General features: G+C 64.8%; 54 protein-coding genes (1 of these 54 running past the window's edge). 25 read left to right on the top strand and 29 right to left on the bottom strand.

The window, feature by feature from the left end; all coding sequences use genetic code 11:
- The 7 genes from hutH to OOZ63_RS17460 form a co-directional block, all read left to right on the top strand.
- Positions 1-1,415, top strand: partial view of a histidine ammonia-lyase gene (hutH, locus tag OOZ63_RS17490; protein WP_266006875.1) — the 3' portion only. Its footprint begins 130 nt before the window's first position; the window shows 1,415 of its 1,545 coding nt (coding positions 131-1,545); its start codon lies off the left edge, out of view; its stop codon occupies positions 1,413-1,415.
- Between the two features lie 294 nt (positions 1,416-1,709).
- A complete protein-coding gene (locus tag OOZ63_RS17485; protein WP_266006874.1) occupies positions 1,710-2,054 on the top strand; it encodes a helix-turn-helix transcriptional regulator in 345 nt (114 codons plus the stop codon).
- Positions 2,044-3,336 (top strand): type II toxin-antitoxin system HipA family toxin, encoded by a 1,293-nt coding sequence (locus tag OOZ63_RS17480; RefSeq protein ID WP_266006873.1) that lies wholly within the window; start codon positions 2,044-2,046, stop codon positions 3,334-3,336. Before OOZ63_RS17485 ends, OOZ63_RS17480 begins: the two co-directional genes overlap by 11 nt.
- Before the next feature lie 537 nt (positions 3,337-3,873).
- On the top strand, positions 3,874-4,827 hold the full coding sequence (locus tag OOZ63_RS17475; RefSeq protein ID WP_266006872.1) for an ABC transporter substrate-binding protein: 954 nt from the start codon (positions 3,874-3,876) through the stop codon (positions 4,825-4,827).
- Positions 4,828-4,833: 6 nt separating this feature from the next.
- Positions 4,834-5,613, top strand: coding sequence for an ABC transporter permease (locus OOZ63_RS17470; protein WP_266006871.1), 780 nt, complete (start codon positions 4,834-4,836; stop codon positions 5,611-5,613).
- The gene (locus OOZ63_RS17465) at positions 5,610-6,392 is read left to right on the top strand and encodes an ABC transporter ATP-binding protein (protein WP_266006870.1); all 783 of its coding nucleotides are present in this window, start codon (positions 5,610-5,612) and stop codon (positions 6,390-6,392) included. Before OOZ63_RS17470 ends, OOZ63_RS17465 begins: the two co-directional genes overlap by 4 nt.
- Positions 6,393-6,507: 115 nt before the next feature.
- Entirely contained in the window at positions 6,508-8,148 is a 1,641-nt protein-coding gene (locus OOZ63_RS17460; RefSeq protein WP_266006869.1) for a rhodanese-like domain-containing protein, read from the top strand.
- Positions 8,149-8,157: 9 nt separating this feature from the next.
- Here OOZ63_RS17460 and OOZ63_RS17455 read toward each other — a convergent pair whose 3' ends face one another.
- From OOZ63_RS17455 to OOZ63_RS17445, 3 genes are read right to left on the bottom strand one after another with little or no spacing between them, the layout of a single operon-like run.
- Complete coding sequence (locus OOZ63_RS17455) at positions 8,158-9,348, bottom strand: efflux RND transporter periplasmic adaptor subunit (protein ID WP_266006868.1); 1,191 nt, start codon at positions 9,346-9,348, stop codon at positions 8,158-8,160.
- 13 nt (positions 9,349-9,361) lie between these two features.
- The gene (locus tag OOZ63_RS17450; protein WP_266006867.1) at positions 9,362-11,728 is read right to left on the bottom strand and encodes an ABC transporter permease; all 2,367 of its coding nucleotides are present in this window, start codon (positions 11,726-11,728) and stop codon (positions 9,362-9,364) included.
- A 10-nt stretch (positions 11,729-11,738) separates the two neighbouring features.
- Positions 11,739-12,464, bottom strand: coding sequence for an ABC transporter ATP-binding protein (locus tag OOZ63_RS17445; RefSeq protein ID WP_266006866.1), 726 nt, complete (start codon positions 12,462-12,464; stop codon positions 11,739-11,741).
- Between the two features lie 94 nt (positions 12,465-12,558).
- Between OOZ63_RS17445 and OOZ63_RS17440 the strand changes: the two genes are divergently transcribed.
- Complete coding sequence (locus tag OOZ63_RS17440) at positions 12,559-13,671, top strand: ABC transporter substrate-binding protein (RefSeq protein WP_266006865.1); 1,113 nt, start codon at positions 12,559-12,561, stop codon at positions 13,669-13,671.
- Positions 13,672-13,698: 27 nt separating this feature from the next.
- Here the strand turns inward: OOZ63_RS17440 and clsB are convergent, their stop codons facing one another.
- The 5 genes from clsB to OOZ63_RS17415 all read right to left on the bottom strand — a co-directional run bounded on the left by clsB (position 13,699) and on the right by OOZ63_RS17415 (position 17,671).
- A complete protein-coding gene (clsB, locus tag OOZ63_RS17435; protein WP_266006864.1) occupies positions 13,699-15,024 on the bottom strand; it encodes a cardiolipin synthase ClsB in 1,326 nt (441 codons plus the stop codon).
- Complete coding sequence (locus OOZ63_RS17430) at positions 15,021-15,827, bottom strand: endonuclease/exonuclease/phosphatase family protein (protein WP_266006863.1); 807 nt, start codon at positions 15,825-15,827, stop codon at positions 15,021-15,023. Before OOZ63_RS17430 ends, clsB begins: the two co-directional genes overlap by 4 nt.
- Entirely contained in the window at positions 15,824-16,297 is a 474-nt protein-coding gene (gene nudB / locus OOZ63_RS17425) for a dihydroneopterin triphosphate diphosphatase (RefSeq protein ID WP_266006862.1), read from the bottom strand. Before nudB ends, OOZ63_RS17430 begins: the two co-directional genes overlap by 4 nt.
- 215 nt (positions 16,298-16,512) lie before the next feature.
- A complete protein-coding gene (locus tag OOZ63_RS17420) occupies positions 16,513-17,547 on the bottom strand; it encodes a UPF0149 family protein (protein WP_266006861.1) in 1,035 nt (344 codons plus the stop codon).
- The gene (locus OOZ63_RS17415; protein WP_266006860.1) at positions 17,540-17,671 is read right to left on the bottom strand and encodes a hypothetical protein; all 132 of its coding nucleotides are present in this window, start codon (positions 17,669-17,671) and stop codon (positions 17,540-17,542) included. Before OOZ63_RS17415 ends, OOZ63_RS17420 begins: the two co-directional genes overlap by 8 nt.
- A 666-nt stretch (positions 17,672-18,337) precedes the next feature.
- Between OOZ63_RS17415 and OOZ63_RS17410 the strand changes: the two genes are divergently transcribed.
- From OOZ63_RS17410 to OOZ63_RS17395, 4 genes are read left to right on the top strand one after another with little or no spacing between them, the layout of a single operon-like run.
- Positions 18,338-20,065, top strand: coding sequence for a PAS domain-containing methyl-accepting chemotaxis protein (locus OOZ63_RS17410; RefSeq protein WP_266006859.1), 1,728 nt, complete (start codon positions 18,338-18,340; stop codon positions 20,063-20,065).
- Positions 20,062-21,480, top strand: coding sequence for a chemotaxis protein CheW (locus tag OOZ63_RS17405; RefSeq protein ID WP_266006858.1), 1,419 nt, complete (start codon positions 20,062-20,064; stop codon positions 21,478-21,480). The genes OOZ63_RS17410 and OOZ63_RS17405 overlap by 4 nt, the downstream gene beginning before the upstream one ends.
- A 51-nt stretch (positions 21,481-21,531) precedes the next feature.
- Complete coding sequence (locus OOZ63_RS17400; protein ID WP_266006857.1) at positions 21,532-22,029, top strand: GAF domain-containing protein; 498 nt, start codon at positions 21,532-21,534, stop codon at positions 22,027-22,029.
- Positions 22,026-22,421: a hypothetical protein gene (locus tag OOZ63_RS17395; protein ID WP_266006856.1), complete on the top strand. Its 396-nt coding sequence runs from the start codon at positions 22,026-22,028 to the stop codon at positions 22,419-22,421. The genes OOZ63_RS17400 and OOZ63_RS17395 overlap by 4 nt, the downstream gene beginning before the upstream one ends.
- Before the next feature lie 547 nt (positions 22,422-22,968).
- Here OOZ63_RS17395 and OOZ63_RS17390 read toward each other — a convergent pair.
- From OOZ63_RS17390 to OOZ63_RS17370, 5 genes are all read right to left on the bottom strand, one after another.
- Positions 22,969-23,556: a PEP-CTERM sorting domain-containing protein gene (locus OOZ63_RS17390; protein ID WP_266006855.1), complete on the bottom strand. Its 588-nt coding sequence runs from the start codon at positions 23,554-23,556 to the stop codon at positions 22,969-22,971.
- 40 nt (positions 23,557-23,596) lie between these two features.
- Positions 23,597-24,637 carry a PEP-CTERM sorting domain-containing protein gene (locus OOZ63_RS17385; RefSeq protein WP_266006854.1) on the bottom strand — a complete coding sequence of 347 codons (1,041 nt, stop codon included), beginning with the start codon at positions 24,635-24,637 and terminating at the stop codon, positions 23,597-23,599.
- Positions 24,638-25,183: 546 nt separating this feature from the next.
- Entirely contained in the window at positions 25,184-26,245 is a 1,062-nt protein-coding gene (locus OOZ63_RS17380) for a FecR family protein (RefSeq protein WP_266006853.1), read from the bottom strand.
- A gap of 2 nt (positions 26,246-26,247) precedes the next feature.
- Complete coding sequence (locus OOZ63_RS17375) at positions 26,248-26,724, bottom strand: RNA polymerase sigma factor (protein ID WP_266006852.1); 477 nt, start codon at positions 26,722-26,724, stop codon at positions 26,248-26,250.
- Positions 26,725-26,741: 17 nt separating this feature from the next.
- Positions 26,742-26,972, bottom strand: coding sequence for a hypothetical protein (locus OOZ63_RS17370; RefSeq protein ID WP_266006851.1), 231 nt, complete (start codon positions 26,970-26,972; stop codon positions 26,742-26,744).
- Positions 26,973-27,540: 568 nt separating this feature from the next.
- On the opposite strand from OOZ63_RS17370, the gene OOZ63_RS17365 reads away from it, so the two are divergent.
- Positions 27,541-27,816: a helix-turn-helix transcriptional regulator gene (locus tag OOZ63_RS17365; protein WP_323055762.1), complete on the top strand. Its 276-nt coding sequence runs from the start codon at positions 27,541-27,543 to the stop codon at positions 27,814-27,816.
- On the opposite strand, the gene OOZ63_RS17360 is transcribed toward OOZ63_RS17365, so the two are convergent.
- Complete coding sequence (locus OOZ63_RS17360; protein WP_266006998.1) at positions 27,739-28,059, bottom strand: hypothetical protein; 321 nt, start codon at positions 28,057-28,059, stop codon at positions 27,739-27,741. The genes OOZ63_RS17365 and OOZ63_RS17360 overlap by 78 nt on opposite strands.
- Before the next feature lie 258 nt (positions 28,060-28,317).
- On the opposite strand from OOZ63_RS17360, the gene OOZ63_RS17355 reads away from it, so the two are divergent.
- Positions 28,318-28,623, top strand: coding sequence for a helix-turn-helix domain-containing protein (locus OOZ63_RS17355; RefSeq protein ID WP_266006993.1), 306 nt, complete (start codon positions 28,318-28,320; stop codon positions 28,621-28,623).
- 189 nt (positions 28,624-28,812) lie between these two features.
- Here OOZ63_RS17355 and OOZ63_RS17350 read toward each other — a convergent pair whose 3' ends face one another.
- Positions 28,813-29,880: a pirin family protein gene (locus OOZ63_RS17350; RefSeq protein ID WP_266006849.1), complete on the bottom strand. Its 1,068-nt coding sequence runs from the start codon at positions 29,878-29,880 to the stop codon at positions 28,813-28,815.
- Between the two features lie 472 nt (positions 29,881-30,352).
- Positions 30,353-31,276: a DMT family transporter gene (locus OOZ63_RS17345; protein ID WP_266006848.1), complete on the bottom strand. Its 924-nt coding sequence runs from the start codon at positions 31,274-31,276 to the stop codon at positions 30,353-30,355.
- Positions 31,277-31,407: 131 nt separating this feature from the next.
- On the opposite strand from OOZ63_RS17345, the gene OOZ63_RS17340 reads away from it, so the two are divergent.
- Positions 31,408-31,866, top strand: coding sequence for an Lrp/AsnC family transcriptional regulator (locus OOZ63_RS17340; RefSeq protein ID WP_266006847.1), 459 nt, complete (start codon positions 31,408-31,410; stop codon positions 31,864-31,866).
- A 6-nt stretch (positions 31,867-31,872) separates the two neighbouring features.
- Here the strand turns inward: OOZ63_RS17340 and OOZ63_RS17335 are convergent, their stop codons facing one another.
- From OOZ63_RS17335 to OOZ63_RS17305, 7 genes are all read right to left on the bottom strand, one after another.
- On the bottom strand, positions 31,873-33,534 hold the full coding sequence (locus OOZ63_RS17335) for a tetratricopeptide repeat protein (protein ID WP_266006846.1): 1,662 nt from the start codon (positions 33,532-33,534) through the stop codon (positions 31,873-31,875).
- A 95-nt stretch (positions 33,535-33,629) separates the two neighbouring features.
- Positions 33,630-35,426, bottom strand: a complete 1,797-nt coding sequence (aspS, locus tag OOZ63_RS17330; protein ID WP_137944067.1) for an aspartate--tRNA ligase — start codon at positions 35,424-35,426, stop codon at positions 33,630-33,632.
- Positions 35,427-35,562: 136 nt separating this feature from the next.
- On the bottom strand, positions 35,563-36,195 hold the full coding sequence (locus tag OOZ63_RS17325) for a DUF502 domain-containing protein (protein WP_266006845.1): 633 nt from the start codon (positions 36,193-36,195) through the stop codon (positions 35,563-35,565).
- A gap of 27 nt (positions 36,196-36,222) precedes the next feature.
- Entirely contained in the window at positions 36,223-36,519 is a 297-nt protein-coding gene (locus OOZ63_RS17320; RefSeq protein ID WP_266006844.1) for an FmdB family zinc ribbon protein, read from the bottom strand.
- Positions 36,520-36,602: 83 nt separating this feature from the next.
- Positions 36,603-38,084, bottom strand: coding sequence for a sodium:solute symporter family protein (locus OOZ63_RS17315; protein ID WP_266006843.1), 1,482 nt, complete (start codon positions 38,082-38,084; stop codon positions 36,603-36,605).
- Positions 38,085-38,193: 109 nt separating this feature from the next.
- Complete coding sequence (ubiB, locus tag OOZ63_RS17310) at positions 38,194-39,753, bottom strand: ubiquinone biosynthesis regulatory protein kinase UbiB (RefSeq protein ID WP_266006842.1); 1,560 nt, start codon at positions 39,751-39,753, stop codon at positions 38,194-38,196.
- Complete coding sequence (locus OOZ63_RS17305) at positions 39,750-40,280, bottom strand: hypothetical protein (protein ID WP_266006841.1); 531 nt, start codon at positions 40,278-40,280, stop codon at positions 39,750-39,752. Before OOZ63_RS17305 ends, ubiB begins: the two co-directional genes overlap by 4 nt.
- A 186-nt stretch (positions 40,281-40,466) precedes the next feature.
- Here OOZ63_RS17305 and OOZ63_RS17300 point away from each other — a divergent pair, with 186 nt between their 5' ends.
- From OOZ63_RS17300 to OOZ63_RS17260, 9 genes are read left to right on the top strand one after another with little or no spacing between them, the layout of a single operon-like run.
- Positions 40,467-41,861, top strand: coding sequence for an undecaprenyl-phosphate glucose phosphotransferase (locus OOZ63_RS17300; protein ID WP_266006840.1), 1,395 nt, complete (start codon positions 40,467-40,469; stop codon positions 41,859-41,861).
- A gap of 38 nt (positions 41,862-41,899) precedes the next feature.
- Complete coding sequence (locus tag OOZ63_RS17295) at positions 41,900-43,120, top strand: MtrB/PioB family outer membrane beta-barrel protein (RefSeq protein ID WP_266006839.1); 1,221 nt, start codon at positions 41,900-41,902, stop codon at positions 43,118-43,120.
- Positions 43,121-43,132: 12 nt separating this feature from the next.
- The gene (galE, locus tag OOZ63_RS17290; RefSeq protein ID WP_266006838.1) at positions 43,133-44,149 is read left to right on the top strand and encodes a UDP-glucose 4-epimerase GalE; all 1,017 of its coding nucleotides are present in this window, start codon (positions 43,133-43,135) and stop codon (positions 44,147-44,149) included.
- Complete coding sequence (locus OOZ63_RS17285) at positions 44,146-45,597, top strand: mannose-1-phosphate guanylyltransferase/mannose-6-phosphate isomerase (RefSeq protein ID WP_266006837.1); 1,452 nt, start codon at positions 44,146-44,148, stop codon at positions 45,595-45,597. Before galE ends, OOZ63_RS17285 begins: the two co-directional genes overlap by 4 nt.
- A gap of 18 nt (positions 45,598-45,615) precedes the next feature.
- Positions 45,616-46,674 carry a dTDP-glucose 4,6-dehydratase gene (rfbB, locus tag OOZ63_RS17280; protein WP_266006836.1) on the top strand — a complete coding sequence of 353 codons (1,059 nt, stop codon included), beginning with the start codon at positions 45,616-45,618 and terminating at the stop codon, positions 46,672-46,674.
- Between the two features lie 12 nt (positions 46,675-46,686).
- Complete coding sequence (gene rfbD / locus OOZ63_RS17275; protein WP_266006835.1) at positions 46,687-47,568, top strand: dTDP-4-dehydrorhamnose reductase; 882 nt, start codon at positions 46,687-46,689, stop codon at positions 47,566-47,568.
- An 11-nt stretch (positions 47,569-47,579) separates the two neighbouring features.
- Positions 47,580-48,464, top strand: coding sequence for a glucose-1-phosphate thymidylyltransferase RfbA (gene rfbA / locus OOZ63_RS17270; protein ID WP_266006834.1), 885 nt, complete (start codon positions 47,580-47,582; stop codon positions 48,462-48,464).
- Between the two features lie 11 nt (positions 48,465-48,475).
- Entirely contained in the window at positions 48,476-49,027 is a 552-nt protein-coding gene (gene rfbC / locus OOZ63_RS17265) for a dTDP-4-dehydrorhamnose 3,5-epimerase (RefSeq protein WP_266006833.1), read from the top strand.
- Between the two features lie 54 nt (positions 49,028-49,081).
- Positions 49,082-49,684 carry a DUF3617 domain-containing protein gene (locus OOZ63_RS17260; protein ID WP_266006832.1) on the top strand — a complete coding sequence of 201 codons (603 nt, stop codon included), beginning with the start codon at positions 49,082-49,084 and terminating at the stop codon, positions 49,682-49,684.
- A 15-nt stretch (positions 49,685-49,699) separates the two neighbouring features.
- On the opposite strand, the gene OOZ63_RS17255 is transcribed toward OOZ63_RS17260, so the two are convergent.
- The 6 genes from OOZ63_RS17255 to OOZ63_RS17230 form a co-directional block, all read right to left on the bottom strand.
- On the bottom strand, positions 49,700-51,034 hold the full coding sequence (locus OOZ63_RS17255) for a UDP-glucose dehydrogenase family protein (protein WP_266006831.1): 1,335 nt from the start codon (positions 51,032-51,034) through the stop codon (positions 49,700-49,702).
- A 207-nt stretch (positions 51,035-51,241) separates the two neighbouring features.
- Positions 51,242-52,099, bottom strand: a complete 858-nt coding sequence (locus OOZ63_RS17250; protein ID WP_266006830.1) for a PEP-CTERM sorting domain-containing protein — start codon at positions 52,097-52,099, stop codon at positions 51,242-51,244.
- A 389-nt stretch (positions 52,100-52,488) separates the two neighbouring features.
- Positions 52,489-53,592, bottom strand: coding sequence for an NDP-sugar synthase (locus tag OOZ63_RS17245; protein WP_266006829.1), 1,104 nt, complete (start codon positions 53,590-53,592; stop codon positions 52,489-52,491).
- 173 nt (positions 53,593-53,765) lie between these two features.
- Complete coding sequence (locus tag OOZ63_RS17240) at positions 53,766-54,101, bottom strand: DUF86 domain-containing protein (RefSeq protein ID WP_323055761.1); 336 nt, start codon at positions 54,099-54,101, stop codon at positions 53,766-53,768.
- A 17-nt stretch (positions 54,102-54,118) separates the two neighbouring features.
- The gene (locus tag OOZ63_RS17235) at positions 54,119-54,409 is read right to left on the bottom strand and encodes a nucleotidyltransferase family protein (protein ID WP_266006827.1); all 291 of its coding nucleotides are present in this window, start codon (positions 54,407-54,409) and stop codon (positions 54,119-54,121) included.
- 54 nt (positions 54,410-54,463) lie between these two features.
- The gene (locus OOZ63_RS17230) at positions 54,464-55,471 is read right to left on the bottom strand and encodes an NAD-dependent epimerase (RefSeq protein WP_323055760.1); all 1,008 of its coding nucleotides are present in this window, start codon (positions 55,469-55,471) and stop codon (positions 54,464-54,466) included.
- A 326-nt stretch (positions 55,472-55,797) separates the two neighbouring features.
- Here OOZ63_RS17230 and OOZ63_RS17225 point away from each other — a divergent pair.
- On the top strand, positions 55,798-56,204 hold a 407-nt coding region (locus OOZ63_RS17225), incomplete at its 3' end, for a hypothetical protein (RefSeq protein WP_266006826.1).

The raw sequence follows: 56,204 nt of genomic DNA, 5'->3' as shown, positions 1-56,204 counted from the left end.
CCGCAGCAAGCGGCGACGCGCCGGTCTACGGCGTCAACACCGGCTTCGGCAAGCTGGCCAGCACCCGCATCAGCAAGGAAGACCTGGCTGCGCTGCAGCGCAATCTGATCCGCTCGCACTGCGTCGGCGTCGGCGCGCCGCTGGCACCGTCGGTCGTGCGCCTGATGCTGGCCACCAAGGCGGCGTCCCTCGCCCGCGGCTTCTCCGGCGTGCGCGAGGAGGTCGTGCAATGCCTGCTCGACGCCTTCAACGCCGGCCTCGTTCCGTATGTGCCGGCGCAAGGTTCGGTCGGCGCCTCAGGCGACCTGGCCCCGCTGTCGCACATGACCCTGGCTTTGATGGGCGAAGGCGAGATGCTGGTCGAGGGTCAGCGCCGCCCGGCCGGCCCCGAACTGGCGCGGGCCGGCGTCAAGCCGCTGGTGCTGCAGGCCAAAGAAGGTCTGGCCCTGATCAACGGCACCCAGACCTCGACCGCACTGGCGCTGAAAGGGCTGCTGCGCTTCGAGCTGGTCTATGCCTCGGCCATCGTCTCTGGCGCATTGAGCCTGGATGCAGCACGCGGCAGCGACGGGCCGTTCGATCCCCGCATCCACGCGGTGCGCGGCCAGCCCGGCCAGATCGAGGCCGCCCAGGCCTACCGACAGATCCTGGCCGGCAGCGAAATCCGCGCCTCGCACCGCGAGGGCGACGAGCGCGTGCAGGACCCCTACTGCCTGCGCTGCCAGCCCCAGGTGATGGGCGCCTGCCTGGACCAGGCGCGCTATGTGCGCGATGTGCTCTTGCGCGAAGCCAATGCGGTCACCGACAACCCCTTGGTCTTCGCCAACGAGGACGGCAGCGCCTATATGGTGTCGGGCGGCAATTTCCACGCCGAGCCGGTGGCCCTGGCTGCCGATGCGCTGGCCTGCGCGATCGCCGAGGTCGGCGCCATCGCCGAGCGCCGCATCGCGATGCTGATCGACACCAGCGTCTCGCGCCTGCCGCCCTTTCTGACCGAGAACGCCGGCCTCAACTCCGGCTTCATGATCGCCCATGTGACCGCTGCCGCGCTGGCCAGCGAGAACAAGAGCCTGGCTCACCCGGCCAGCGTGGACTCCATCCCCACCAGCGCCAACCAGGAAGACCATGTGTCCATGGCCACCTTCGGCGCCCGCCGCCTGGGCCCCATGCTGGACAACACCGCCCACATCATCGGCATCGAGCTGCTGGCGGCCTCGCAAGGCATCGAATTCCTGCGCCCGCTCAAGAGCTCGCGCGCGCTGGAAGAGGTGCACGCGCTGGTGCGCAGCGCTTGCCCGCCGATGCCTGAGGACCACTATCTGGCGCCGGACATCGAGCGTGCGACCGAGCTGGTGTTTGCCGGCGAGCTGGCGCGACTCGTACAACGGGAAGGCAGCATCGTCGTGCTGCCCTGACACTGCAAAACCGCGGAGTGACAGAGCCGGCCGCATGCCGGCTTTTTTGCGCGCACGCCCGGGGGCTGCGTGCGCTGACGGACGTGCGGTCGGGGGTACGGGGAGCGCTATCAGGCGTCAGCACGGGCAGCCGTCGTTCGCAGGTCGGCGAATTTGAGACGAGCGCAGCGGACCGGGATCACTCGGCAGTGCATTGCGCTCGGTCTCGGTGCCCGTGTTTTCTACACCGCACCGAGGTCCGCTCGCCTTGTTCCGTGATTTTCATAGAACGCACTAATGGCTAATATGTAATTCATGGAACGCAAGAAGAGGATAACGCAACCCCCACCTGCTGCAGTCATCAAGCTAGCGGCCGACCTTGGCCAGCGTATTCGTATCGCGCGCCATCGGCGAAAGTTGCGCCAGGAGGATCTGGCCTTGCGGGCCGGCCTCAGCCGAACAGCGATCGAGGCAGTTGAAGCCGGCAAGCTCACCACTGGCCTGGGCACTTACTTCCAGGTCCTATGGGCCATGGGCCTGACCGACAACCTGGAACTCGTGGCGGACCCGGGTTTGGACGGCGACGGTATGGCCCTAGAGCTCAATGCGCAGACCAGGCGGGTCGGGGTCAAGAAGAGCGGCTTAGACAATGACTTCTGAGCAAAAGGTCTTTGTATGGGCATTCCAGCCGGGCGACACCGTGCCCGTCCTGTGTGGCCGCCTGAACGTGAACATGACTGGAGCAGGCCAGACGGTCGCCAGTTTCGTCTATGGCAAGAAATACCTGGAGGACAAGCTCGCTGCACCCCTGGATCCCATCCGGCTGCCCAAGCGCCCAGCGGTCTTCGAAGCGACGGGGCAGACGGCCGGTGAGCCGGACATCTTCGGCGCGATCGCCGACTCGTTGCCGGGCTCGTGGGGGCGCTATGTGATCAACCGGCGATATGGCGAGCAGCTGTTCCCGTCGGGCTACCTGCTGCGTGCCTCAGGGGATGCGGTGGGCAATCTGTGCTTCAGCAAGGCCAAGGACGAGCCCCCGTTGCTGACCGCGCCGACACGGCGCGAACTACTGGACGATGCGTGGCGCGTCACTTCGGGCCTTGAGTCCGGGGGGCCCGTACCCGATGAACTCCAGGACCGAGTGCGCCCTAACACCGCCCTTGGCGGCGCCAGGCCGAAGCTCACAGTTGTGGACGATCACAACCAGTGGCTGGCCAAGTTCCCGTCGGGCAAGGATGACAAGCGCTTCTCCCAGGCGAAGGCCGAGGCCGCCATGCTGGATCTGGCAACGCTGTGTGGAATCGATGCCGCGCAGGCCCAGCTGCAAGTGTTAGGCCGTGACAGTTCTCAGGCCGGTGAAGTGCTGCTCGTGAAGCGGTTTGACCGTAGCCTAGCGCCGGGCGGGCAAGGCTGGCTACGGGACGCGTTTGTGAGTGCTCGGACGATCGCGCAGTCCGAGACTGGCGCCCGCGCGGGCCAGTACATGGCCTCCTACACCCAGGTTGCTGAACAGCTGCAGAGGTGGAGCACGCGGCCGGTCCAGGACAGGCACGAGTTGTTCCGTCGGCTGGTCTTCAATTGCTGCATCTCCAACACGGATGATCACGACCGAAATCACGGCCTTCTCGCTGACGTGGCTGGCCACTTGTTTCGGCTTTCACCGGCTTTCGACATGGTGCCGCGGATTCACGCAACCCGCGTGCGCCGCCAGGCGATGGCCTTCGGTGACTCAGGCTCGCAAGCGACGGTCGAGAACCTGATCAGCGCGGCGACGGCCTTTAGCCTGTCTGCAAGGGACGCTCACTCGCTGATCGAGGCAATCCAGGAAAGTGTTCAAGCCAACTGGCTGGAATGCCTGCTGGCCCGGGGCATGACGCAGGCCGAGGCCCAGGTGCTGGCGCCGTGCTTCCAAGCGCTGCCACCCGCTGCCACCCGAGGCTGACCTGCGAGCTGCGGCGGTGGGGCTCCGTGCGCCCAAGATCTGAACATGCCGGCTGAAGCGGGCTGCTGAGGAACAGGCGGCCGTCGGTATAGCCATGTTCGATCGAACTCACGGCCAAGCAGGCGGTTGCGGGAGCCGACGTGTGGCGTCCCTGGGCAGACAGCACGGCCGTGAAGCGCTTGCGCAAGGCGGGGGTGCTGCCCGAACACCTCCATGCGCTCGCCATGCGCCGTGAGTTCATCCCTCGCGCTATCGAGGCGGGAATACCCGTACGTAGACCGACCAGGTCAACAGGGCTCAAATCCCATATCGCATAGCGCACATGGACATCGTTGAGTTAACGATAGCGCCCAGGGAGCTGGCACGACTCATGCAAAGGGAAGACAGCACATCGTGCTGCCCTGAGCCTGCCAAACAGCAAGAAAGCGGGAGCCGGCCGCGCGCCGGTATTTTGCGCGCACCCCGGGTGAATCCCGAGGACGCAAACAAGGCGGCACGCACCATGATGGACACCCCTGCTACGGAGAACCGCTGACCATGAAGAAGACGCTGTCGCTGCTTGCCCTCGCCGCCTCGCTTGCCACCGCCGCCCAGGCCCAGGCCCAGGAGACCAAGGTCGGCGTCGGCATCTCCGGCTGGACCGGATTCGCCCCGCTGACCCTGGCCAAGGAGGCCGGCATCTTCAAGAAGAACGGCCTGGACGTCAGCATCAAGAAGATCCCGCAAAAAGACCGCCATCTGGCCATCGCCTCGGGCGATGTGCAGTGCGCGGCGACGACGGTCGAGACCTGGATCGTCTGGAACGCCAATGGCGTGGCCACCACCCAGATCTTCCAGCTCGACAAGAGCTACGGCGCCGACGGCATGATCGTCAAACCCGGCATCGCCAAGATCGCCGACCTCAAGGGCAAGACCGTGGCCGCCAGCGCGCCGGGCACGGCACCCTATTTCGGTCTGGCCTGGATGCTCAAGAAGAACGGCGTCTCGATCAAGGACGTCAAGGTCGTCAATCTGGAGCCGCAGGCCGCCGCCAATGCCTTCATCGCCGGCACCGGCGGTCTGGACGCGGGCATGACTTACGAGCCCTATCTCTCCGGCGTGCGCGCCAAGCCCGAGGCCGGCACCATCATCGCGACCACGCTGGACTATCCGATGGTGATGGACACCTTCGGCTGCACGCCCAAGTTCCTCGCGGAAAACCCCAAGGCGGCCAAGGCTCTGGCCGACAGCTATTTCGAAGCCCTGGCGCTGATCAAGAAAGACCCGAAGAAGAGCTTCGAGATCATGGGCGCGGACGTCAAGCAAAGCGGCGAGGCCTTCGAGAAGAGCCAGGCCTATCTGCGCTGGCAGGACAAGGCAGCCAACCAGAAGTTCTTCGCCGGCGAGCATGCGAGCTTCAGCAAGGAAGCGGCCGAACTCTTGCTGGAGGTGGGCATCATCAAAGCCATCCCGGACCTGAGCAAACTGGCCGACACGCGCTTCATCCAGTAATTCGGCATGCGTCCACTGCAAGCGGTATCGCCCGGGGCCCGCGTGGCCCTGGGGCTGTCCTTTTTCGTGCTCTTCATCGCCGTCTGGGCCATCGCCACCTTCGGCGGCTTTGTCGAGAAGACCTTTTTGGCCGACCCGCTGAGCATGCTTCGCTCAGGCTATGTGCTGCTGACCGAGATGGGCTTTGCGGTCGACATCGGCATGACGGTCTGGCGGGTGCTCGGCGGCTTTGTGATCGCCGCCGCACTGGCGCTGCCGCTGGGCGTGCTGATGGGGGCCTACAAGCCCATCGAGGCCTTCTTCGAGCCTTTTGTCTCCTTCGCCCGCTACCTGCCGGCCTCGGCCTTCATCCCGCTCTTGATGCTGTGGGTGGGCATTGGCGAGGCGCAGAAGCTGGCGGTGATCTTCATCGGCAGCTTTTTTCAGCTGACCCTGATGATTGCGGTGACGGTGGGCAATACCCGGCGCGACCTGGTCGAGGCCGCCTACACGCTGGGCGTCTCGGATGCGGGCCTGCTCAAACGCGTGCTGCTGCCCGGGGCCGCGCCCGAGATCGCGGAGATCCTGCGCATGGTGCTGGGCTGGGCCTGGACCTATGTGATCGTCGCGGAGCTGATCGGGGCTTCAAGCGGCATCGGTCACATGATCACCGACAGCCAGGCCCTCTTGGCCACCGACCAGATCATCTTCGGCATCATCGTGATCGGCTTGATCGGCCTGGTCAGCGACTACGCCTTCAAGGCCGCGAACCGCGCGCTGTTTCCGTGGGCGCAGCTAGGCAAATGAGCAAGAACATCCTGTCCGTGCGCGGCGTCTCGCGCACCTTCACCACCGCCGGGGGCCAGCAGACTGTGGCCCTGCAAGCCACCGATCTGGACGTGGCCGAGAACGACTTCGTCACCATCCTCGGTCCTTCGGGCTGCGGCAAGAGCACCTTGCTGCGCATCGTCGCCGGGCTCGATGCGCCCAGCAGCGGCCAGGTCTTGCTGGACGGGCAGGCCGTGACCGGCCCCGGCGCAGACCGAGGCATGGTGTTCCAGAGCTACACGCTATTCCCCTGGCTGACGGTGCTGGACAATGTCTGTTTCGGCCTGCGTGAGCGCGGCATGGCCCGCGCCCAGGCGGTCGAGATCGCCCAGGGCTTTTTGGCCCAGGTGGGCCTGGCCAGGTTCGACAAGCACTATCCCAAGCAGCTCTCCGGCGGCATGCAGCAACGCACCGCGCTGGCCCGGGCGCTGGCCAATCAGCCGCGCATGCTCTTGATGGACGAGCCCTTCGGCGCGCTGGACCACCAGACCCGTGAGCTGATGCAGGAGCTGCTGCTGGGTATCTGGGAGCGCGAGCGCAAGACGGTGCTGTTCGTGACCCACGACATCGACGAGGCCATCTTCATGGGCTCACGCGTGGTCGTGATGAGCGCACGACCTGGCCGCATCAAGAGCGACCTGCCCTCGCCCTTCGCGCATCCGCGCCACTATTCGATCAAGACCGCGCCGGAGTTTGCAGCGCTCAAACGCGAGCTGACCGAGCAGTTGCGGGTCGAGGTGCTGGCGGCACAGACCTAGGCGGCGGTCGCTGGCCGCTGCGGGCTGTACCCTTCCCGCTGCAGTCTGTCGCAGCCGGCTCGCCAGCGCCGGCGACAGCGGCCACAGTCAGCGCTTCCTCACCGGGAGCCTGACGATGATTCTTCCCCTACTCAACCGCTGGCTAGCGCCGGCTCTGGCCTGTCTGCTCTTGCTGATCGGCCCGGCCGCTGCCAGCCCTCTGGTCGATCCCGCCTGGCTGCGCCAGGCGCTAGCCAGCGCCGCACCGCCCTTGCTGCTCGACGCCTCGCCGACCCGCCAGCATGGCGCCGGCCACATCCCCGGCGCGGTCAACGTGGACTTCTACAGCTACGGCGCCCGCGAGGTGGACGCTGCGACGATGCAAGCGCGCATGCGAGCCTGGGGCATCCGCAACGCCGGCGAGCAACGGATCGTGATCCATGACCAAGGCGGCACGATGCTGGCCACGTGGCTGTTCTATGAGCTGCACCGCCACGGCGTCGCGCCCGAACGCCTGCACCTGCTCGACGGTGGACTGGCGGCCTGGAAGGCGGCAGGTGGTGCCGTCGTCACCGAGCTCACGCCCGCGCCCCCGAGCGGCGATGTCGGCGTGGGCGCGCTGCGCGAGGACGTGCGGGTACGGCTGCCAGAATTTTTGGCCGGTGCCGGCGACCCGGCCGGTCATGCGCTGCTGGAGGCGCTGGATCCACCGTACTACTACGGCGGCGCCAAGTTCTTCAGCCGCGGCGGCCATGTGCCGCATGCGCTGCTGACGCCGGCCGACGACTTCTTTCGTCCCGACAAGACCTTCAAGCCGCGCGCCGAACTGCAGGCATTGATGACGCATCTCGGCGTGCGCCGCGAGCAGCAGGTCTACAGCTATTGCGGTGGCGGCGTGGCCGCCAGCGTGCCCTATTTCGCGCTCAAATTCCTGCTCGACTATCCCCGGGTGGCGCTCTACCAGGGCTCGCAAAAAGAATGGCTGGAGGACCCTCGCGGCCTGCCGCTGTGGAGCTATGCGGCTCCCGCCCTGCTGCGTGATGCCGACTGGCTGCACGGCTTTAGCAACACCATGCTGCGCACCTTCAGCCATAGCCCGATCAGCATCATCGATGTGCGAGCGGCCGAGGCCTATGCGCTGGGTCATCTGCCGTTCGCGCTGAGCTTGCCGGCCGAGCGCTTTGAGCAAGAACTGGCGCGCCCGGAACGCCTGGCCGCGCTGCTTGGCCCGGCCGGCGTCGACCCGACGCACGAGGCGGTGATCGTCTCCGAAGGCGGGCTCAACAAGCGCTCGGCCATTGTGTTCGCGCTGCTGGAGCAACTGGGCCAGCGCAAGGTCTCGCTGCTGCTGGACTCGGTCGACGACTGGGGCCTGCGCGGCCTGAGTCTGAGCAAAGAGCCGACCCGAGTCGGTGCGCGCAAGCCGGCGCTGGATCCGACCATCGCGCCGGTGGACTACCAGGCGGCACCGCGCACGGTACTGGTGCGCGGCCCCGGTGCGGCCGGACCGGGTCTGCCCCGGGTCTATCTGGCCGTGGGCGCGCAGCCGCCCAGCCCCGCGCTGCCGGGCAAGACCGTGCACCTGCCCTACGGCCAACTGCTCGACGCCAGCGGGCGACCCAAGCCGGCGCACGAGATCTGGAGCCTGCTGGCCAAGGCCGGCCTGCCGCGCCATGCGCAGATCATCAGCGTCGGCGACGATGCCGGCGAGGCCGCCATCGGCTACGTTCTGCTGAGGCTGATGGGCTTTGCCGATGTGAAGCTGCTGGCGGCCTGAGCGCGCCGCTCAGCGGGCGCGGGCGCGCACGCCATCGGCCAGCGTCACCGGCGGATAGACCACCACCAGATCGCCGGGCTTCAGGCCGCTGCGCACCCAGGCCAGGCCGCTATTGCGGGCCTCCAGGGCCACCTCGACCAGACGCGCGCGGCCGCCCGCCAGCGTGTAGACCGCATGCTGGCCAGCTCGGCCACCGGGCAGCGGGAAGACCGCGCTGACCGGCACCAGCAGGGCCTGGTCGGCGCTGCGCGTGATGATGTTGAGCTGCACCCGGTAGCCATCACCCAGGCCCGGCGGCGGCGCGGCGCTACCGAAGCCCACCACCACCTCGACGCGCTGCTCCTCCACACCCAGCGCCGACACCTTGGTGAAGGCACCGGGCTCGACCCGCAAGACCTGGCCCGCCAGCACACCCTCCCCGCCCCAGCGCTCGATGCGCACCGGCTGGCCGGGCCGCAGTTGCATCGCGTCCACGCTCAGCAGTTCGGCCACCAGCTCCAGCCTCGCGACATCACCGAGTTCCAGCAATGGCGTGCCCAAGGCCAACACCGCCTCGCTGGCCTGGTGAAGACGCAAGACCCGGCCCGCGATGGGGGCCTTCAGCGCCAGACGCTCGGCGCTGTCGGCGCCGCCCAGGCTCAGCGCCGCGCGGGCCTGGCTGAGCTCATGACGGGCCATGGCAAGCTGAGCCTGGGCACTCAGGCGCTGCTGCTCGGCACGCTGGCGGGCCAGGCGAGCCGTGTCGCGCTGGCTGTCGGCCACAAAGCCTTGAGCGGCCAGCTGTTCGCTGCGTCGCTCGGCCAGGCCGGCCTCGGCCAGCTGCAACGCGGCCCCACGCTCGGCCGCCTCGCCGGCGCGCAGCGCGGCAGCTGCGGCCTCGGCGCGCGCCACCAGCTGCGCGCGGCTGCGTGCATCGGTCAAGCCGCTGGGGCCTGCTTGCATCCAGCCCAGCGTGGCGCCCGCAGCCACCGTATCGCCCTCGCGCAACGCAGGCCGCAGCCAGCGCCCCGACAGCGGCGCGCTGACCGTGTAGCGATCGACCACACGGGTCTTGCCGTCCTCCTCGATGCCGGCCTCGAAGCGGCCCAGCCGGGCCTCGGCGAGCTCCACCCGCAGCGGCCGTGGCGCAAAAGCCCACGCCAGCAGGGCTGCACCGACCAGCAGCAGGCCCGCCAGCCACCATTTGTTCTTCGCTTGCATCGCTTGTTTCTCCTCACTCCCGTGTCTTCAGCGCGGCCACCATGTCCAGCCGGTCAATGCGTCGGCGCACCACCAGCGCACTGGCCATGCCAGCGGCCGCCACCGCCAAGGCCGCCCAGGCATAGGTGCGCGGCTGTATGACCACCGGGAACAGAAATTGATCCGACGCCATCAGCCCCACCAGCCCATGGGTGAGGGCCCAGCCCAGCGCCATGCCCAGCGGCAAGGCCAAGGCGATGCTCAGCGCCATCTCGCCCAGCAGCAGGGCCGAGACCTCGGCCCTGCTGAAACCCAGCACCCGCAGCGAAGCCAGCTCCCAGCCGCGCTCGGCCAGCGCGATGCGGGCGTTGTTGTAGACCACGCCCACCGCGATCACGCTGGCGAAGAGGGTCAGGATGCTGCTCATGATGCGCACATTGCGGGCGCTGATCTCGTTCATATTGCGCAGCAGGCTGGCCTTGCTGAAGCTGCCCACCACCTTGGGCAGCCCCTTGAGCGCGCGCAGCAGTTCGGGCTCGGCGCCGCGCTCCAGCGCCAGCGCGAACTGAGAGGCTACATCGCCCTCGCCCAGCAGGCGGTTCAGCGCCCGCCGCTCCAGATAAGCGTTCAAGCCCATCATCTCGCGCACCGTGGCCTCCAGCGGGATCTCCAGCAGCCGCGGCCGGCCCTCCAGCAGCTCCACCTGCACCAAGTCGCCGGCGCGCAGGCCCAGCTTGGCGGCCAGCCGATCGGTCATCATCAGCCCGCTGGCGCTGGGCCGGGCCTCGCGCCCGGCGACATCAACGATGCGGCGCAGCTCGGGCCGCTCCGGCAGGCCCTGGATGCTGCCGCGCTCGACCCGGTTGCCGTGGATGAAGCGCACCGCCACATCACGGCCGGGCTCCACCGTCAGCACGCCGGGCAGCCGGGCCAGTTCGTAGCGGGTGGCCGCGCCTTGCGCCTCGCTCATCCACACCGTGACATCGCCACGCATGCTGACGTTGAACTGCGCATCGACGATATGGTCGATCGCGTCGCGAAAGAAGTTGCCCAGCACCACGATGGCCACCGCCACCGCCACGCCGGCAACGCCCAGCGCAGAGCGCCAGCGTCGGCGCTCGAATTGGCGCGCAATCATGCGCAGCACCAGGCTGCGCCCCACCAAGGGCAGCCGCTCGAGCAGGCCACGCCGGTAGCGCCCCGGAGCGGCCGGCCGCATGGCCTCGGCCGGCGCCAATCGCACTGTGGCCGCCACCGCGCCCAGCGTGCCCAGCACCGCGACGACGGCGGTGACGCCGGCGCTGCCCAGCACCAGGGCGGGTGCCAGGCGGTGCTCAAAACTGCGAAAACGGAAGAACTCAGCGTACAGCCCGGTCAGCGCCTGGCCCAGGCCTTTGCCCAGCAGCAGCCCCAGCAGCAAGCCCAGGCCGACGATGGCCAGCACCAGCTTCAGGTAGTGGGCCGCGATGCTGCGGTTCGGGTAGCCCAGCGCCTTCAGCGCTGCGACCTGCTCGCGCTGCGTGTTGATCAGGCGGGACAGCACCACGTTCAGCAAGAACGCCGCCACCCCCAGAAAGATCACCGGCAGCACCGTGCCCATGACCTGCTGCTCCTTGATCTCGTTGTCCAGCATCGCATGCGAGCTCTGCTCGTCGCGGCCATGGACCTCGCGCCCGCCGTAGGGGCGCAACAGGGGCACCAGCGCGGCCTGCGTCTGGCTCTCGCGGGCGCCGGGTGCGAGCTTGATGGCCAGACGGTTGAAGGCGCCGCGCATATCGTAGGCACCGGCCAGCAGCTCGCGGTCCAGCCACAGCACGCCGAAGCCGCGCAGATCGGGCATGCCGCCCAGGCCGGCAAAGATGAACTCCGGGCTCAGCACGGTGCCCACCACCAGCAGCTCGCGCTGGCGGCCATTGATCAGGGCCGACAGCCGGCTGCCCGGCCGCAGACCACGCGCCTGGGCAAAGCCGGCCGAGACCAGCACCTCGATGCCGCCGTCACTGGCGGCCTGCGGGCTCAAGGCACGCCCGCTGGCTATAAAGGGCTTGTTGAGCCGCGGCGGATCGCGCGCATCCAGGCCGATCAGCTGGCCCAGCACCGGGTCGTCGACGCCGGGCAGATCCAGCCGCACCAGCTGCTCCAGCGTGGCCTGCACATCGGCCACGCCGGGCGCGGCGCGCAACTGCGGCAGCAGGGCCAGCGGGGCACGCTTGACGCTGGCAAACAAGTCGGCAAAGCGGCCTTCGGCATAAAAGCCCTCGCGGGCCAGGGCGAGCGAGTCGACCGCCGACAGGCTGGTCAGAAAGCCGCCCATGCCGCTGGCCACCACCAAGGCGATGGTGAGCACCTGGCTCCACAGCAGGCGCAGATCGCGCAGCAGCTTGCGGTCCAGTGCGCGCATAGAAGGCCCGCTACCAGCTCAGCTCAGCGGGGCTGAGCTTGTGAGCATTGGACTCGATGCGCTGGATCGCGCCATCGCCCAGATAGATCACCCGGTCCGCCATCGCGGCGATCGCGGCATTGTGGGTGATCACAATGGCCGTCGTGCCCAGTTCCTTGTTGATGCGGGCGATCACCTCCAGCACCAGCTTGCCCGTCGTGTAGTCCAGCGCGCCGGTCGGTTCATCGCACAGCAACAGCTCGGGGCGCTTGACGATGGCCCTGGCGATCGCCACCCGCTGCTGCTCGCCGCCCGAGAGCTGGGCCGGGAAATGGTCGGCGCGGGGCAGCAGCCCCACGCGGGCGACCGCCTCGTCCACCGGCATCGGATCGCTGGCGATGTCCGTCACCAGCGCCACGTTCTCACGCACCGTCAGGCTTGGGATCAGGTTGTAGAACTGGAACACAAAGCCCACATGCTCGCGCCGGTAGCGGGTCAGTTCTGCCTCGCCGGCACCGCTGAGTGCCTGGCCCTTGAACAGCAGGCTGCCACTGCTGGGCACGTCCAGCCCGCCAAGAATGTTCAGCAAGGTCGACTTGCCGCTGCCCGAGGCCCCCAGCAGCACGATGAACTCGCCACGGGCGATCTCCAGATCCACGCTGCGCAGCGCGTGGACGGCGGTATCGCCCTCACCATAGGTCTTGGAAATGCCCCGGGCCAAAAAAACCGGGGTCTCAGGCGCTGCGGCTTCGGGCATGGGACGAGCCTCGCCGATATTGGCATCTCACGCCTTGATGCCGATCAAGGCAGGGCCAGGCATATCCGAGCGGCGCATTGCACAATGCCAGCCGATGCCCACCAAAACCCTATTCCATCGCACCGCACTGCTGGCCTGCTTGCTGGCGGTGGCCCTGCCCACATGGGCCCAGCAGGTCTATTTCATCAACCCCGGTCATCGCGACGAAACCTTCTGGCGCCAGGCCGGCGAGGCCATGCAGGCGGCGGCCGACAGCCTGGGAATTAGCTTCAGCCAGGACTTTGCCGATCGCGACCCAAACCGTGTGCTGGCCCTGGGCCGCGCGGTCGCGGCGCGGCCAGCGAACCAACGGCCCGACTATGTGCTGCTGGTCAACGAGAAAGCCACGCTGGTGGCCAATGCCCGGGTGCTGAGTGCGGCCGGCATCAAGAGTTTTGCTGCCTTCAGCGGCCTGCTGCCGCAGGAGCAGGCGCGTTTTGCACCGCGCCGCGCGCCGCTGCAGCATCTATTGGGCAGCCTGCAGCCCAAGGCCGAGGATGCCGGCTACCTCACTGCCAAGGCCCTGATCGCGCGGGGGCTGCGCGACGCGCCGCGCGGCGCCGATGGTCGGCTTCACCTGCTGGCCCTGGCCGGTGACCGCAGCACGACGATCTCGATTGCCCGCAACGACGGCCTGCTCAAAGCCCTGGCCGAGCATCGCAGCGAGGTGGTGATGGACGCCATGCTGGCGACCGACTGGAAGCGCGAGCTGGCCCGCCAGCACAGCGAGCGCCATCTGCAAAAGCACCGCGAGACCGCGCTGATTTGGTGCGGCACCGATCTGATCGCCTTCGGTGCGCTGGACGCGGCCCGCGCCGCAGGGCGTCGGCCTGGCCAGGACCTGTTCGTCTCGGGCATCAACACCTCGGCCGAAGCTATGCAGGCGGTGGTGGACGGCGAGCTCAGCGCGCTGGCCGGCGGTCATTTTATGGCCGGCGCTTTTGCGCTGGCGGTGCTCTACGACCACCACCGCGGCCGCGACTTCGCCGCCGAAGGCTTGGCGCTGGAGCATTCGATGTTCATCGGCTTCGATGCCGAGCGCGCCCGGCGCTATCTGGCCCGTTTCGGCAGCACCACGCCGGCCCTGGACATGCGCCCCTTCAGCAAGGTGCTGAGCCCGCAGCTCACCCACTACCGCTTCGCAGTGCAAGCGCTGCTGTTGCCCTGATCGCGCAGGCAGGGCCCTGCAGGAGCTTCAGTAGCGTCCTGTAGCGCCTGCCACCCGCAGATAGACATAGGCCGCCCAGGCCACCAGCGCGCGGCGCAGCACGCCGCGCAGCCCCCCGCCGCTGAGCTCGCGCATGTCGACGCGGTGAGACACCGCCAGCGCGGCCTCGAACTCGGCCGTCACGCTGCGCGCGAACGGTGCGTCGTGCACCACCACATTGGCCTCCAGGTTCAGCAGCAGCGACAGCGGATCGATATTGGAGCTGCCCACCGTGGCCCAGTCCTCGTCGACCACGCCGACCTTGGCATGCAAATAGGCAGGCGTGTACTCGTAGATCTGCACGCCGTGGCCCAGCAACTCGGCATACAAGGCCTGGGCCGCCATGCCGGCGATGCGGTAGTCGAGCTTGCCCTGCAAGAGCAGGCGCACTCGCACGCCGCGCCGTGCGGCATCACGCAGCGCGCGCCGGAAGCCGTGGCCGGGATAGAAGTAAGGCGTGATCAGATCGACCTGATCGCGGGCCGCGCGGATCGCGTCGATATAACTGCGCTCGATGGTACGGCGCTGGCGCAGGTTGTCGCGCAGCACAAAGGCGGCGCAGACCGGCGGCAGTTCCTGCTCGCGGCGCTTTTGCTGTTGCGGGCTGTTGCGGCGGTAGCGGTTGCGCGGCATGCGCAGGCGCCGCGCCAGGCGGCGCAGCCGCGCGATCGGCTCGGGACTGCGCACCAGCGCGCGCAGCTCTTCACCAAAATCGCGGCCCAGCCAGGCGCGCGTCCAGACCGCCCGCGCCGCCTGCGCCACCGGCTGCACCGCCGGGCCGCAGACGCTGACCGCATAGTCCAGCCGCGGCTCGTCGGTGGGGCCGTGGTTGAGGTCCATGCGGTCATCGATGATGTTGATGCCCCCGACAAAGGCCTGCACGCCGTCGACCACGCACAGCTTTTGATGCAGGCGCCGCAACTGGCCCGGCTGCAGCCAGCGCCACCAGCGGTCGATAGGCCGGAACACTGCCAGCGCGACGCCGCAGTCCGCCAGTTGCTCGCGCAACCAGGGCATGCTGGCCTTGGAGCCGAATCCGTCGACGACCACCCTGACCCGCACATTGCGCGCCGCCGCCGAGCGCAGCGCAGCCGCCAGCTCAGCGCCAGCGCTGTCGTGATGGAAGATGTAGGTGGCGATCCAGACCTCGTGGGTCGCCGCATGGATCGCAGCGATCTGCGCCGGAAACAGCTCGTCACCGCCGCGCAGCAGTCGCACCTCGTTGCCGCCACTGAACTCCGGCAGCGCTACCGCATGCCAGCTGATCAGCGGATCGGGCTCAGCGGTGTCCGGGGTCGGCGCTTTGTTGCTCACGCCAGTTCAAGCTCTGCCACCAGCGGCAGATGGTCGGACATGCGGGCCCAGGCCGGCCCCTTGGGCACCTGGGTCGACACGCAGCGCATGCCGCGGGTGTAGATGCGGTCCAGCGAGAAAAAAGGCACGCGCGAGGGGAAGGTGGCCTGGCGGCTGCGGCCCGGAGAGATCGCGCGCGTCAGCCCGTTCTCACGCATCGGCGCGTCGAGCTTCTCGCCCCAGTCGTTGAAGTCGCCGGCCACCACCAGCAAGGCCTCGGGCGGCACATGGTTGGCGATGAACTCGGCCAGGCGCTGCACCTGGCGGACCCGGCCGCCATGCATCAGGCCCAGGTGAGCGACCACCGCATGCACCTCCAGCCCATGCCACTGCACCGGCACGTGCAAGAGGCCGCGCTGCTCGAAGCGATGGTCGGACACATCGTGGTGGCCGATCTCGCCGATCGGCCAGCGCGACAGCAGGGCATTGCCATGCTCGCCGTGCTTGGTCACCGCATTGGTGCGGTACGCCACCTCATAGCCCTCGGGCGCGAGGAACTCGGCCTGGCCCTGCTCGGGCCAGCCAAACCAGGTGCGCTCGAAATGCTTGGCATCGCGGTGGTGGAAGTGGCGCACCTCCTGCAAAAACACCAGATCGGCGTCCAGCGCCTCCACACCCAGGCCCAGGTTGTGGATCTCCAGGCGCTTTTGCGGCCCGACGCCGCGCACGCCCTTGTGGATGTTGTAGGTCGCAACCCGCAGGTAGGGGCTCAGGATGCTGGTCTGCGGCGGCTGGACCGAGTGCTTGAAGGCCGGTTTGATCATCGGGCGGCCTGCTCCAAGAAGCGTGGCAGTTGCAGCACCGCCTCGGCATTGGAGGGCGAGAAGCACAGGTCCGCCGCCTCGCGCCAGGGCAGCCAGCGGTACTGCAGATGCTCGCGCGGCGCCAGCGTCACGGCGGTGCCGGCCGGCACCGTCAGACCGAATACATGCTCGGTATTGCGGGTCACGCCGGGCGCATAACGATGTCGCCAGATCGGGTAGATCTCATAGACGTTGACCAAGCCCCAGTCTCGCAACTCGCCCACGGCAATCCCGGTCTCCTCCAACACCTCGCGCCGTGCGGTCGCATCCAGCGCCTCGTCGGGCGTATCCAGCGAGCCGGTCACGCACTGCCAGAAGCCGGGCTTGTCGGCGCGCTCCAGCATCAGCACCTGCAAGTCCGGCGTATGGATCACGACCAGCACCGATTCGGGAATTTTGTAGGGTCGGGCCAAGGATGCGTTGTCGCTCATGGGGACAAGCATAGCGGAGCCTCTCGACGGGCTCACTCGCATCTGTGGCAAAGCCCGCCCGAGCAAGAGCCTGCAACGACGCTGTCACTGTTGCACCCCGACCTAGGCTTTGCGCTCCGTTGGCCGAACAGATCAAAGGCGCCACCAATAGCAGAATTTGTTACCTGACCCATTCGGACCGGCAATCACCACACCACCTCGCGGGAGATCACCGATCAGTGCAGTTCGGACGCGGCGCCACAGCACTTCTTGAACTTCTTGCCACTGCCGCAGGGGCAGGGATCGTTGCGGCCTACCTTGGCGGCCATGCGTCGCGCCTGCTGGCGCTCGGCCACGGCATGCCGCAGCGGCAGCCAGAAGGCGTGAATATGCGTCAGACTCTCCTCGATCTGCGCAGCCAACGCCACGCGCTGCTCGGGCGTGCGGGTCAGCTCGTCCTGGTCGGCCGAAAAATCGTCGGCGCCTAGCAAACCGATGGGCCGATACCAGCGTGAGCCATCCGGGTGCTCGAACAGCGCCTGCCATGCCGCCTGGCAGAGGCTGACACCCTCGGTGAACCCGTAGGCCCACATCTCCGCATCTTCAAACTCGCCGGTATCGCCGTAGTCGACCGTGGGCCAAAGAGGCGCGAGCACCGGCGGGCTGTGCTCAAAGCCAGACACGATGCTGTTGAAGTGGCGCATCACCAAACCCAGCAGTTGGTTGGCTTGGTCAATGCTGTCCACAGGCGGCAGCACGGCGCCATCTTCCTGAGCCCAAACCTTGGGCAGCCACTGATCGGGCATCACCGTTTGCGGCCCGATCACCAAGGCATGCAAAAAGCCGTCGAGCCTGTCCAGCGTCATGCTCTCCTGGGCGTCCAGATTGAGCAAAGAGCGCTCCAGCTCGTCCAGTTCGCTGTCAGACAGCGGTCTCAACATGTCGTGCAAGCTGGCCGGCACAGGCGCACCCTGGCCTGGAGCCGGCGAGCCCAACAGCTCGGGCTCGGCGTCCTCGGCCGCCGGCTGGACGCTGGTCAAGAAAGCGTGGACCCCTTCGGTTTGTATTGCCAAGAGGGCGGCTTGCAGCGCAGCGGTGTCGGTGTCAAAACCGTCTTCCCACACGGTGGACGTGCCCAGTTCGTCCACGATTTCCAGAATCCAGGGCTCGTCGGGACCATGGTAGATCTGAATGCGCAAGGTGTGGCCCTCGACCCGGTGGGTTCGGGTCAGCGGTGATTCGATGAGATCAAAGTCGTCGTCGTCAATCATGGGCAGCGGTCAGCGTTGCTGAGATTTCTTGCATTTCAATGGCTTCGCGATCTCGCTGCAGCGCCAAGCGAAGCTCTTCCTCGCTGGGCAGAATCGGGTGGAATTTGCTGACAAAAATTTGCACGCTGCCGTTGAGCTTCCAACAAGCGCGCGCCAGACTGGTCTTTGCTGCGACACAGCAAGCTGCCTACGGTGGGGTTGTTCCCTCTCCCCGGCGCCGCTCTTCGCAATTGTGCCTATACATGTCCATCTGTCCCAGATCCTCTAGCGCTGAAAATTTCCACCTTCCGTAGCCTGTGGATCTCCTGCGAAAGTGGCAGGCCCAGATTGACCTTTGGATGCCCACGCAATCAGAGCTTGGAGCTTGGGCCAATGTGCCTGCCGGTCAAGCGCCCATCCACGCCCGACATCGGCTCAGCTTTTGGCTCGGCAGTTCAAGCGTGCGGTTCGGCGGCAAAGCAGGCTCTGCGAGAACCTCAGGATGTTCACACTGCCGGGCTCCTGCTAGGCGCAGAGTCCATCCGTGCCGCCGTAGGGGCCAAGTACCCGACGCAGGAGGAACGAGTCCGTGCGGGTGTAGATGCGGCGGGGGCACAACACCTCATGACGCTTTCGCAAGCGCCTCGTGAATGCTTCCTGCATGCTCCCGCTCTAGTCCAACCCCTATGTCGCGCAGGACTTCCCATCCATCGCCATCGAGGCGCGACGAAACCTATCCAATCATCAATTGCTCAAGTCCGGGCTGTCGCGAGCCGATATCCAAGGGTTGACCTGAAACCCGGACCGTCACATGAACGCACTTCACAGCCTGCACCCCACCGTACCCGATGGCGCCAGCGCCGCAGGCCTCTTAGCCGCGCTGGAGCGCGCACAATGTGTGATCGAGTTCGATCTTCACGGCAAGGTCATCCGGGCAAACCAGCTGTTTCTCAAGAGCATGGGTTACGAGCTGGCAGAGGTTGTTGGCAGCCATCACTCGATGTTCTGTGAGCCCGAGTACGCTCAAAGCAAGGAGTACAGCCAGCTCTGGGAGCAGCTGCGCAGCGGCTTGGTGATGGAAGGAATCTACAAGCGCATCAAGAAGGGTGGCGGCAGCATTTGGCTGCAGGCCACCTACAACCCCGTGCTGGACGAAAAGGGGACGCCGACAGGGGTCGTCAAACTTGCGACGGACGTGACCGCAGCGCGACAGCAACAGGCGGACTTCGCCGGGGTGCTGGCGGCGATTCATCGCGTCCAGGCCGTCATCGAATTCGACACCAAAGGCCGGGTCTTAACAGCCAACCAGAACTTTCTGGATGCATTCGGCTACCGACTCGAGCAGGTCGTCGGTCAGCATCATCGAATGTTCTGCGATGCGGATTTCGCGCGCTCGCCCGACTACCTAGCCTTGTGGGATCGCCTCAGCCGGGGCGAGTTCGAGACTGGGCGATTCCGGCGCGTTTCCAGCTCGGGCAGTGATATTTGGATTCAAGCGTCATACAACCCCGTTCTCGACCTATCCGGCAATCCTTACAAGGTGATCAAGTTCGCCACCGACATTTCTCAGGAGATGCGAGCCTCGGCCGACACCAAAGGAAAGCTCGACGCGATTGCGTTGTCCCAGGCGATCATCGAGTTTGACATGCAGGGCAACATCCTGACGGCGAACCAGAACTTCCTGCGCACCATGGGGTACAGCCTTGCAGAAATCCAGGGCAAGCATCACCGCATGTTCTGCGCGGACGAGCTGGTGAAGTCGCAGTCCTACCGCGACTTCTGGGCTGATCTCGGCGACGGGAAATACAAATCGGGACGGTTCAAGCGCGTGGGCAAGCATGGTGCAGAGTGCTGGATCCAGGCCACCTATAACCCGATACTGGACATCGACGGCAAGCCCTACAAGGTCGTGAAGTTCGCCATGGACATCGGGCAACAGGTGGCCAGAGAGGCAGCGATCACGCAGAAAGTCCACGACATCACCGAAGTGCTGGAGCGGATGATGGGCTCGATCCAGCGCGTCGCTCGCGACACCCAGCGATCCAGCGACCTCGCGGGCCAGACGCAGCATGAGGCGGACGACGGGAACAAGCTGCTCAAGCGGGCTCGGGAAGCTATTGTGGAGATCGAGCGGGCTTCGTCGAACATCCACGAGATCGTTGACACCATCGGGGAGATCTCGAGTCAAACCCACCTGTTGGCGTTCAATGCCGCGATCGAGGCAGCTCGGGCTGGCGAACACGGCCTCGGGTTCTCTGTCGTCGCCGATGAGGTACGCAAGCTTGCCGAGAAGTCCTCGCTGGCCACACGGGAGATCGCCAAGCTGATCAACAAGACTGTCAGCAGCGTCACCGAGGGCAGTCGTCTCTCCGAAAATGTGGAACAGGCTTTCTCCCGTATCTTGTTGTCGGTGGAGAAGACCAATCATTCCATCGGGGAGATCCAGGCGGCAATGGCAGCCCAGGAGTCCTCCACCCATGACGTTGCCTCGCTCCTTGCGGACCTGGGACAGGGTACCAACCGTCAAGCGGCAGCATGATCGCTCAGGCTGGCGTTCTTTCGTACGCACGTGTCCGGATTTCCGGGACTGTGCTTGCGATCGACATCTCGGACATCGAACGAGCGATTCCGCTCCCGCCGGGTGGCCTCGGACAGGTGCCGCGGCGCAAGGGCGCGCTGGCCGGGGTGATTCAATCGAACTCGGAGGCGATACCCGTTGCGTCGATCGGCGAGTGGGTCAAGCTTGATGCATCGCCCTCAAGTTCATCGGTCGAGCGCCGTGTCCTGATACTGCGCGGCAAAGCGGGCCGGCTGGGTATTCTGGTTGACGCGCTGCTCGGCGTCGCCTCTGTGGGCCGTGAGCGGATCCAGCAGATATTTCGCAACGAGGATCCCGAAGAACTGTTTGATCGCGTGCTGCCGTCCCCGGACGCGTCCCTGCAGTCGTTGCCGCTTCTCGAAGCCGACCGACTGCTGCATCTGGCCAATATGTGGTGTGAGAGTAGACGGGTCGCACCGGGACACCTCAGTCAGCGGCAAAAGCACGCGGCCCACGAAAAACGCGGTCGGTACGCGGTCCTGTCTGTGGGCAGCCCAGGCAGCGAGACCCTGTACGCCGTGCCGGCGACCGCGGTGTCGGAGGCGATCGCCGCGCCCATACCAGAGTCGACATTGAAGCTCGGGGGACGCACCTGCGGCGTGACCACCTATCGGGGCCGCAAGCTCGCCATGGTCGATTTCGCCGCCATCACAGACACCGGGACGAATCTGGACGCCGACTGGATAGCCGTTGTGAACAACAAAGGATCGCATCTGGGTCTTTGCATCCAAGCCGCCAAACAGTTGCTGGACCTGGCGCCTGGGGAGATTGAACCCTCGATCGACCACCCGCTGCTGAGCGGTGTTGCCGTCGTCGAGCAACTCGGGCAAGTTCGCGTGATCGACATGGACCGGCTTTTTGAGTCTTCGCCCGAATCGGTCATCGGCGGCGAGCTCGATGCCAGCCCAGCCGCAGCGCCCATGCCCGAGGGCCGGCGGCCGGGCGCATCGGCCACTCCCTACCTGCTGTTCCAGGCAGGCAGGCGCTACGCCTCGCCGGTTGACGGCATCGTCCAAATAGTTGCACTCGATGCACGTGCCGAGAAGGAGTTGAACGCCGGCTCCAGCACGATGATTCGCTGGCGCGACCGCACCGTCCGGGTCGCTGGCTTCCCCTCGATCGGCGCCGAACCGGCGACGCACTCCAAGCTCGCGGTATTGGTCGAGACCGACGGTGCTGTTGCGGGGGTGGCGATCGACAAACTTGAGGCGTGGGTCCCGGCACACTCGGTGGAGCAGAGCAGCATCCGCCTCGGACTGATGGGTGACGTCAGCATGGTCACCATACCCGGCAACGCAGAGCCAGTGAGCACGGTTGTCGTCAACCTGCAAGAAATGGGTTACCTCATCAGCTGACAGTTCCGCATGTTTGTTGCAGCCACCATTTGATACCAAGGCCGAAAACCCATGACCGCCGCCCCCTTACCCGCCGATGAAGCCCAGCGGCTTCAAGCGCTGCACAACTTGCTCGTGCTGGATACGCCGCCAGACGAGCGATTTGATCGCGTCGTGCGCTTTGCGACCGAAGAACTCGACGTTCCTATTGCACTGGTGAGTCTCGTCGACAGCCACCGGCAGTGGTTCAAATCCCGACTGGGTCTTGACGTCACGCAAACCGCACGCGACATCTCCTTTTGTGCTCATGCGATCAATCAATCCGAGCTGTTCGTTGTCGGCGACGCCTCCAAAGACGAGAGGTTTTTCGACAACCCGCTGGTGACCGGCTTCCCGCACATCCGCTTTTACGCCGGGGCTCCGGTATGCGCTCCGTCGGGAGAGCGTGTCGGTACCCTGTGCGTTATTGATACGCGGCCCCGGGAACTGGGTCTGATCGAGCGCGCCGTGATGTCGGCACTGAGTCAATTGGTGAACGAAGCGTTGGCAGGCAAGCAGGGGGAGGCATGACATCGCAGCAAATGAGGCTGCCGCAGGTGTTGTTGGTGGAACCACAGTTCGTACTTCGACGCACGCTCGGCTCAGTGGGTGCCGAGTTGCGTCTGGCCGAGGTCACGGAAGCATTGAGCGTCGAAGCAGCGCAGGCAAAGCTCAATGCGGCGAGCTTCGACGCGCTCATTCTGGGCGGCATCGAAACGACGACGCTCACCGAATTCGTCACTCAGATCCGCAGTGGTCAAGCGGGCTGCCCTGCCGACATACGTATTGTCGTGATGCAAAGCCCTGCCATGTCCGCCACCAGGGAGACGCTGGAGCAGATCGGCGCGGACGTCGTTATTGAACGCCCGTTCAAAGTCGGCCAGGTGTTTTCGGCTGCGCTGACCACGCCGATCGAAGCCTAGCCTGGTTCGGACAACATCCAAGCCCGCGACAATTCGACCGTCGCGCCGCTACACAAAGCTCCCCATCTCAGGGAGTCGAATGTGTCGGTCTTCGGTCGGCAGTCGTCAGTGCTTGGCCGCCCCGAAGCGTGGCTTTCGGGGGAAGCCCTCCCTTTCAAGGGTGGTCAGGCACCATCGCAATGCCGGATCGGCTACGGGTGGGAGCGGGCTGCGTGTCGGCCGGGTCAGAGCGGCCGTGGTCGGCGGTCTGGCCGGGGCGCCAGCTCCATTCGATCCGAGTGCTCGACCACAGCCAACCCATGCAGCTCGGCCACAGCGTGCCCGTAGCAGTCATCGCCACGACAGCGTTGGGCGCCATTTAACAGTTGAGCTCACCAACCCACCGCGGTTGACAGGCATTTTGGTAGCAAAAGACGAACCAAAATGCCAGCCCGCGCAATGGATCTGGTTAATCGCACACTCATTGATTTTCGCGACTTTCTATATTGCCACCCGGTGTCAGCAGAACACTGCTGTTGATGGGCTGCCGTCCATTGTGTCGCAAATGCTAAAGAGAAAGGCGACGGTCGCGCCCAGAATTAGTGCGGCAAAGGGACAATACAGCAATGCCTGCCAGGCAAAGTAGCCACGTACTTGGTTCAGGAACTGCAGCCGGATTTATATCTATCGCGACGACAGTTTGATCGGTCCACGCCAATCCCGCCCAATTCACTGCTACACCTGTGGCATTGTAGCTTAGTCGGTCTGCTGAAAAACCTGCCATATTAGTCGCAGCATTGATTGACGCGGTTAATATGGGTGATGCATTGGAAAAAACCAGCAGATTCCCAACCTCAATGTAGAGGCCATTTTGATTATAGGATGGCACCGAATTTACATAACCATTGATGCCAACAAAGTCATATATTATTTGGCTATCTGTAACGGTGACCGTAAAGTGGTTCGCGTATCCGGGGCGAGGATTTCCATCAACGATAAACTCAAGCGGAGATGCACCGGGAGCGGTGATTGGGTTCCCTAAAGCATAGAAGCGCGATACTACGGAGCTGCCAAGCAGGTCCACAGCCGAGGCAGGGATTGCAAACGACGCCATGAGACTTCCTATAAAAAGGAAGCGAGACAGAAAAATGGTCATTGATTTAACTCCAGCGTTTGATGTGAATGAAGTCAAAGGCTCAATGACTGGACACGGTCCTTGAGTTCTTTCGGGCGCGGTACTTGACAGCACCCAGCCCAATAAGTCCAACAAACATAAGCAAGGACGTCGTCGGTTCAGGAATCGGTGCTTGGAAGCCTGGATAGGAGAAACCTGCTTGTGATGTGTAGTTACCGTCGATGCCCAGATATGCGGTGTGGAACGCAGATATCTGAGCCGCGCCGGTACCAAGCCATGACTCCGTGCCGCCACTTATCTGCCAACGCAGCAGCAGCGCGCCAGCTGGCGGCGTGAATGTGAAGGAGCGCTCAACAAGGGTTGGCTGATGATCTAGCTGAGTCAGGTTAACTCCCGCAAAGGAGAATCCGAACTCGCTGCTGATTCCGCTGGCATCGACTTCCTTTGTAAACCCAAATCCGACCAAGCCGATGTCATACCCGTCGCCGTCGTACAGCGCTGCTCCAACAAAGAAGTTCGCGACAGCGCCCGGACCCTGGGCCGACATACTGAGCGAATCGACACGCAGGCGGAAGGTCAGCGGGCCCGAATCCGGAAGTATTTCCAGGCGGTCATACACCGTGATAGTGGCACCTGTTGCGCCGATCATGTCAATCTCCGACGAGAGTCTCGCGGCACCTCGAGTTCCATCAAAATCCGCACGGGCTTCAGCGCCTGGACTTGGCGCCAATTGCCGGCCGAATTGATTGAGAAGCTCGGTGTCGGTCAGTGATTTCGCAGCTGCAGGCGAGCCGTAGGTCACTATTGATGCAGTTGACTTGCTGCCAAAAGCCGCCCGCGCGTATTCGGGCAGGTACTCCGGAGATGCGGTCACCCCTTCGACGACGATTCCGGATGCTTGTGGCGGTTCAGCGGCAAGCGCGATTGATATACCGAAAAGACCTACAGCAATCGCTGTCAACTTTTTCGTCGTGCAAATCGAAACGACGTTTACCGCCTTGATAATGTTCCTCATTGCAGCATAGGCAATTGCAAACACCGGCAGATTTAAAAAGAGCAGGCATTTGGCAATGCTGCTCTGGCCAAGCGAGAATTTATTCATGTCGACTCCACACGGCTAGATTTCAGGAAAAATGAAAGCGAGGGTGTTAGGGCAACGCTGAATAAGTACCCAAAATCCGGGTATAGCGCTCGCATGTCCTTCATTTCCAAAGCGGCTCAGACGCGCCCGGAGAATGAGCAGCGCTCCTGACCTTGTTCTGAACGGCGAGCTCGTGCGAGTACGCGCGACGACTTGGTAGCGTTATTTCTTGCAATTGAGCCTGAGGGAATTAGTCAATTGCTGCATCCACAAGTCAGAGGACGATTTGACCGCAGCGGGATATCCGCATCAAGCAAGCGGCTCGAACCTCGCGCAAAGGCAGAGACTTCTAGCCCAGGCCTGACCAGCGGAACCTCTGCGTAGCAACGTTGTTGGCTTCCGCGCGGAAGCCACACATCGGTGACTTTTACTGCGGGCAGCGGGCATCGGACCGCAGTAGCCGAGAGGCTGCATCCAGCGTGCACCCTTAGTTCGCCAGAGTTCCGCTATGGGCACGAAGCACGCCTGAGAGCGGCCTGCCAGCGGCTTGATTGCCGCGCCGGCCCATTACTTGGACAGAAGCTCCACCCCATCCGCGCGCTCGCGCACGGCCAACCCATGCAGCTCGGCCACTGCCCGCGCGAAGCCGACGTTGTCGCCGGTCTTGAACACCCCGCTGACCCGCAGGCTGCCCACCGCGTCCGAACTGGCCACACGGATCGGCATCGCGGCATAGCGGTTCATCTCGGCCACAGCCTCGAGCAGCGACACATCGTCGAAGATAGCCTCTCCGCGCTTCCAGGCCAGCACCTGATCCACTTGAGGCCTGTCCATCTGCGGCTTGGGTAACGCTCCCGCCTGACCACGAGATCGGCCGGCAACCCGCAGGCGCTGCCCCGGCACCATCTCCATGGCCGCCACGAACTCGGTCGAGGGCGAGCCTTCGGTCGCACCGCGCACCACCACCCTGCCCTCGACCAGCGTGATGTCCAAGGCATCTGGACGGCCCTCGATGGCCGGCGTATAGCGCACCACAAACGCCGTGCCCGTGGCCGTCACCTCCGAACCCGCAGCTCGCACGACGAAAGGCCGGCTAGCGTCCTTGGCCACCTCGAACAGCGCCTCGCCGCCCAGAACCTCCACGGTGCGCCGTGACGACCCGAGCTCAACCCTGACCCGCGTCGAGGTGTTCATCGACATCCGCGTGCCGTCTTGCAGCATCACAAGGCGCTGCTCGCCCACGCCGGTGTCGTAGCGGTCCCCGCCCCACCAAGGGCCGAGCACCAGCACGCCGGCCAGGACTGCCGTTGTCAGTGCCGCAGCAAGGGGCCATGGCTTGAAGCGCCGCCCTTCCCTTGCAGCCGGCTCGGGTTGTCGGTCTGCCGCCGCACGCGCCACCGCCGCCCGGTCTACGCCCGCCGCTTCCATCCACAGATCCGTCCCGCGCTCGAAGGCCAGGCGATGTGCCGCCGAGCGGGCCTGCCAGGCCCGGCATTCGCGCTCCATAAGGTGGGATCGGTGTGGCCCGTGCAGCCGCGCAATCCACACTGCCGCCTCGGCTGCGATCTCCTGGGTCACCAGGGGCTCGGAGCCTTCCTCTGCACTGCCCCGCTCCGCCTTCGAACGCACGCCTACCAGTCCTTCATCAAGGTGATGAGCTGCATCGTAGCCTTCGCAACATGCTTCTCCACCGTGCTGATGCTCAAGCCCTGCTGGTCGGCGATCTCCCGGTAGGTCAGCCCGTCGACACGGTGAGCCAGGAAGATCTCGCGTGGCTTCTCGCCCAGGCGGCCCAGGCATTGCTCCAGCCGCGCCAGGCGTTCACGGCCCAGCACCACCGATTCGACCGGCGGCGAGTCATCCACCAGGATGACTTCCTCCAGCACCACTTGCTCGCCGTGCACCACCCGCGCCCGGTGGGCGTCGATGGACAGATTGATCGCGGTGCGCATCAGGAAGGCCTCGGGCTCCAGCACCACCTGCTCGCGCTCGTAGCTGGCCAGCCGTGCAAAGGCCTCCTGGATGTAGTCATCGGTCTCCTGGGTCGTCCCACGGCGCCTGAGCGCCGAGCGGATGCGGGAGAAGACCGCAGGCAATTGCTTCTTCATGATGAACCCTCCCAGGGTCAGTGGCCCAGTGACGCCAAGCCGGCTGCATCGGCGCCGACAACACGCAGCCTGGGCCGAGCCAACCCAGACAGCTTGGAGAACTTGAGCCGCAACTCGTCCCGAGACAGCGTCTGACTCACGAACGACACCGCCGCGGCAACATCGGCAAAGGGACCATGGCGAGCCACGGCGCGGCGCAAGCCATGCCCCAGCTGCTCCAGCACCTCAGGCCAGTTGGGTGACGACACGACCGCCCTGCCCGTTCCCGGACCGGCGAGAAGGCGTTCCTGCGCGGCACGAGCCGCGCGAACGCCAGAAGCCTCCCGGACCGCACGCCGACGTTCGGCGCGGAGCCCAACAAGGCTGGAAGCAGCAGGCGCATCGCCCCGGCCCAGGATCTGCCGGAACGGCGGCAACACCTTGCCCCCCGGGCACACGGTCTGGGCATCAGCATCGGACGCGCACACCAGTGAGATCTTGTCGATGTCCCTAGAGCTCAGGTCGGCCCAGGTACCTCTCCAAAACGTCGAGCCCATAGGTGTCCCAGGCCACGCCCCGAGCGCTTCCGAATCGCAGTCCGTAGGCACGTCTACCGCCCAGTTCGCGCGCGTCGCAGTGCTCACCACCTCAAGCAGCTGACCTCCAACTTGAGAGCTGAAGTAGCAGCCGCAGAGTGCCGTCGGTGACCGTGAATTCACATTGGTCGAGGTCCTCGTCATCGCAAGCTCCCGCAAAAAGACAGATCTTGCATGGGCAAATTCCAACTATGGTTGGCAGACAAATAGTATCAGTCCGGCCAAATTCCTCCAACCATAGTTGGAGGAGTTCTTGGATCTTATAACTGCATTTGGAGGCGTCCTGCGCGGCTTGCGGAAGAAGGCTGGCCTGACACAGGAGCAACTTGGCTTTGAAGCTGAGTTAGAGCGCAACTTCATCAGCATGCTGGAGCGAGGCGAGCGCCAGCCCACGTTGACAACGCTAGTGAAGTTGGCCAAGCCGCTTGGGACCAAAGCTTCACGCATAGTTGCCCTTGTCGAGCTGGCTGCGGGCATGTCGAGCGATGTAGGAAAGCAGAGAGACCGACAGTCCTAGGCTCGATGACGTCCTCCAACTCCATCGGCTCAAAGTGCACCAGCCGCGCCCGGAGGTCGTCGATCGACAGATTGACGCGGTGCGCATAAGGAAGGCCTCGGGCTCCAGCACGACCTGCTCACGCTCGCAGCTGACCAACCGCACACACGCGTCCTGGATGTAGTCATCGGTCTCCTCGGCCGAGCCACGGCGCCTCAGCGCCGAGCGGATACAGGAGAAGACCGCAGGCAGTTGCTCTTCCATGGTGAACCATCCCAGGGTCAGTGAGCCAGTGACGCAAAGCCGGCCGCATCGGCACCGACAAAACGCTGACAGGGCCGCGCCGACCCAGACTGCTTAGAGCGCTTGAGCCGCAACTCGTCCATCACTGAGTAGCTAGTCGCCCGAGCAAGAGTTCTGACCATGGAGGCGGCTCCCGAACCTTCGCGTGACTCATCGGCGGAACGCAATGAGTTAACTATAACGTGGTTTAGATTGAATGAAAAGTACACGCTGCTCAATATGCAGAAGCGTGCAATTCAAAGGGGGAGACCCGTCGGCGCAACAACGTTCGAGGCAGCGCCAGCGCGAGCGTTTGGTGCTGCGGTACGAGCAATACGTACCGAGGACGGAATTGCTCAGGAAGCGCTCGCACTACTGGCTGGCGTCGAGCGGTCCCATATGGGCAAGATCGAGCGCGGCGAACACATGCCAACGCTCGCAATGATCCTCAAACTTGCAAATGCGCTGGGTCGCAGCTCAGCTGAACTGATGCTCGAAACAGAAGCGCGACTATCGGCCGAATGGAGCGCTCCTAGCGCTGATTGATCGGTAACCGATCCAATGATGAGGCGCAGCTCGCGCCTGCTGTAGGTCAGTGGCAACGCGAGGGCGCTTCGCGCGGGCAGGTTTGTCTCTGCAGCAGGGTTGATCAGGGCTCATCGAAGGCTTCCGATCGACCATTGATTCTGCACATGCAGATTCACCGTCCACCATTGACCTTCTGGCCCCGTCCGCCTACTCCAACGAGGGGTACTGCTCTGTCCGGCCATCAGCGTGCCGCGCGAAGCGGCCTCCTTCGTCACCATGGACTGGCGCGGGGTCAGGCCAAGGCCAGCCGCCGAACTCGGTGCGGCGGTAGTCTTCAAACGCCTGTCGCAGCTCCTGCTCGGTGTTCATCACAAACGGCCCGTACTGAGCCACGGACTCGCCGATGGGGCGGCCTTGCAGCATCAGCACCTCAGCAGTTTCATCGCCATTGATCAGCACAATGTTGGCGCCTGCCCGAACTTCGATGGAGGAGCCTACGGGTATGGCCTGAGCATCGATAGTGATCTGGGTACCGGCAAAGAAGTACAGCTTGCGGCGTGTGCCGTTGCCCGTCGCCGCTGGCAGCACCCATTGCGCACCGGGCTCCATGCGCAGCGTCCAAATGGCCACGTCCGCGTGCTGGCGCGAGGCCCACGAATCTGGCGGCGGCGCCAGGGGCTTGGTCAGATTTGCATTTGCGGCGAGGGGAAGCTCACCTGCGATCACCACCACTCCGGTGGCGCGCCCCAACTGATCGACGAAGCGATGCCTGGGGATGTCCTGCGACCAGAACATCGTGAAGTGCGGGTCAACCATCTTGCTGTCCGCCGGCAGGTTGAGCCAGATCTGAAACAGCTCCAGCGAATTGGGCTTTTCCGTATGCAGCAAAGGGAACATCTCCGCATGAACAATGCCCTTTCCGGCTGTGAGCCATTGCACATCACCGCCCCCGAAACGCGCGCCGGCGCCGAGCGAGTCAGAGTGGTCGATACGGCCTTTGCGCACGATGGTCACCGTCTCGAACCCGCGGTGCGGATGGGCGGGGAATCCGGGCACCTGCTGGCCGTGATACATGCTCCAGCCGTTCTTGCGCGAAAAGTCCGATCCGATCTGCCGGCCAGCCAGCAGTGCCGAGTCCGGCCCATAGCGGCCATTGCCAGGCGGATACGCGTCGTCATGGTGCACGCAAAAGAGAAACGGGTCGAGGGACTCCCAGGGCATGCCGAGAGGCTGGACGTCCACGATGGAAGACGAAGGCGGGTCGTTGGGGCTCATAGCAATTCTCCGAATACCCCCACACCCTAGCGCGATATGGCAGCCCTCTGTTAGCTGATGTTCTATTCGCCGCACGGGCGAGGGGCTTGTGCGCTTCCTGCAGGATGGCACCTTGACTGGCCGGGCGGTCCTGCCACCCGAAATCGCGGTGCTGATGACCCCGGCTCTCAGCGGCGACGGATCGCCTGTCTGGGTGCCCCACGGAATCTCCTTGGGGGCGCCGTCCACAGGTACGTACTTCGCCGGCGGCTACGCCAGGCAGTTCATCTGCGTCCAATCATCTTTGCAAGTGGTAGTTGCCTAGACGTAGGCTGTTTCGCGGGAGCGCAATCAACGCGGTCAGACAAAGCAACTGATTCGAGGGCGACTATTTCAGGCGCTGCAGGAGCGGGCCGCATGAGGCGAGCGCCGATCGCTAGGCCCTCAGTCGGCGCCGCAGATCGAGGGATCTCTAGTCTCTTGATCGGCCCCCTCAGCGTACTTGTCGCTGGCTCCACAGCACACCGGCCACGATCAGCCCCATTCCCACCAAGCTGGCCGCCTCGGGCAGCTCACCAAACAGCGGCACGGCCAAGAGGCTGGCCAACACCGGCGTCAGCGCGCCCATGCTGGTGCTGCGCTGCGCACCCAGACGGGCCACGGCATAGCCATAGCTGAGCGTCGAGACCAGCCCCACACCGACGCTTTGGAGCAGCACTTGCAGCAACAGCTGATCGGAGGACAGGGTCGGCAACACCAGTGGCCCCTGGCCTAACTGCCAGAAAAGCCAGGGCAGCAGTAAAGCCAGCGAGACCGTCGAGATCAGCGCTGCCGCCTCCAGCGGCGCCAGTCGCGCCTCACGAAGGGCCAGTGTGTAGGCCGACCACATCAGGCTGCCCAGCAGAAATAGGCCGTAGCCCTGGGCCAAGCCGGCCTGGCCAGATTTGAGCGCCAGCATGGTCGCGACGCCGGCAGCAATGCACAGCAGGGCCGGCCAGCGCGCCAGGGCCTGGCGGCCATGCAGGGCCGCCGCCAGCAAGGCGGTGAACAGCGGTAGCGTTCCCGGGATCAAGGTAGCGCCGTCGACCACCGGCGCATGGCGCATGCCCCAGCCGGCGATCAAGAAGTAAGGCAGACCGGCACCGGCAACGATCAGCAGCCACAGCCGCGCCGGCAGCGCTGCAAAGCGGGCCCGCCGACGCCACAGCAGCGGCGCCAGCAGCAAGCCCGCCGGCCCGAAACGCAGCAGAGCCAGCTCGGCCGGCGGCAGCGCGGCGCGAGCGCCGGCGCGCAGCGAGATGAAGAAGCCGGCCCAGATCAACAGGGTCAAGGCCAGCGCGGCCCAGCCGGCCAGTTCGGAGCGGGCTGTCGAGGTTGAGGGAGAGCCGATCAGGCCCGGGGACGCAGGAGAAGACATCAGCAATCGGGGTAGAGAACGGGCTCAATTTTCGAGCGCCGCCTCTGGCGATTTCAGCCCATCTCAACCTGAGATAGCCTTGATTGAGGCTCTTTCAGCCAATAATTCGCCATTCCTTGACTGATTGCGCTATGGACCGTATCGACACCCAATTGCTGGAGCTGCTGCAGCGCGAGGGCCGGCTGACGATTGCCGAGCTGGCCGAGCGGGTGGGTCTGTCGCAAAGCCCCTGCGCACGCCGGCTCAAACGCCTGGAAGACGGCGGTCTGATCGCCGGCTACCGCGCGGTGCTGGACCGCAAGGCGGTCCAGCTGGCGACAACGGTGTTCGTCAACGTGCGGCTGATGCACCACCGCGAGGATGCGGTCCAGCAGTTCGAGGCCGCGATGCAGGCAATGGCCGAGGTAATCAGCTGCCATGTGGTGTCTGGCAGCCACGACTATCTGCTTGAGGTCGTGGTCGGCGAGCTCAGCGACTACGAGCTGATCGTGCGCCGGCTACAGGCCCTGCCGGTGGTGCAGGACATCAACAGCAGCTTCGCCATTCGCAGCGTCAAGAGCGGCGCGCCGCTGCCACTGCGCATGCGTTGATCCCGCTCAGCTCTCCCGCAGCACGCGCTCGATACGCGCCGCTCCGGCGCGGATCGAGCCGGCCAGATCGAGCAGTTGCTGGCGGTTGATCACCTCGCCGGCCAGCAACTCGCTGATGCGCTCGGCATGGCTCGCCAGCGTCGCGAGCTCACCCAACGCCAACCGCTGCGGCTGGGCCTTGCCGACCTGGGCCAGCGAGGCCAGCAGCCGCCCCAGCAGCGCGGCCAGGCGCTCAGCGCGGCTGATGTCGGCGCGCGACCAGGCAGCCCCGCCCTCGCGTTGCAGCCACAGCAAGGCCACGACATGGCCGTTCAGGCGCAAGCCCAGGTCCAGGCATGACAGGCCGGCTGCGTCTGCCAGCGCCTCGTGCAGCTCGGCTCGCCAGGGGTGCTGCTCGGCGATGCTGCACTGCAGGGGTTCGTCGGCCCGCGTCATCGCGTCGAGGTAGCCGGGCATCCGACCAGCCTGCAGGGGCCGACTCGCGGGCGCCCCGTCCAGGCCGTGGTAGAGCCCGTCGCTATCACGCTCCCACCACAGCTGCAGTTGCTGCAGACCCAGCGCCTCGATCAGTTGCGGCCGCAGACGCATCCAGGCGCGCTCGAAATCGGCCGCCCCGGCCAATGTCCAGACCTGGCTGGACAGGCTCAGCAACAAGGCATCGGCACCCAACGGGTCGGTGTCGAAGCGGGCAAGGGCCTCCAGCTGGGCCGGCAACTGGCCCTGGTGCAGACTGGACTCCAGGCGTTGGCGCTGCTGCATATGGTGCCAGCTCGGGCCCAGCTCGCCCTGCTCGCGCATCAGCTCGCCCAGACGCCCGTGGGCCGCCGCTTGCAGCGGGCGGGACTGCAGGGCCTCGGCCAGGGTCAGGGCTTGCCCGGCCCAGCCCAGCGCCACATCGCCGCGCTGCAGCTCGGACAGCAGCAGCGCTGCATTGGCCTGCAGCCAGCGGTAGCCGCAGCCCTGCGCCAAGGTCAGGGCCTGCTGCGCCAGGCTCAATGCCTGTGCGAGATCGCCGCTGTCACGGGCGCAGCGCGCGTGCTGGTAGGTCGCCTCGGCGCGGTAGTCCCGGTGGCCGGCGCGGCGCGCCGCCGTCAGCGCCTCGTCGAGCTCAGGCAGCGCCGCCTGCGGTCCCTGGGTGGCACGCAGTGAGGCGGCGCGGTTCAGCGCAATCTTGGCGCGCATATAGGGATCGCGCTGCAGTTTTGCGTAATGCAGCTCGGCCTGGTCCAGCACCCGGCCGCCTCGTGCCCAGTCGCCCAGTGCATAGCAGAGATGGGCCAGGCCAATTCGGGCCAGACAGGCGCTGCGAGCGTCGTCACTGGCCCAGTCCAGGGTCTGGCTCCAGGCGGTGCAGGCCTGGCTGTAGTCACCGCGCTGGTAGTGCAGCCGGCCCAGCGCCTCGCTGAGCTCGGCAGCCTCGGCCAGCGCGCGCTGAGCTTGCGCCTGTTGCAGCGCCTGCTGCAACTCGGCCTGAAGCTCGGCCGCGCGACCCCAGCGTTCCAGCACGAAGACCGCGCCCAGCAAGGCAGCGCGAGCGCGACAGGCGTCACGCTGGCGCATCGCAGCGCGCAGCTTGGGCAGGGCAAGCGCCGGATGGCGCATCACGATGCGCTCCCAGCGCGCCCTCTCAGCCAAGCCCAGTGTGGATCCCAGATCGGTCTTGTTCATGCCTGCTTCCAAATGCGAGGCGCACAGCATAGCCGGGGGACCAAAAAGAGCGACCTCAGGCGCTCTTTGTTCGATCAAAGTTCCCGCTCGGAACTTCAGGCCGGCGTCACGCCGGCGGCATTGCGCAGGCGGATGTGCAGCTCGCGCAGTTGCTTCTCGTCGACATGGCTCGGTGCACCGGTCAGCAGACACTGGGCGCGCTGAGTCTTGGGGAAGGCAATCACGTCGCGGATCGAATCGGCCTTGGTCATCATCGTGACGATGCGATCCAGACCGAAAGCCAGGCCACCGTGCGGGGGCGCGCCGTACTGCAGCGCGTCCAGCAGGAAGCCGAACTTTTCCTGCGCTTCCTCGGGGCCGATGTTCAGTGCGCTGAACACCTTGCTCTGCACCTCGGCCTTGTGGATACGCACCGAGCCACCGCCCAGCTCCCAACCGTTGAGCACCATGTCGTAGGCCTTGGCGATGCACTCGCCCGGGCTGGTGGTCATCAGGTCCTCGTGGCCGTCCTTGGGCGCTGTGAAGGGATGGTGCACCGCATTCCAGCGACCGCCCTCCTCGTCTTGCTCGAACATCGGGAAGTCCACCACCCACAGCGGCGCCCAGACATCGTTGAACAGGCCCGTACTCTTGCCGAACTCGCTGTGGCCGATCTTCAGGCGCAGCGCGCCGATGCCGTCGTTGACGACCTTGGCCTTGTCGGCACCGAAGAAGATCAGGTCGCCGTCCTGCGCGCCGGTGCGGCTCAGGATGTCTGCAATCGCCTGGTCATGCAGGTTCTTGACGATGGGCGACTGCAGGCCTTCGCGGCCCTTGGCCACTTCGTTGACCTTGATCCAGGCCAGGCCCTTGGCGCCGTAGATCTTGACGAACTCGGTGTAGCTGTCGATCTCGCCACGGCTCATTGCGGCGCCGCCGGGCACGCGCAGCGCGACGACGCGGCCGCCCTTGGTGGTGGCCGGGGTCGAGAAGACCTTGAAGTCAACATCACCCATCACATCGGTCAGCTCGGTGAACTCGAGCTTGACGCGCAGATCGGGCTTGTCCGAACCGAAGCGGTGCATCGCCTCCGAGTACTTCATCACCGGGTAGTCGCCCAGTTCGACGTTCAGCGCCTTGCGGAAGACATGGCGGATCATGCCCTCGAACATCGCACGGATCTCCTCTTCGGTCAGGAAGGAAGTCTCGATATCGATCTGGGTGAACTCGGGCTGGCGGTCGGCGCGCAGATCCTCGTCGCGGAAGCACTTGGTGATCTGGTAGTAGCGGTCGAAGCCGGCCACCATCAACAGCTGCTTGAAGAGCTGGGGCGATTGCGGCAGCGCGAAGAACATGCCGTCGTGCACGCGGCTGGGCACCAGGTAGTCGCGCGCGCCTTCCGGCGTGCTCTTGGTCAGCATCGGGGTCTCGATGTCGACAAAGCCCTGCTCGTCGAGGAACTTGCGCACTTCCATGGCCACGCGGTAGCGCAGCATCATGTTGTTCTGCATGTACGGGCGGCGCAGATCCAGCACGCGATGCGTCAGGCGCGTCGTCTCCGACAGGTTCTCATCGTCAAGCTGGAAGGGCGGCGTCACCGAGGGGTTCAGCACTTCCAGCTCCAGGCACAGCACCTCGACCTTGCCGCTGGTCAGGGCCACGTTTTCAGTGCCGGCCGGGCGCGCGCGCACCTTGCCGACGATCTTCAGACAGAACTCGTTGCGCACGTCGGACGCAATCTTGAACATCTCGGCGCGATCAGGGTCGCAGACGATCTGCACGATGCCTTCGCGGTCGCGCAGGTCGATGAAGATCACGCCGCCATGATCGCGGCGGCGGTGGGCCCAGCCCATCAGGGTCACGGTTTGGTCGAGCAGCTTCTCGCTGACTTGGCCGGCATAACAGGTTCGCATGGTGTTCTCCGAAATCTTGGGTGGCCGCTGGTTCTGGCGCGGCCGGGGGTCATATCTTTTAGAGGCGCTGGCGGGGCTTCTCGGTCAGGCACCGATCACCCTCAGGGCTGAGCACTTGCCGGGGCGCTCAGCCCGGTCAATTTCGTGCCACTCCAGGCTCGGACGGCGGCACCACGCCCATCGAGATGATGTGCTTGAGGGCGGCGTCAACGCTCATGTCCAACGGCCGCACACTGGCACGCGGCATCATCAGAAAGAAGCCCGAAGTCGGGTTGGGCGTGGTCGGCACATACAAGCTGACATGCTCTTCGGCGAAATGTCGGGCTGCCTCATTGCTGGGCCGGCCGGTGACGAAAGCAATCGTCCACGAGCCCTGGTGCGGGTACTGCACCAGCACCGCTTCGCGAAAGGCATTGCCGCTGCTGGAGAACAGCGTGTCCGAGACCTGCTTGACCGAGTTGTAGATGCTCTTGACGATGGGCGTGTTGGACAGCACCCGGTGCCACTGGCGCAACCACCACTGGCCAAAGATATTGGTCACGAACACGCCAGTCAGCAGCAGGCCGGTCACCAGTATCACCAGGCCCAGGCCCGGGATATGGCGCAAGGTCTCAATGCTGGCATGCAGGGTCTGCGGCAGCAGCGCCTGCGAGGCGCTCAGCAAGGCCGCGAACACGGCATCGATGATGCCCAGCACCCAAAGCAGCACCCAGATCGTGATGGCCAGCGGCAGCCAGACCAGCAGTCCGGTAATGACGTATTTCTTCACAAGGCTCCTCGCGGACCTGCGCCGAACTCAGTGACTGGCACAGGAGCTCCCGCAGGTGTGCGTGCTGGCGGCGGCCGGCTCGCTGCTGGCGGGCGCTGCAGCAGCCGGTGCGGCGGCTGCGGCTGCTGCAGGGGCGGCGCCGCCGCCCTTGAAATCAGTGGCATACCAGCCCGAACCCTTGAGCTGAAACCCGGCCGCCGTGACCTGCTTGGAGAAGCTCTCGGCCCCACAGGCCGGGCAGGTGGACAGCGGTGCGTCAGACATCTTCTGCAGCACATCCTTGGCGTGACCGCAGGAGGCGCAGCGGTAAGCGTAGATAGGCATGGTCTAAACCGTTGATTTGAAACACGAAATTATAAGGGCCGGCACAGCCGCGCCGGCCCGCTCGGAGATTCGGGCGCTAAACCTCAGTGCTTGTGGCCGTGCGCCAGCGCCTGCTCGTGCTTGATAGCCGCCTCGATCGAGTGCCCGGCGGGCTTGAGCAGCTGCGGTGCCAGCGAGCCCAGCAGCATGCCGATCACCGAGGCGGCAAAGCCGACCAACTGCGGCGGCACCATGGCCTCGGCCGCCGTGAACTCGGCGCCGATCCAGAACAGCAGGCCCAAAACGATGGAGCAGAACGCACCTTGGGTCGAGGCACGCTTCCAGAAGGCCCCGGCCACCAGCGGCACGAAGGCGGCCACCAAGGTCACCTTGTAGGCGTTTTGCACCATCTCGTACATGGTCGAGCGCGAATTCAGCGCGAACAGCAGCGCCCCCAGCGTGAATGTCACCAGCACGATGCGCAGGGTCAGCAGGAACTGCCTGTCGCTCATATGCGGAGCGAAAGGCTTGAGCACGTTCTCGGTGAAGGTGGCGGTGGGGGCAAGCAGGGTGCCGCTGGCCGTGGACAAAATGGCCGAGAGCAGCGCGCCGAAGAACATCACCTGCACCCACACCGGCATCTTGTTGAGGATCAGATCCGGCAGGATGCGCTGCACCGCGCGGCCGTCTTCCGAGCCGAACAGCTGTGCCAGATTCGGATCCATCACCAGGGCCGAGTAGGCAATATAGATAGGCACGGCGGCAAACAGCAGGTAGACGCTCGCACCGATCACGGTGCCACGCACCGCTGTCTTCTCGTCCTTGGCGCTGGTCATGCGCTGGAACACGTCCTGCTGGGGCACCGATCCGAAGGCCACCGTCAGAAAGCCCGCCGCAATGGCCCAGATCATCGCCCCGTCCGCCTCAGGCGGGATCAGGTTGAGCTTGCCGGCCTCGATCGCATGCGAAACCACCGGGCCGACGCCGCCAGCCAGATCACCCACCATATAGGCCACCAAGCTCAAGCCGATGATGATGATCACTGTCTGGAACAAGTCGGTGAAGGCCACCGACCACATGCCGCCGAAGATGGTGTAGATCATCACAACCGCCGCGCCGCCCAGGATCGCGTGGTTCAGCTCGATCGCACCGCCCGAGAGGATGTGGATCACCAGACCCAGCGCCGTCATCTGGGCCGAGGTCCAGCCCAGATAGCTCAGCGTGATCGCGATGCTGGTCAGCACCTCGACACCCTTGCCATAGCGCTTTTTGTAGAAGTCGCCGATGGTCAGCAGGTTCAGTCGGTAAAACAGCCGGGCGAACAGCAGGGCAGCCAGGAAGAGCGCGGCAGAGGCGCCGAACGGGTCTCCGGGGATGCCCGACAGACCGTCCATTGCGAAGGTGGCGGATACCGCCAACACCGTCTCGGCGCCAAACCAGGTGGCGAACACCGTGGCCACATTCATGTACAGCGGCAGGCTGCGACCGGCCACCAGATAGTCCTTGGCGTTGTGCACGCGGCGCGCGGCAAACAAGCCGATGCCGATCGTGATCAGCATGTAGAGAACGACAAAGGTCACCAGCACGGCCGAGCTCCCATCAGGTTGACAACATCAATCAGCAAACGCCAGCGCAAGATTCGCGCCAGCACCGACACAAAAAGGCGCGCAAGTGTAGCCCTGATCGAAGTCGTTTTCAGCTCAGCAGACCGCCTCGCACCAGGATCTGGGCCAGCACGAGCCCGATAGTGAAGCCGATGCCGGTGTAGAGCACCGCCCGCAGCAACCAGTTGGTGCGGCGCTGCTCGCGCAACAGAGCCAGCAGCAGCTGGCTGTCCTGCGGGCCGGCTTGCTTCTTCAGGCTGTCGTGCAGCAGCCGTGGCAGCTCGGGGAAGAGCTGGGCATAGCGCGGCGCCTCCTTCTTGAGCTGATTGACGAAAGCGCGCCAGCCGACCTGCTCATTCATCCAGCGTTCCAGAAAGGGCTTGGCCGTGGCCCAGAGATCCAGCTCGGGGTCGAGCTGGCGACCCAGGCCCTCGATATTCAACAGCGTCTTTTGCAACAACACCAGTTGCGGCTGGATCTCGACATTGAAGCGGCGCGAAGTCTGGAACAGACGCATCAGCACCTGGCCCAGCGAGATGTCCTTGAGCGGTCGATCAAAGTGCGGCTCACAAACGGCCCGCACCGCGCTCTCCAACTCGTCGACCCGGGTCTGGGGCGGCACCCAGCCCGAGGCGATGTGCAGCTCGGCGACGCGCTTGTAGTCGCGCCGGAAAAATGCGATGAAGTTCTGCGCCAGATATTCCTTGTCGACCTCGGTCAGCGTGCCGATGATGCCGAAGTCCAGCGCGATATAGCGGCCAAAGGTGGCCGAGTCCAGACTGACCTGGATATTGCCCGGATGCATATCGGCATGGAAGAAGCCGTCGCGGAACACCTGGGTGAAGAAGATCGTGACCCCGTCGCGGGCGAGCTTCTTGATGTCGATACCGGCCGCACGAAGACGCTCGAGCTGCGAGATCGGCACGCCTGACATCCGCTCCATCACGATGACCTCGGAGCTGCACAGCTCCCAGTGCATCTCCGGGACCATCACCAGATTGAGGTCGGCCATATTGCGGCGCAGCTGGGCCGCGTTCGCGGCCTCACGCACCAGATCGAGCTCGTCATGCAAATAGGTGTCGAACTCGGCCACCACCTCGCGCGGCTTCAGGCGCCGGCCGTCGGCGGAGAGCCGCTCGACCCAGCCGGCCACTGTGCGCAGCAGGGCCATATCGTCTTCAATGATGTCCAGCATGCCGGGCCGCAAGACCTTGACCGCGACCTCGCGGCCATCGTGCAGCACCGCGAAATGCACTTGCGCGATCGAGGCGCTGGCCACGGGCTCGGCATCGAAGCTCTTGAACAGCTCCTGAACCGGTTTGCCAAAAGCCTTCTCGACCAAGGCCCGCGATACCGCGGCCGGGAACGGCGGGACATTGTCTTGAAGGCGCGAGAGCTCCGCGACGATGTCGGCCGGCACCAAATCGCGCCGGGTCGACAGCACCTGTCCGAACTTCACGAAGATCGGCCCCAGATGCTCGAGCGCCAGGCGCAGGCGCACGCCGCGCGGCTGGTCCCAGTTGCGACCCACCGAGATCAGACGTCGCAGCAGGCGCAGGCGGCGCTGACGAAAACCCGAGAGCGCGAGCTCGTCGAGCCCGAAGCGCAGCACCGTCCAGACGATGACCAGCAGGCGAGCGAAATACCTCATGCGCTGCCGCGCCCGGAGGAGCCCCCAGGCATCAGGCCGGCCGCACCACGCGCCAGCGTAGCCAGCCCCTGTGCCGCCGCGCGAGCCCATCGGGCCAGCTGATGCGCCGGCATCGCACCGACCAGTTGAGCGAGATCGTCCTCGATGTCCCAACGCAGGTTGTCCATGAGCCAGCTGATGTCGCCGGCCAGCGCGGCATCCCCCTGCACCGAAACCTGGGGCCGCTCGCCGGTCAGGCTGCCCAAGGCCAGCAAGGCCGGGTTGGAGGCGTCGAGCTCGATGCGCAAGGCGTCGGCCGGCGCGGCGTCAAGCCGCTCTAACAGGCCGGCACGAGTAATGCATAGCACCAGATCTGGAGCCGACGGCAGCAGCGCCGGCCAGCCCCGCAGATGCACCAGCACGGCGCGGCCGGCATGTGGAGCCAGGCGGGCCGTCGCGGCCGCCTCGCGCCCGATGACATGATTGAGCAGCAGGCAGATGCGATCCTGCACAGCCGGGGCGAAGAGGTGGGACCAGTCTTGAAGCATGTTTCTGATTGTAGGCAGGCGCGAGAACCCAGCGAGTTAGGGGGGTCAGGCGCGGAAGGCGTGTCACAGGAATTGAGGGAGAATTCGCGGTCCGTGATCTGACCATGGGAGGCGGGTTGCGGGCGCGTGAGTTGGTAGGTATTGCATTTCGCAAGGCCTAAACCTACGCCCAGGAGCAAAAGGACGATGTTCGAGGATCGCAGTTACAAAAGAACTTTCTATAGCGCACCGCAATCGGTCGAATCCTTGATCGCCGCTTTTCTGGAGCCCGGCATCATTGTCCTGAGCTATCTGCTCGTCAATGCATTTTTCGACGAACCGGTACTGCGCTCCACGCTCACCCTGTGCCTGCTGATATTTGCCCTGACATTTCCGGGCCGCAATCGTTTTGCAGAGCATCCGGCCAGCGCCGGCATCGATGTGCTGAGCTCCTGGGTCATGCTGCTGGCGATTTTGGCGCTGTGCGGTTATGCCACCAGCTCGATGGGTTATTTCGAGAACGAGGTGCTGCTGTGGTGGGCCATCGTCACGCCGCTGGCGCAAATGGTGGCCATCGAGATCGGTCGGCGCCTGCGCCGCTGGATGGGCGCGCGCCCCGAGGCGCGGCGCTCCGCCGTGATCGTCGGCGCCGGGCCGCTCGGTGCCAAGGTGGCCCGGGCGCTGCGAGACGGCAGCGACAGCGGCATTGATTTCCTCGGCTATTTCGACGACCGCCAGGATGAGCGCCTGCACCCCGACGCCAGCAACCGGCTGCTGGGCACGCTGGCCCAGGTCAGCGAACAGGTGCGAGCCCTGGGCGTGCGCGAGGTCTACATCACCTTGCCACTGGGTTCGCAGCCGCGCATCGTGCAGTTGCTTGAGCAACTGCAGGGTACGACCGCCTCGCTCTTCTTTGTGCCCGATGTATTCGGTATTTCCATCATCCAGGGCCGTCTGCAGGACATGAACGGCGTGCCGGTGGTGGGTATCTGCGAAACCCCGTTCACCGGTACCAACGAGCTGATCAAACGCATCAGCGATGTGGTGCTCGCAAGCGTCATTCTGGTACTGATCTCGCCCATCATGCTGGCCCTGGCGATCGGCGTGAAGCTGAGCTCGCCCGGCCCCATCATCTTCAAACAGCGCCGCAACGGCCTGGATGGGGAGGAGATCATCGTCTACAAGTTCCGCTCGATGCGGGCCATGGACAACGGCGCGGTGGTCAAACAGGCCACCAAGGGCGACCCGCGCATCACCAAGTTCGGCGCCTTCATCCGGCGCACCTCGCTGGACGAGCTGCCGCAGTTCATCAATGTGCTGCAGGGCCGCATGAGTATCGTCGGGCCGCGCCCGCATGCGGTCGCGCACAACGAGGAATATCGCCAGCTGATCAAGGCCTATATGGTTCGCCACAAGGTCAAGCCGGGTATTACCGGCTGGGCCCAGGTGAATGGTCTGCGCGGTGAAACCGATACGATCGACAAGATGAAAGCACGGGTCGAGTATGACCTCGAATATCTGCGAAATTGGTCGCTGGGCCTTGATCTACAAATCATCGTTCGCACCGTGCGCCTGGTACTTTTTGACCGCCACGCCTATTGATGGCGTGCCGCGCGGCACTGAATGGAATTGAGGACTGAATGAATATGGCGCAACACCGATATACCCTGCTGACGGCAAGCCTGCTATGCGCTTTGCCGGCCGTGGCCCAGCAAAGCCCTTACTACCTCGGCGCCTCCTTGGGTGTGACCCATGTGTCGAATATCTACCGCAACACCCCGGGCCAGCCGACCAATGACGACAACGTCACCACGGCCACCCTGCTGGCCGGCCTGGATCAGCGAATAGGCCGCCAGCGCCTGTTCGGCGATGCCTCGATTCGCGCCAATCACTATGAAAACAACAGATCACTGCGTAACAACGGTTACGCATTGAATGCAGGTGTTGATTGGCAAACGATAGAGCGGCTGTCGGGTCAGCTGAGCGTCAACTCGAACCGCAGCCTGGCGCAGTTCAACCCCGGCAATGGGGCGCCGAACATCACGAAGAAGAACATCGAGCAAACCGACCAGGCCCGCGCCTCGGTGCGCTACGGCCTGGTGTCGCTGCTATCACTCGAAGGTTCGCTGACGCATCGCCGGCGCGACTACTCGGCCAGCGAGTATGACCGTTACGACTACAGCCAGAACACCGTGTCGTTGGGCCTGACCTGGCGTCCCAGCAGCGCGCTGAGTCTGGGCGTCGCGGGTCGCTACTCGGACGGCAAATACCCGCGATTCAGGACGGTCGCCACTGGCTTTGAGGCTGACGAGTACACCCGCAAGGACATTGACCTGACCGGCACCTGGGTGGCCAGCGGGGCCAGCACCCTCGCTGGTCGGCTGAGCTTTGGCAAGCGCGATGCCAGCCAGGCCACGTCGCGCGACTTTTCCGGCGGTACCGGCAGCATCAGCTGGAAGTGGCAGCCCTCAGCCAAGCTGCTGATCAACAGCAATCTGATGCGGGACAGTGGTGACGAAACATCCTTCCTTGCCATCGGATCGATCGGCGGTATCAGCAGTGACTACAGCCGCATCACCACCTCCGCCAGCGTCAACGCCAGCTATGAGCTCACCGGCAAGATTGTTCTCGACGCAGGGCTCAACTTTGCTGACCGTGATCTGACCGACAGCTTCGGCACCAACACCGTCAAGTCCGGCGACAAGTCCACCTCGCTGAGTTTTGGTGGCCGCTGGGCGGTCACCCGCAGCGCGACCGTGGGCTGCCAGCTCAATCGCGACAAGCGCACCGGCCTTTCCACGCTGTCTACCCCCTACAGCGCCAACAGCTATGGCTGTTACGCGCAGATGATGGTTCGCTGAGAGGCCCCACCGATGAGCAAGATCCTGCTGACCGGCGCGACCGGCTATATCGCGTCGCACACCTGGCTGGCCCTGTGGGCGGCCGGGCATGAGGTGGTCGGCATCGACGACTTCTCCAACAGCTCGCCCGAGGTGCTGAGGCGGCTCACCCGGCTCGGCGGCACCACGCCGGACTTCGAGCGTGCCGATGTCTGCGACGCGGCGGCGATGGATGCGGTGTTTGCCCGTCACAAGCCCGCTGCGGTCGTGCACTTCGCCGCCTTCAAGGCGGTTGGTGAGTCCACCGCAATGCCGCTGGCCTACTACCGCAACAACCTCGGCGGCCTGATCAACACCTGCGAGACCATGCGCCGCCATGGCTGTGAGCGCATCGTCTTCAGCTCCAGCGCCACTGTCTACGGCGCGCCAGAGTCGCTGCCGCTGCGCGAAGATGCCCCACTGTCAGCCGTCAACCCTTACGGGGCCACCAAGCTGATGGGCGAGACGATTCTGCGCGACCTGGGTGAAGCCGAGCCGAACTGGCAGACCGCCGCACTGCGCTACTTCAACCCGGTAGGCGCGCACGAGAGTGGCCTGATCGGAGAAGACCCGCGCGGCATCCCGAACAATCTGATGCCTTACGTCACTCAAGTGGCCGTGGGCCGGCGCGCCGAGCTGCAGGTCTTCGGCAGCGACTACGACACGCCCGACGGTACCGGCGTGCGCGACTACATCCATGTGAGCGACCTGGCCGAGGGCCATGTCGCAGCGCTGCGCTTTTTGCTCGACGGTCGCGAATCGATCACTGCCAATCTGGGCACCGGCCGCGGCTACAGCGTGCTGGAGGTCGTGCGCGCCTTCGAAGCGGCCAGCGGCAAGGCCGTGCCTTACAAAATTGCACCGCGCCGTCCTGGCGACGTGGCTGCCTGTTATGCCGACCCGAGCCTGGCGCGCGAGCGCCTGGGCTGGCAGGCCCATCACGACCTCGCCCGCATGTGTGAAGACAGCTGGCGCTGGCAAAGCCTGAACCCCAAGGGATACGAAGAATGAGCACGATCCAAGTCCAACCCGTCATCATGGCCGGCGGCAGCGGCACGCGGCTGTGGCCGCTGTCGCGGGCCGGTTACCCCAAACAGTTTCTGGTGCTAGAGGGCAACACCAGCCTGTTCCAGCAAGCGGCCACCCGGCTGGCCGCATTGGCTGGGCCTGATCTGGCGTTGGCCGGTCCGCTGATCGTCGGCAACGAAGAGCACCGCTTCCTGGTGCTCGATCAGCTGCGCGAAACGAAGTCCGAGCCCAGCGCTGTGCTGCTGGAGCCGATGGGCCGCAACACCGCGCCGGCAATGACTTTGGCCGCCTTGCAGGCGATGGAAGGCGCGAACGGTCAAGCCCAGGATCCAGTGCTGGTGGTGACGCCCGCCGACCAGACCGTCACCCAGCCCGAGGCCTTCACTGCGGCGTTGCAGCAAGCCGTGCGCCGCGCTGCCGACGGCGCCATCGTGATCCTGGGCATCACGCCAGACCGGCCCGAGACCGGTTACGGCTATATCCGCGCCGAGGCGGCTGACGCCGGCCTGGCCGTGGCCCAGTTCGTCGAGAAGCCTGATCTGGCCACCGCCGAGGGCTATCTGCGCAGCGGCGGCTACTACTGGAACAGCGGCATGTTCGTGCTGCGCGCCAGCACCTGGCTCAAGGCCTTGCAGCGTTTTCGCCCCGACATCCTGGAAGCCACCCGTGCCGCCTTCGCGGCCCGCAAGGTGGATGACAAATTCGTGCGCCCGGGCAAGGCCGAGTTCGCCGCCGTGCCCAGCGAGTCGGTCGACTACGCGGTGATGGAACGCTGCCCCGGCAGCGACATCCCCTTGGCCATGGTCGAGCTCGATGCCGGCTGGAACGACCTGGGCGCCTGGGAGGCGGTCTGGCAGGTCACGGCCAAGGACGCCGACGGCAACGCCAGCCGCGGCGACGCCATCGTCAAGGACAGCCGCAACACCTTGGTGCATGCGACCAGCCGCCTGGTCAGCGTGGTCGGTCTCGACGACATCGTCGTGGTCGAGACGGCGGACGCTGTGCTGGTGGCCGACCGCAGCAAGAGCCAGGACGTCAAGAAGATCGTCCAGCAGCTCGACGCCAGCCAGCGCGGCGAGCAGACCCTGCATCGCAAGGTCCACCGCCCGTGGGGCTGGTACGACAGCATCGATATGGGCGAGCGATTTCAGGTCAAGCGCATCATGGTCAAGCCCGGTGCGACGCTGAGCTTGCAGATGCACCACCACCGCGCCGAACACTGGATCGTCGTCTCCGGCACCGCCGAGGTCACCAACGGCGACAAGGTCATTCTCTTGACTGAAAACCAGAGCACTTATATCCCGCTGGGGCAGACCCACCGCCTGGCCAACCCCGGCAAGCTGCCGCTGGAGATCATCGAGGTCCAGTCGGGATCCTATCTGGGCGAAGACGACATCGTGCGCTTCGAAGACACCTATGGCCGCAAGTAAGCACAAAGCGAGCAAGACATGACCATCCTCGTCACCGGCGGTGCCGGCTTCATCGGCAGCAACTTCGTGCTGGACTGGCTGCGCCAGTCCGACGAAGAGATCATCAACCTCGATGCGCTGACCTATGCCGGCAATCTCGAGAACCTGGCCAGCCTGCAGGGCGACGCCCGCCATGTGTTCGTGCAGGGCGATATCTGCGACCGTGCACTGATCGACCGGCTGTTGGCCGAGCACCGTCCGCGTGCCGTCGTGCATTTCGCCGCCGAGAGCCATGTGGACCGCTCGATCAGCGGCCCCGGTGCATTCATGCGCACCAATATCGAAGGCACCTACACGCTGCTCGAAGCCGCGCGCGCCTACTGGAGCCCGCTGCCCGAAGGAGAGAAGGCCGCATTCCGCTTTCACCATGTCTCGACCGACGAGGTCTATGGCTCGCTGGCCAAGGACGACCCCGCGTTTGCCGAAACCAAGACTTACGAGCCCAACAGCCCCTACTCGGCCAGCAAGGCTGCGAGCGACCATCTGGTACGGGCATGGCACCACACCTACGGCCTGCCGGTGCTGACGACCAACTGCAGCAACAACTACGGCCCCTATCACTTCCCCGAGAAGCTGATCCCGCTGATGATCGTCAATGCGCTGGCCGGCAAACCGCTGCCGGTCTATGGCGACGGCCAGCAGATCCGCGATTGGCTCTACGTCACCGACCACGCCAGCGCGATCCGCGCCGTGCTGGCCGGCGGTAAGCCCGGCGAGGTCTACAACGTCGGCGGTTGGAACGAGAAGGCCAATATCGACATCGTCAAGACGGTCTGCGACCTGCTTGACGAGCTGCGCCCCGACCCGGCCGGCCCCTACGCCCGCCTGATCAGCTATGTGACTGATCGCCCTGGCCACGACCGCCGCTACGCAATCGACGCCCGCAAGATTGAGCGCGATCTGGGCTGGCGCCCGGCCGAGACCTTCGAGACCGGCATCCGCAAGACCGTGCAGTGGTATCTGGATCATCCCGACTGGGTCCAGCATGTGCAGTCCGGCAGCTACCGCGACTGGGTGTCCAAGCAATACGGCGCCTGAGGAACAAAACGCATGAAAATTTTGCTGCTGGGCAAGAACGGCCAGGTCGGCTGGGAGCTGCAGCGCGCCCTCAGCCCCCTGGGCGAGCTGGTCGCGCTGGACCGCCATGAAGGTGCTGACCTCGCCAACACCGAGGCGCTGACAGCGACCGTACGCGCCCAGGCGCCGCAAGTCATCGTCAATGCAGCCGCTTACACCGCCGTCGACAAGGCTGAGAGCGAGCCCGAGCTGGCCCGCCAGATCAACACCCTGGCTCCGGCCCGGCTGGCGCTGGAAGCCAAGGCCCTAGGCGCGCTGCTGCTGCATTACAGCACCGACTACGTGTTCGACGGCAGCGGCAGCGAAGCCCGCGCCGAAGACGCGCCGACCGCACCGCTGAGCGTCTACGGCCGAACCAAGCTCGATGGCGAGCAGGCCATACGTGCCAGCGGCTGCCAGCACCTGATCCTGCGTACCAGTTGGGTCTATGCGGCACGCGGCGGCAACTTCGCCAAGACCATGCTGCGGCTGGCGGCGGAGCGCGAACAGCTCAAGGTGATTGCCGACCAGATCGGCGCCCCCACCGGCGCCGATCTGCTGGCCGACCTCAGCGCCCACATGATCCGCGCCACCCGAGCTCAGCCCGCGCTGGCCGGCACCTATCACGCGGTGGCCAGCGGCGAGACCAGCTGGCATGCCTATGCGCAGCATGTGATCGAGTTCGCCAGAGCGCGCGGCAAGCCCATCAAGGTCGCGCCCGATCAGGTGCTGGCCATTCCTACGAGCGACTACCCGACCCCGGCTAAGCGCCCACTGAACTCGCGCCTGGCCAACGCCAAGCTGCAGCAGCGCTTTGGCCTGACCCTGCCGCATTGGCGCCAGGGCGTCGAGCGCATGCTCCACGAAATACTCTGAAGGGAATTCTGATGAAGAACCGCAAAGGCATCATCCTCGCCGGTGGCTCCGGCACCCGGCTGCACCCCGCCACCTTGGCGATGAGCAAGCAACTGCTGCCGGTCTATGACAAGCCGATGGTCTATTACCCGCTGTCTACCCTGATGCTGGCCGGCATCCGCGACATCCTCTTGATCAGCACGCCGCAGGACACCCCGCGCTTCGAAGCGCTGCTGGGCGACGGCAGCCGCTGGGGTCTGAACATCAGCTACTGCGTGCAGCCCAGCCCCGACGGCCTTGCCCAGGCCTTCATCCTTGGCAAGGAGTTCATCGACGGCGCCCCCAGCGCCCTGGTGCTGGGCGACAACATCTATTACGGCCATGACTTCCAGGGCCTGTTGAGCAACGCCACCGCGCAGACCAGCGGCGCCAGCGTGTTCGCCTATCACGTCACCGACCCCGAGCGCTACGGCGTGGTCGAGTTCGACGCGCAGCAGCAGGCCCTGTCCATCGAAGAAAAGCCCAAGGCCCCGAAGAGCAATTACGCGGTCACCGGCCTGTACTTCTACGATGAGCAGGTCTGCGATATCGCCGCTGCGATCAAACCCAGCCCGCGTGGCGAGCTGGAGATCACGGACGTCAACGCCCAGTACCTGAAGCAGGGTCAGTTGCAGGTCGAGATCATGGGCCGCGGCTATGCCTGGCTGGACACCGGCACCCATGACAGCCTGCTCGAGGCCGGCCAGTTCATCGCCACGCTGGAGAAGCGCCAGGGCCTGAAGGTCGCCTGCCCCGAGGAGATCGCCTTCCGCTCCGGCTGGATCACGGCCGAGCAGCTCGAAGCGCTGGCCAAGCCGCTCTTGAAGAACGGCTACGGTCAATACCTGCAAAAACTCCTGAACGACCGCGCTTTCTGAGCGGCTACCCGATGAAGATCACCCCCACCTCCCTGCCCGAAGTCCTGATCGTTGAACCCAAGGTCTTCGGCGACGCCCGCGGCTTCTTCACCGAGAGCTGGAACGAGGCCGTCTTCAACAAGGCGGTCGGCTACGACGTGCGCTTCGTGCAGGACAACCACTCCCGCTCGGCCCGCGGTGTGCTGCGCGGCCTGCATTACCAGCTGCCGCCCCATGCCCAGGGCAAGCTGGTGCGGGTGGTCAGCGGCGCGGTCTTCGATGTGGCCGTGGACATGCGCAAGTCCAGCCCCAATTTCGGGCGCTGGGAAGGCGTGGAGCTGACGGCCGAGAACCACAAGCAGCTGTGGATACCGCCCGGCTTCGCCCATGGTTTTCTGGTGCTCAGCGAGACGGCAGACTTCCTCTACAAAACCACCGACACCTATGCGCCGCAGGCCGAGGGCTGCGTGCGCTGGGACGATACGGCCATCGGCATCCAGTGGCCCGCCACTGGCGTAGCGCCGCTGCTGGCCGAGAAGGATGCAAAAGCGCCGCTGCTGGCTGAGGCCAAGTACTTCGACTGAAGCCCAAGCATTCACCACTGGGCCGGCCGGCCCACAACCCAGGGAGACTCGCAGATGAAGTCAATCATGAGCTGCCGGATGGCACGCATCGCTGCCCTGCTGCTTGCCTGCACGGCCGGCGCGGCAGCCGCGCAAACCCTCAGCATCACGCCCCGGCCCGGCCTGTGGAAAAGCGAAGGCAAGATCCTGGTCAATGGCCAGGACATCATGGCCACGATGCGCCAGGCACAGGCGGAGATGCTCAAAAGCGTGCCGCCGGCCCAGCGCGCACAGGTCGAGGCCATGATGAAGGCCCAGCAAGGCAGCGGGCAGACGGAATGCCTGACGGCAGCCGAGTCCGCCGAGTTGAAGGACCCGCAGGCCATGCTGGCACGCATGCACAAAGAAACCCCGCAGTGCCGCTACCAGATCACCAAGGTCAGCGGCAACACTGTCAGCATGAAGGGCCGCTGCGAAGACCCCGATGGCTATACCGGTGACATCGAGGGCAGCTACACCGCCCTCAGCGAGACCAGCGCCCGCAGCAGCTTCAGCGGCACCGGCAACTATCCCAAGGCCGCCGAGATCCCAGGCGTCAAACCGACGGCCAAAGGCCTGTACACGATGAGCATGGAAGGCACCCAGACCTGGGTAGGCGCGAGCTGCCCGAAGAAGTAGCCGGCCGGCGAGCCTTCAGCCCGCCACCGTCCCCCGCCCGATGCCGTGGTGCTCAATGCCCAGCGTCTTCATCAACGCGGGCTCCCAGACATTGCGGCCATCGAACACCACCGGCTGCTTCAGGCTGCTTTTGATGCACTCGAAGTCCGGCGTGCGGAACTCCTTCCATTCGGTCACCAGCACCAACGCGTCTGCGCCTTCCAACACCTCGTCTGCTCGGCTGGCGAAACTCAGGCCAGGCAAGTTGCCCAGCACCCGGGCAGCCTCTTCGGTGGCCACCGGGTCATAGGCCGCCACCGTGGCACCGCGCCGCAGCAGCTCCCGCACGATCACCAGGCTTGGCGCCTCGCGCATATCGTCGGTATCGGGCTTGAAGGCCAGGCCCCACAGCGCCAGATGGCGGCCGCTCAGGTCGGCGCCGAAACGCGCCACGATCTTGTCCACCATCAGCAGCTTCTGTCGCTCGTTGGCCGCCTCGACCGCCGCCAGCACCCTCAAGGGGATGCCGGCATCACCGGCAGCACGCACAAGGGCCTTCACATCCTTCGGAAAGCAGGAGCCGCCATAGCCGGCACCGGCATAGAGAAACTGATAGCCGATGCGCGGGTCGGAGCCAATGCCGCGGCGCACCAGCTCGATGTCTGCGCCCAGCTGCTCGGCCAGCAGGGCCAGCTCGTTCATGAAGCTGATGCGAGTAGCAAGCATCGCGTTGGCCGCGTACTTGCTGAACTCGGCGCTGCGCACATCCATCACCAACAGGCGGTCGTGGTTGCGGGTGAAGGGCGCGTAGATGGCCCGCATCAAGAGCGTGGCCTGCTCGTCGTCGGAGCCGATGATGATGCGATCGGGCCGCATGAAGTCCTCCACCGCCGCCCCCTCCTTGAGGAACTCGGGGTTAGATACCACCGCGAATGCAAGCTCGACACCGCGCCGCGCCAACTCCTCGGCAATCGCCGTACGGACCCGGTCGGCCGTGCCCACCGGCACCGTACTCTTGTCGACGATGACCTTGTAGTCGGTCATGCGCGCCCCGATCGCGCGTGCGGCCGCCAGCACATACTGCAGATCGGCCGAGCCGTCCTCGCCCGGCGGCGTGCCGACCGCCAAAAACATCATCGTGCCGTGGTGCACCGCCCGGTCCACATCGGTCGTGAACTGCAGCCGACCTGCCGCCACATTGCGCCGCACCACCTCCAGCAGGCCCGGCTCATGAATAGGGATCTCGCCCATCTCCAGCCGCGCGATCTTGGCAGCGTCCACATCCAGGCACAGCACATGGTTGCCCATCTCCGCCAGGCAAGCGCCCGTGACCAGGCCCACATAGCCGGTACCCACTGTCGTGACCTTCATCGCGCGTGCTCTCGCTGGGGTGTTGAATCACCTCAGAGTAGCTAGGCCATATGTCAGCGCGATGGCAGCGGCAGCGACCCGCTTTAAAGCCCGGAGTGGCCCGAAAAGCTCAGCTCAGCTGTCTTGGCCGCTCAGCAAACTTTCATATGGTCAGGCGCGCGTCGAGCTGGGAGATCAATGCAGCGTTCCGATGCCATTTGGGCGATCTTACGCAGGGCTGCGGGCAAGCCCACGCCCGTGCCGAGCACGCCGCAGGGCACAAAGCAATGCCAGACCAGCCAGCGACATAACGTATGTCGCTGGCTCCGGAACAACCGTGACCTGACTGGAGCCCCACGCCCATGCTTGTAGACTGAAATTACCCAGCCGAGCGGCGTTGGTCTGGTTCGAGAACGAGACCGTGAGCGTCTCGGTTCCAGCAGCGCTTGCCAAGCCGCTGACGTACCCTGACCGCAGATAATGGGCGTCGTAGTCCCATTGAACGTCGACGCCATTTGGTTCCGTGCCATAGACCAAGAGAGACACGAGAGCGTCAGCAGTCTCTTTCCCATCCTTTGAATTCAGCGCAAAGCTTGCCGTCGTGCTCAGGGTGCTCGACAGGCTGATCTGTACAACTGTGTTCGGCGACAGCGTGAAGACAGCTGCCGGGTCCGATGGGTTGATGTACGCATCGAAAAAGAACTGTCCGTCTTCGCCGGCGCCTCGCGCCGAGCCGCTTGCAGTAAACGTCGAACCTGCCGGCGTGCCGGCCGATATCACTTCGGCCGACGCAGTGGCCCAGGGCAGCGCAGCCGCCATCTCGGCTGACCCCCATGCATCGAAATTCCTGTAGTCGGCCACTTCCGTACCTCGGATCTGGTCGCGGGCTCGGACGAACGCATAACTGCTAAGAGCGCCGGTGGGCTCAAAGGAGATCGATGGCGTGATGCCATCCAGCTCATCCAGATCGACGAGCGTCACTACCAAAGGGCTAGTCCGGACCGAGGCGGTCGCTTCGGCGACCGCAAAACTGCAGGGCAGGCTCAATATTGCGGCGCAGGTTGCCAAGCAGGTTTTCGACTTCATCTATTTGAACTCGCGTAGCGGACGACGTGTCGCAGCATACGGACGTCTTGACCGGCCGCGCATCCCTAACAGCTCGACGGCTGCAACCTTGGGCGCCACGCCAATGAATGCCATGAAGCAGCACATCAGTCTGCGCCGGTTGCTGTGTCAGCGTGTGTCCGTCGGACGGGTTGCCGGGGATTGAAGTGGCCCCTCTCATCAACCTGCTCTTTTGCGCGACCTCCAGGCTGACCTTGACGTCGATCTCGCACGACGGCCATCAGGCAAAAGGGCGAGCGGGCCGACCGGCGCGGCTGATGTCGCTGGTCTGCACATAGGCTGTGCTGTCAAACAGGTCTGCATTGGCCATCAGCCAACCCGCGCGGGTCTTGCACGCGAAAGCCGAACTCTTATGCGCGCGCGTCGCCCCAGCGCAGCGGGGTGACCTCATCGCCCACATAGCTGGTGTGGCCACTGCGGTCCACGCAGTACTGCGGTGACATGATCATCTCCTGAACCAGCATACCCTCGCCAATTCGGGTGTGCTCGATCAGCACCGAGCGCTCCACCGTGCAGCCACCGCGCAGATGTGAGCCGTGGCCGATCCAGGTCGGACCCACAACCTTGGCGCCGGCCTCGATGCGCACGTTCGAGCCGATGTATACCGGCCCCTCGATCTGTACCTTATCCCAGTCCACAGAGGTATTCAGGCCCACCCACACCTGCGGACGCACCTCGCGGCCAGGCACCTGCATCTGTGCCACCTCGCCGGCCAGGACCCGCTGCGTCACTGCCCAATAGTCCGCCACCCGCCCGATATCGATCCACTCGAAGGGCCGGTTCTGCGCAAAGAAGGGCAAGCCCTTCTCGACCAGCAGCGGGAACAGATCGCTGCCGATATCGAACTCGCGGCCCGGCGGGATCAGGTCCAGCACCGCCGGCTCGAAGATGTAGATGCCGGTGGAGGCCAAGGTGCTCTTGGCTTCCTCGGGCTTGGGTTTTTCCTGAAAGGAGGTCACCCGGCCGTCGACATCGGCCACGACGATGCCGTAGTTCTTGGTCTCCGATCGCGGCACATCCAAGGTCACAACACTGGCAAGCGCGCCCTTGGCCTTGTGTTCGGCCAGCGCGGCCTCAATGTCGAGGTCGATGATGGCGTCCCCACACAGCACGATGAAGGTCTCATCGAAGAAGCCGCCGAAATCCTGGATCTTGCGCATGCCGCCGGCCGAGCCGACCGGCTTGCACACCACCTCGCCCTGCTCCCGCACACCTTCGTAGCTATAGCCCAGCTCCACACCCCAGCGCTCGCCGTCGCCAAAGTAGTTCTCGATCTTCCAGTGCATAAAGGCCACGTTGACCATGATCTGCTTGACGTCATAGCGCGCCAGATGCTCGATCAGATAGGCCATCACCGGCTTGCCCAGGATGGGTACCATCGGCTTAGGTGTGTGCTTGGTCAGCGGCCTCACCCGCGTGCCTTGGCCTGCAGCCAGAATCATTGCTTTTGCCATCGGGGACTCCCTAAAAAACAGTTCAAAAATGCTGAGTGCAGCCCATCGCACCCTGTTGACAGCCGCATCGTCTCCGATGGAAGGCGGCCAAGCTCAGGAGTTGGCGATGAGTTTGTAACGGCATTTCACCGAAGCAGCGAGCGTGACAACCCACAGGGCCGCAAGATCCGTGCTCACAAGCCCTGCTTGAGAGTCCGCACCAAGTTCTGCAGGTGCGGCAGATCCGCGTGAATCGTCTTCCAGACGATCCGCAAGTCCACGCTGAAGTATCCATGCGCCAATGCGTTGCGCATCTCATACGCCACCGCCAGCGGCAACTCGGGATGGGCGAGCGCGAAGCTCTCGCAATGCCGCTCGATATTGCGGCACGCCTCACCAACAATCTCAAAGTTTCGAATCACCGCGTCCTGCACCATCTCGCTGGCCAGAAATCCCGCCTCGTCCAGATCGGCGGTGTAGCGCAAGATGCGGTCGATGGCGTCGAGAATATGGCCCAGGTAGTCGGACAAGCGTTGAGGGTGCCGGCTCATACGGGTCGAGACTCAGCCAGCACAGCCTCCCGAAACTCGGCCGGCAAGGCATGAGGCGTCACCACGTCCACCGTCACGCCCAGCAATTGCCGCAATTCAAGGCGAATCGCACCAATATCAAACATCGTCGTGTCCTGCGTCGGGTCCACCAGCAGATCAAGATCGCTGCCTTCGGTGTCCAGACCCCGCGCCACCGAGCCGAACACACGCACATTGCGCGCATGGTGCGCCTCGACCACCCGGCGTATCGCCAGGCGGTGCGAACGGAGCGCATCGGAAGGCCTCATGGTCGGTTCATCCTCATTACTTGCGGTTGCCAATCGTACACAGACACACGCCGATCACACCTTGAAATAGTCCCTATACCAGGCGACAAAGCGCTCCACACCCTCGGGCACCGGCATCGCCGGCCGGAAGCCAGTCCATTCGGCCAGTTCCTCGACATCGGCATGGGTGGCCGGCACATCGCCGTCCTGCAGCGGCATGAAGTTCTTCACCGCCTCGCGACCGATGGCCTTCTCGATCGCCTCGACAAAGGCCATCAGCTGGATGGGCGCGTGGTTGCCGATATTGAACACACGATACGGCACATTGGAACGCGCCGGGTCGCTCTTGACTGCGTCGTACTCGGGATCGGCCGTCGCCGGCCGATCCAGCACCCGCACCACGCCCTCGGCAATGTCGTCGATGTACGTGAAGTCGCGCACCATCTTCCCGTGGTTGAACACGTTGATGGGGCGGCCTTCCAAGATGGCCTTGGTAAACAGGAATAGTGCCATATCAGGGCGACCCCAGGGCCCGTAGACCGTGAAGAAGCGCAGGCCCGTGGTCGGCAGGCCGAACAGATGGCTGTAGGTATGGGCCATCAGCTCATTGGCCTTCTTGGTGGCCGCGTAAAGGCTGACCGGATGGTCAACGCTGTGATGCTCCGAGAACGGCATCAGCGTGTTACCACCATAGACGCTGGAGCTCGACGCATAGGCCAGGTGCTGCACACCGCTGTGGCGGCAGCCCTCCAGGATGTTGGTAAAGCCGACGATATTGCTGTCGATATAGGCGTGCGGGTTCTCGATCGAATAGCGAACGCCGGCCTGGGCGGCCAGATGCACAACGCGGTCGAAGCGCCCCTCGGAGAACAGCTTGGCCATGCCTTCGCGGTCGGCCACATCGAGCTTGACGAACTCGAAGCCCGGCTTGCCCGTCAGCCGCGCCAGCCGGTCGTGCTTGAGTTGCACATCGTAATAGTTGTTCAGATTGTCCAGGCCCACGACCTGATCGCCCCGCGCCAGAAGCAGCTGGCTGACATGCATACCGATAAAGCCGGCGGCGCCGGTGACAAGAACTTTCAACGCAATCTCCCAGTACCCAAACCGACCAGCTCGCGGACCCATCATCGACAAGGCCCCAAGCGCGCCCGGCATTCTCGCCCAGCCGGGGCCTCACCGGCCCCATGCCTGACGGCAGCCCCCTATTTGGAGGGCCGAGGCAATGCGGTCACAGTGCACTGGTACTCCCGGCGGCGGTAGTAATTCACCGGCGTTGCAATGCCTTACCCCTTGGTACGTCTAAGCGTGCTTGATCTCACTGAATGCAAACACCCATCTGCCGAAAATACCTGCAACAGATCTTCCGCACAACGACTGGTGCTGTAAGTCTCACCTTGGGTAGTACCACCATGATGCAACAGCCCCTCAGCGCCTCGCTGATCCGAAAGGCCTCCTTCGCCGCCCTCTTTGCCGCCTGTGTAGCGATCGCCGCTTACAGCAGCGGCGGCGGCAGCAGTGACGCCGGGGCCGGCCCGGTCGCTGCGACGCTCCAATCCACGCCGAATACCTCTGCCACATCAGTGGCCAAGTCCGCTGCGACGACGGCAACGGCGACCACGACGGCCAGGGTGCTAATTCCCGTTGTCACGGCGCCTGCGACTGCCTTGTCCGACGGCGGACCGACCCTGCTGACCCTGCGCGCCCACGCGGACGTGGCCGGTGGCGTCGGCGCAATGGTGTCGCTGCGGGTGGACGGCGTGGTCACCGACAGCGTGGAGGTGCGCGCCACCCAGCCCACCGACTATGCCCTGGCCGC

The sequence above is a fragment of the Paucibacter sp. PLA-PC-4 genome, assembly GCF_026241155.1.
Lineage (GTDB): Bacteria > Pseudomonadota > Gammaproteobacteria > Burkholderiales > Burkholderiaceae_C > Roseateles_E.
Note: the sequence above shows the minus strand (reverse complement) of the source record. Positions and strands in the feature narration are given on the sequence as shown.

Bases quoted from the DNA above. Each gene is read 5' to 3' on its own strand.
- OOZ63_RS17485 (WP_266006874.1), top strand. From the start codon at position 1,710: ATGGAACGCAAGAAGAGGATAACGCAACCCCCACCTGCTGCAGTCATC.
- OOZ63_RS17480 (WP_266006873.1), top strand. From the start codon at position 2,044: ATGACTTCTGAGCAAAAGGTCTTTGTATGGGCATTCCAGCCGGGCGAC.
- OOZ63_RS17475 (WP_266006872.1), top strand. From the start codon at position 3,874: ATGAAGAAGACGCTGTCGCTGCTTGCCCTCGCCGCCTCGCTTGCCACC.
- OOZ63_RS17470 (WP_266006871.1), top strand. From the start codon at position 4,834: ATGCGTCCACTGCAAGCGGTATCGCCCGGGGCCCGCGTGGCCCTGGGG.
- OOZ63_RS17465 (WP_266006870.1), top strand. From the start codon at position 5,610: ATGAGCAAGAACATCCTGTCCGTGCGCGGCGTCTCGCGCACCTTCACC.
- OOZ63_RS17460 (WP_266006869.1), top strand. From the start codon at position 6,508: ATGATTCTTCCCCTACTCAACCGCTGGCTAGCGCCGGCTCTGGCCTGT.
- OOZ63_RS17455 (WP_266006868.1), bottom strand. From the start codon at position 9,348: ATGCAAGCGAAGAACAAATGGTGGCTGGCGGGCCTGCTGCTGGTCGGT.
- OOZ63_RS17450 (WP_266006867.1), bottom strand. From the start codon at position 11,728: ATGCGCGCACTGGACCGCAAGCTGCTGCGCGATCTGCGCCTGCTGTGG.
- OOZ63_RS17445 (WP_266006866.1), bottom strand. From the start codon at position 12,464: ATGCCCGAAGCCGCAGCGCCTGAGACCCCGGTTTTTTTGGCCCGGGGC.
- OOZ63_RS17440 (WP_266006865.1), top strand. From the start codon at position 12,559: ATGCCCACCAAAACCCTATTCCATCGCACCGCACTGCTGGCCTGCTTG.
- OOZ63_RS17430 (WP_266006863.1), bottom strand. From the start codon at position 15,827: ATGATCAAACCGGCCTTCAAGCACTCGGTCCAGCCGCCGCAGACCAGC.
- nudB (WP_266006862.1), bottom strand. From the start codon at position 16,297: ATGAGCGACAACGCATCCTTGGCCCGACCCTACAAAATTCCCGAATCG.
- OOZ63_RS17420 (WP_266006861.1), bottom strand. From the start codon at position 17,547: ATGATTGACGACGACGACTTTGATCTCATCGAATCACCGCTGACCCGA.
- OOZ63_RS17410 (WP_266006859.1), top strand. From the start codon at position 18,338: ATGAACGCACTTCACAGCCTGCACCCCACCGTACCCGATGGCGCCAGC.
- OOZ63_RS17405 (WP_266006858.1), top strand. From the start codon at position 20,062: ATGATCGCTCAGGCTGGCGTTCTTTCGTACGCACGTGTCCGGATTTCC.
- OOZ63_RS17400 (WP_266006857.1), top strand. From the start codon at position 21,532: ATGACCGCCGCCCCCTTACCCGCCGATGAAGCCCAGCGGCTTCAAGCG.
- OOZ63_RS17395 (WP_266006856.1), top strand. From the start codon at position 22,026: ATGACATCGCAGCAAATGAGGCTGCCGCAGGTGTTGTTGGTGGAACCA.
- OOZ63_RS17390 (WP_266006855.1), bottom strand. From the start codon at position 23,556: ATGACCATTTTTCTGTCTCGCTTCCTTTTTATAGGAAGTCTCATGGCG.
- OOZ63_RS17385 (WP_266006854.1), bottom strand. From the start codon at position 24,637: ATGAATAAATTCTCGCTTGGCCAGAGCAGCATTGCCAAATGCCTGCTC.
- OOZ63_RS17375 (WP_266006852.1), bottom strand. From the start codon at position 26,724: ATGAAGAAGCAATTGCCTGCGGTCTTCTCCCGCATCCGCTCGGCGCTC.
- OOZ63_RS17360 (WP_266006998.1), bottom strand. From the start codon at position 28,059: ATGGAAGAGCAACTGCCTGCGGTCTTCTCCTGTATCCGCTCGGCGCTG.
- OOZ63_RS17355 (WP_266006993.1), top strand. From the start codon at position 28,318: ATGCAGAAGCGTGCAATTCAAAGGGGGAGACCCGTCGGCGCAACAACG.
- OOZ63_RS17350 (WP_266006849.1), bottom strand. From the start codon at position 29,880: ATGAGCCCCAACGACCCGCCTTCGTCTTCCATCGTGGACGTCCAGCCT.
- OOZ63_RS17345 (WP_266006848.1), bottom strand. From the start codon at position 31,276: ATGTCTTCTCCTGCGTCCCCGGGCCTGATCGGCTCTCCCTCAACCTCG.
- OOZ63_RS17340 (WP_266006847.1), top strand. From the start codon at position 31,408: ATGGACCGTATCGACACCCAATTGCTGGAGCTGCTGCAGCGCGAGGGC.
- OOZ63_RS17335 (WP_266006846.1), bottom strand. From the start codon at position 33,534: ATGAACAAGACCGATCTGGGATCCACACTGGGCTTGGCTGAGAGGGCG.
- aspS (WP_137944067.1), bottom strand. From the start codon at position 35,426: ATGCGAACCTGTTATGCCGGCCAAGTCAGCGAGAAGCTGCTCGACCAA.
- OOZ63_RS17320 (WP_266006844.1), bottom strand. From the start codon at position 36,519: ATGCCTATCTACGCTTACCGCTGCGCCTCCTGCGGTCACGCCAAGGAT.
- ubiB (WP_266006842.1), bottom strand. From the start codon at position 39,753: ATGAGGTATTTCGCTCGCCTGCTGGTCATCGTCTGGACGGTGCTGCGC.
- OOZ63_RS17305 (WP_266006841.1), bottom strand. From the start codon at position 40,280: ATGCTTCAAGACTGGTCCCACCTCTTCGCCCCGGCTGTGCAGGATCGC.
- OOZ63_RS17300 (WP_266006840.1), top strand. From the start codon at position 40,467: ATGTTCGAGGATCGCAGTTACAAAAGAACTTTCTATAGCGCACCGCAA.
- OOZ63_RS17295 (WP_266006839.1), top strand. From the start codon at position 41,900: ATGAATATGGCGCAACACCGATATACCCTGCTGACGGCAAGCCTGCTA.
- galE (WP_266006838.1), top strand. From the start codon at position 43,133: ATGAGCAAGATCCTGCTGACCGGCGCGACCGGCTATATCGCGTCGCAC.
- OOZ63_RS17285 (WP_266006837.1), top strand. From the start codon at position 44,146: ATGAGCACGATCCAAGTCCAACCCGTCATCATGGCCGGCGGCAGCGGC.
- rfbB (WP_266006836.1), top strand. From the start codon at position 45,616: ATGACCATCCTCGTCACCGGCGGTGCCGGCTTCATCGGCAGCAACTTC.
- rfbD (WP_266006835.1), top strand. From the start codon at position 46,687: ATGAAAATTTTGCTGCTGGGCAAGAACGGCCAGGTCGGCTGGGAGCTG.
- rfbA (WP_266006834.1), top strand. From the start codon at position 47,580: ATGAAGAACCGCAAAGGCATCATCCTCGCCGGTGGCTCCGGCACCCGG.
- rfbC (WP_266006833.1), top strand. From the start codon at position 48,476: ATGAAGATCACCCCCACCTCCCTGCCCGAAGTCCTGATCGTTGAACCC.
- OOZ63_RS17260 (WP_266006832.1), top strand. From the start codon at position 49,082: ATGAAGTCAATCATGAGCTGCCGGATGGCACGCATCGCTGCCCTGCTG.
- OOZ63_RS17255 (WP_266006831.1), bottom strand. From the start codon at position 51,034: ATGAAGGTCACGACAGTGGGTACCGGCTATGTGGGCCTGGTCACGGGC.
- OOZ63_RS17250 (WP_266006830.1), bottom strand. From the start codon at position 52,099: ATGAAGTCGAAAACCTGCTTGGCAACCTGCGCCGCAATATTGAGCCTG.
- OOZ63_RS17245 (WP_266006829.1), bottom strand. From the start codon at position 53,592: ATGGCAAAAGCAATGATTCTGGCTGCAGGCCAAGGCACGCGGGTGAGG.
- OOZ63_RS17235 (WP_266006827.1), bottom strand. From the start codon at position 54,409: ATGAGGCCTTCCGATGCGCTCCGTTCGCACCGCCTGGCGATACGCCGG.